Source organism: Actinoplanes sp. NPDC051494 (genome assembly GCF_044454705.1).
Classification (GTDB): domain Bacteria; phylum Actinomycetota; class Actinomycetes; order Mycobacteriales; family Micromonosporaceae; genus Actinoplanes.
Map to the genome: position 1 here is coordinate 113,452 of NZ_JBITDZ010000008.1, position 57,671 is coordinate 171,122.

Genomic DNA, 57,671 nt, shown 5'->3' on the forward strand with positions numbered 1-57,671 from the left:
CGTCGCCCAGGACGCCCTGGCCGACCGCTCCGCCGACGAGGGCGACCGCGCCTCCCGTGACGCCGAGCGTGGCACCGAGGCTCCCGCCGGCGCGGAAGCCGACGAGAATGACGCCTGGGTCCTCCCGCTCGAGGACTACACGTTCACCGCCCCGTACGGCATGCGTTTCGGCGTCCTGCACGAGGGCATCGACCTGGCCGCCCCGGAAGGCACCCCGTTCAAGGCGGTGCACGGCGGCACGGTCACCCAGTCCGGCTACTTCGGTGGCTACGGCTACGCGACCACCATCCGGCTCGACGACGGCACCCAGATGATCTACGGCCACGCCCGCCGCGTCGTCACGAGCGTCGGACAGACCGTCAAGGCCGGCGAGATCATCGGCGAGGTCGGCAACACCGGCCACTCCTTCGGTACCCACCTGCACCTCGGCGTCTACGTCGAGGACGGCAAGCCCACCGACCCGGTGCCCTACCTGCGCAGCAAGGGCGTCGACATCAAGCTCAAGATCGAGTCGGTGTTCGGCTCGCTCGCCGCTTCCTGACCGGCACCCCCTCCCCAGCGCTCCTCCCCGGTCCGCGCAACCGAACGGCAACCGGGGCAGTAGCAGCGCACCCTTCAGGCTCATGATCCCGCGGCCACGTGCCGACAGGCTGGTGTCGGACCGGACGCCAAGGCCTGGAGGATCAGTTCACCGTGCAGCATCGAGCCCCGCAGCACGCACCCGGCCGCCACCGTCGTACCCCGGCGCTGACCAGCCACCGAGCCCCCCGCGAGCCCATCGCCGAGAAGGGCCGCTACGCCATGGCCGCCGCCCTGGTCGCCGGCGTCGGCGTGGCCGGCGTGACGGCGGCCGGTGAGGGCGCTTCCCCGGCCGGTGCGGTCACCCGCAGCCTCGCCCCTTCAGCCGCGCCCACCCCACCCCCGGCCGCGGCCCGATCCGCCACCGACACGAAGACCACCAGCCCCACGACCGGCACAGCGTCCTCCACCGCAGCCGCAGCCGGCACCGGCCCAGCCAACGGCACCAACACCGGCCCAGCCAACGGCACCAGCACCGGCTCGATCGCCTCCAGCGCCAGGGCCGGCGGCACAGACAGCCTCGTCGGCGACCCGGCCGGCGGCGGCAGTGACACGACCGTCGCGGCGGGCAGCGGGCCCACCAACGGGATCGCCGGGGTCGCCCCGATCGGCGGGCTGGACGTCGGAACGCCGTACGCGCCGCAGCTCTTCAAGATCAAGCCGCAGCCCGCGTGGATCAACCCGATGCCGGAGGGCACGGTGACCTCGTGTTTCGGCGAACGCTGGGGCCGCCTGCACGCCGGCGTCGACCTCGCCGCACCGCACGGCACCCCGATCCGCGCCGCGGGCGCCGGCACCGTGGTCTCCGCGGGCCCGGCCGACGGGTACGGCAACGCGGTGCTGATCGACCACGGCAACGGCTATCTCACGCATTACGGGCACATGTCGGCCATCACCGTCACGGTCGGCCAGCGGCTCAAGGCCGGTGACCAGATCGGCAACGAGGGCTCGACCGGCCACTCGACCGGCCCGCACCTGCACTTCGAGGTCCACAAGGGAAGCTACAAGAACCCGATCGAGCCCACCCGGTGGATGCACGACCACGGGGTGGACATCAACGGCTGCGTGGCGTTCACCGGCTGAGCGGCGGCCGCCTCAGATCTTCTCGATCGGGGCGTGCCGCAGGACCAGCCACATGACCTGGTCGCCGAAGTCGATCTGGGCCCGCGCACCGGGGCCCTGTCCCTCCACGGTGACCACCCGTCCGAGGCCGTACCGCTGATGGTTGACCCGGTCGCCGGGCGAGACCTTCGGCGGTTGCTTGAGCTCACTGGCGGTGGACAGTTTGCTCGCGTCCACCCCGAGACGCTCCGCGATCCGCTGGGCCTTCGGCGTGCCGCCGGAAAACCCTCCACCGCGCGCGTAATCGCCGCCGCCACGCCCGCCGACCCCGCCACCCGTGCCGGACCAGGAGGTGTACGACCCCGCGGTCCGTTCCCAGCGCACCAGCTCGGTGGGGAGTTCGTCGGTGAACCGGGACGGCGGGTTGTACTGCGGCTGGCCCCACGCCGACCGGGTCACCGCGCGGGAGAGATAGAGGCGCTGGCGGGCCCGGGTGATGCCGACGTACGCGAGGCGCCGCTCCTCCTCCAGCTCGGAGTTGTCGCCGAGCGCCCGCATGTGCGGGAACACACCGTCCTCCAGGCCGGTCAGGAAGACCACCGGGAACTCGAGGCCCTTGGCGGTGTGCAGCGTCATCAGGGTGACCACGCCCTGGTGGTCGGGGTCGTCCGAGGGGATCTGGTCGGCGTCCGCGACGAGGGCGACCTGCTCGAGGAACCCGGCCAGCGTCGCCACCGGGGCGTCGTCCTCGCCGGCCTGCGCCTCCACCCGTTCGGTGTACTCCCGGGCGACGCTCACCAGCTCCTGGAGGTTCTCCACCCGGCCCTGGTCCTGTGGGTCGAGGCTCTCCTCCAGCTCCGACAGCAGGCCCGAGCGTTGCAGCACCGCCTCGAGCACCTCCTCGGGCGGGGCGGTCCGGGAGAGTTCGCGCAGGTCGTCGAGGATCTGCACGAAGTCGGTGATGCTGTTGACCGCGCGGGTCGAGATGCCGGGCGCGTCCTTCGCTCGGCGCAGCGCCTGGCCGAACGAGACCCGGTCGCGGTTGGCGAGCGCCTCCACGCAGGCCTCGGCGCGGTCACCGATGCCTCGTTTGGGGGTGTTGAGCACCCGGCGGATGCTGACCGTGTCGTCGTCGTTGACCACGGCCCGCAGGTATCCGAGCGCGTCGCGGACCTCCTTGCGCTCGTAGAAGCGCACCCCGCCGACCACCTTGTAGGGCAGTCCGACCCGGATGAAAACTTCTTCGAAAACCCGGGACTGGGCGTTCGTACGGTAAAAGACCGCGACGTCGCCCGGCCGCACCTCGTGGTTGTCGCCGAGCCGGTCGATCTCGCGGGCCACCCAGTCGGCCTCGGCGTGCTCGGTGTCGGCCACGTAACCGACGATCTGCTCACCGGCGCCCTGGTCGCTCCAGAGCCGCTTGGGTTTGCGGGAGGTGTTGCGGTCGATGACCGCGTTGGCCGCCGAGAGGATCGTCTGGGTCGAGCGGTAGTTCTGCTCGAGCAGGATCGTGCGGGCGTCGGGGTAGTCGCGCTCGAACTCGAGGATGTTACGGATCGTCGCGCCCCGGAACGCGTAGATCGACTGGTCCGCGTCACCGACCACGCACAACTCGGCCGGCGGCACCTCGCTGTCCGTCGCGGCGGTGCCGACGAGCTCGCGGATCAGGGTGTACTGCGCGTGGTTGGTGTCCTGGTACTCGTCGACCATGACGTGCCGGAAGCGGCGGCGGTAGGCCTCGGCGACGTGCGGGTGCGACTGGAAGAGGTGCACCACGGCCATGATGATGTCGTCGAAGTCGAGCGCGTGCGCTTCCTTCAGGCGGCGCTGATACAGCTCGTACGCCTCGGCGACAGCCCGCTCGTTGGGACCTTTGGCCCGGTCCTTGAAGTCTGCCGGGTCGACCAGCTCGTTCTTCAGGTTCGACACCTGGGCCGCCAGCCCGCGGGCGGTGTAGCGCTTGGGGTCGAGGTCCAGCTCGCGGATCACCAGCGTCATCAGGCGCCGCGAGTCGTCGGCGTCGTAGATCGAGAACGTGCTCTTCAGACCAGCGTGCTCGTGCTCGGCGCGCAGGATCCGGACGCACGCGGAGTGGAACGTCGAGACCCACATCAACCGGGCACGCGGGCCGACGAGTTCGGCGACCCGTTCCTTCATCTCCCCCGCGGCCTTGTTGGTGAACGTGATCGCGATGATCTCGCCGGGATGCACGTCGCGCGCGGCCAGCAGATAGGCGATCCGGTGGGTGAGCACCCGGGTCTTGCCCGAGCCCGCACCGGCGACGATGAGCAGCGGTGAGCCGGCATGGGTCACGGCGTCCCGCTGCGGGCTGTTCAGGCCGGTCAACAGCGTTTCAGGGTCCGTACGCCGGGACACCCGCCGCGGCTCGGACGGCTCCCGGAGCGGGGGACCCGGCTGCTGAACGGCGGGCATGGTGAACAGGGGCTGGGTATTTTCCGGAAGGGCTCGCATCGCGCCGACAAGTCTATGCCCGGCCTCCGACAATCCCCACGCAACCAACCTGTCATCCACCAGAGGTAGCGCTGACCAGGATCGATGAACCAGGCTGTCGGGGTTGGTTGATCCGTGACCCGATCGGGAGACCGAATACTATGGACCACCCTCGCCGCAGCCGGTGGGCTGTGCTGCGTCACCTCGCCGCACCCGCGCTCGCCGTGGCTGTCGTCGCCACCCTGCCGTTGAGCCGCCCCGAGCAGGCACAAGCCGCTCCGGAGTTCCAGCCCGGCATGTCACCCGCCAGTGTGAGTCACGGACTCCCCGGCGGGCCGACCGTCAAGGGCCAGTTCCTCAGCTACAACGACTTCCACGGTGCCATCGACCCGCCCGCCGGCTCCGGTGCCGTGGTCAACGGCGTGCCCGCGGGTGGTGTCGAATATCTCGCCACCTACCTCAAGAAACTGCGCGCGGAGGCCGCCAAGGAGGGCCGCAAGACGCTCACCGTCGGCGCCGGCGACCTCATCGGCGCGACCCCGCTGGTCAGCGCCGCGTTCCACGACGAGCCGACGATCGAGCTGATGAACGAGGTCGGCCTGCAGATCTCGTCGGTCGGCAACCACGAGTTCGACGAGGGCGTCGACGAACTCATCCGCCTCCAGCGCGGCGGCTGCCACCCCACCGACGGCTGCCAGGACGGCGACGGATTCCGCGGCGCAAAATTCACCTACCTCGCCGCAAACACCATCGACAAGAAGACCGGCCTGCCGATCCTGCCGCCCATCGAGATCAGGTACGTGGACGGCGTACCCATCGGATTTGTCGGTCTGACGCTCGAAGGCACCGCCGGCATCGTCAACCCGGCCGGCATCAAGAACGTGCGCTTCGCCAACGAGGTCGAGACCGCCAACAAATGGGGCAACATCCTCAAACTGTTCGGCGTGAAGGCGCAGGTGCTGCTCGTGCACCAGGGCGGCCAGCAGAACGTCTCGGACACCGTCCCGGTCCCCGGCGTCTCGGACTGCAACAACTTCAGCGGCCCGCTCGTCGACATCGTCAAGGGCCTCAACCCCGAATTCGGCGTCGTGGTCTCCGGGCACACGCACCGCTTCTACTCGTGCACGCTGCCCAACACCAAGAGCACCTCGGTGGTCACCAGCGCCGGCACCGTCGGCCAGCTCATCACCGACATCGATTACAGCATCGACCGCCGCACCGGGAAGTTCGCCACCATCACGGCCAAGAACGTGGTGGTCGAGAACGGTGTCCCCGACGGCAACGGCGGCTGGCTCAAGGACGCGGCCGGCGTCTTCCTCAAAAACCCCGCCACGGTCGACGCCAAAGCCAAAAAGGTCGCCGACAAATATCGTACGGCGGTAGCGCCGATCGCCAACAAGGTCGTCGGCGCCATCACGGGCGACATCGTGCGAACCGCCGGCCCCAACGGCGAGTCCCCGCTCGGTGACGTCATCGCCGACGCCCAGCTCGCCTACACCCAGGCGCAGATCGCCTTCATGAACCCGGGCGGCATCCGAGCCGACTTCGACGCCGAGGCATCCGCCGGTGGCGAGGCGACCGGCCAGGTCACGTACGGCGAGGCGTTCACCGTCCAGCCGTTCAACAACCTCGTCGTGACCCAGACATTCACCGGCGCCCAGATCAAGAATGTGCTGGAACAGCAGTTCGTCGGCTTCGGCGGGCAGACCACCCAGCGCATCCTCCAGGTGTCAGCCGGCCTCACCTACTCCTGGACCAGCACCGCCCCGGCCGGCGCCAAGGTCACCGGCCTGGCCCTCAACGGCACCCCGATCGACCCGGCCGCCAACTACCAGGTCACGACCAACGACTTCCTGGCCAACGGCGGCGACGGCTTCACCAACCTCACCCTCGGCACCGGCCGCACCACCGCCCCGGGCTTCGACGTCGACGCCCTCATCGCCCACCTCGGCGCCGGCGCCCCGATCGCCCCCGGCCCGGCCAACCGGATCACCAAGCTCGGCTGAAAACCTGTATCCCACGGTTCGGGCGGTTTCCTTGCGGGGCCGCCCGGGCCGGGGGCATACTCGCTTCGTGATTCAGGGCGCGCGATTTTATGGCTACGGCACCGGAAGTCCGGCGACCGTGGATCGCGCCTGAACGACAGGCCACCATCGAGCCCCGGGCTTCCCAGCCCGGGGCTTTATGCTGCCCGGGCCGGGCCGACCGGGGCACCAGCACCCGAGGAGCACGACATGAGCGCTGACCTGATCAACCAGAACAACCAGGAAGCCACTCCCCTCGACCAGCGCACCGGCGCGGGCGGAAAACTAGCCGCCGACGAGATCAAAGCGATCCGGGAACGGATCGACGAGATCGACCAGACGCTGATCGACCTGTGGCTGGAACGCTCCCGCCTCTCCCAGGAGGTCGGCCGGACCCGGATGGCGTCGGGTGGCACCCGGCTGGTCCTCTCCCGCGAGCGGGAGATCGTCGAACGGTTCCGGGAAGCGCTCGGTCCCGACGGCACTCAGGTCGCCCTTCTCCTCCTGCGGTCCGGGCGCGGGCCTCTCTGATCTCTCTCACGCTGGGGCTCTCTCACGCTGGGACGGGCGAGCTTGCCGCCGGATTCTGATGGTGGTCACCGGCGGCGTGATTGCCGGGCCGGGCTGGTCGGTCACCATTGCGGTGGGCGATCACCGCTGCCGCGCTACGGTCCTTCCCGGTCCACCGGTTCCAGCAGGCCGGCCTTCGTGGGTGTGGCGCGCGGCGCACCTCGCTGCTCCCGGTCCCGATGCTTGAGCCGCAAATCGCCACAAGAGCCGCAAATGTCTTGACAGCCACCGTCTGATGCCTCGACAGCCGACGCCAGCCTGAGCGGCGCGCCGGCACCGCCGTCCGCGAACCTGCCGACAGCTGGCGTCGCGGGCCGGGCCGGCGACCAACTCGGCGCGGGCCGGGCCGGCGACCAGCTGGCGCCTGGTCGAGCGCGCGGCAGACGGGCGATGCCAGCGGCCAGAACGGGCCTCGGCCGGGATCCTCTGGCAGCGGATGCCGTGGCTTCGTGACGTCGTTTGCTCAGCTGCCGCTTCCTGATCTGATCGCATCAAGTCCAGGGTCGTGGCGTCGCCAGCGGCTGGCTCATATCGGTCGAGCCGGGCTCCGGCTCCGGCTCTGGCACGACCGGTGGTGATCCGACCTGGTTCCACGAGTCTGAGCGCGCTCGCTGAAGAACACGAGTGGCGGCAGGCCGGCTCTGGAGGTTGTGCCGGCCCGGGACCACGTACCAGAGTCGCGGATTTTGCTCTGGGATAAAGCGAAAGGGGCCCGCCGAAGATCGGCGGACCCCGTTCCCAAGAAAACTTCAGTGCGCGTGCACGACGTCCCGCGGCTCAGCGAAGTGGCAGGCGCTCGGGTGGGCCGAGCGCTCGCGGATCGAGAGGACCGGGTCCTGCTGGGTGCAGATGTCCTGAGCCTTCCAGCAGCGGGTGCGGAAGCGGCAACCCGAGGGCGGGTTGGCCGGCGACGGGACGTCGCCCTCGAGAACGATCTGGTCGCGGTGGCCGCGCAGCCGGGGGTCCGGCACGGGGACGGCCGACAGCAGGGCCTGGGTGTACGGGTGGGTGGGGTTCTCGTAGATCTGCTCGTCGTCGCCGATCTCCACGACCCGGCCGAGGTACATGACGGCTACCCGGTCGGCGATGTGGCGCACGACGGAGAGGTCGTGGGCGATGAAGATGTACGAGAGGCCGAACTCGCGCTGCAGGCCTTCCAGGAGGTTGATGACCTGGGCCTGGATCGACACGTCGAGCGCGGAGACCGGCTCGTCGCAGACGATGATCTCCGGCTTGAGCGCGAGCGCGCGGGCGATGCCGATGCGCTGGCGCTGGCCGCCGGAGAACTGGTGCGGGTAACGGTTGACGTGGTCGGGGTTGAGGCCGACCGTGTCGAGGAGTTCCTGGACCGCCTTGGTGCGGCCCTTGCGCGGGACGACCTCGGGGTGGATCTCGAACGGCTCACCGATGATGTCGCCGACCGTCATCCGCGGGTTGAGCGAGGTGTACGGGTCCTGCAGCACCATCTGGATGTTGCGGCGGGCCCGGCGCATCGCGTTGCCCTTGAGCTTCGTCATGTCCTGGCCGCGGACGTTGATCGAGCCCGCGGTGGGTGTCTCCAGGCCGACGAGCAGCTTGGCCAGGGTCGACTTGCCACAGCCGGACTCACCGACGACGCCGAGGGTCTCGCCCCGGCGCAGCTGGAGGTCCACGCCGTCGACCGCCTGCACGGCGCCGACCTTGCTCTGGAAGACGATGCCCTGCGTGATCGGGAAGTGCTTCTTGAGTCCCCGGGTCTCGAGAACTACATCGTTGCGGTCGCTCATTCGCCGACCACGTCCCTCCAGAAGTGGCACCGGGACGTACGGCCCGGCGCGACGGTGTACGGCGGCGGGGCCGGGTCCTGACGGCACACGTCCTGGGCGTAGGCGCAGCGCGGGTTGAACGCGCAGCCCTGCGGGATTGCGGTCAGCGCCGGCGGCAGGCCGCGGATGACGCTGAGTTCCTGACCCTTCATGTCGAGTCGCGGGATGGACTCGAGCAGGGCCTTCGCGTACGGGTGTGCCGGGCGCGCGTAGATGTCGTAGACGCCGGCTTCCTCGACGACCTTGCCCGCGTACATGACGGAGATCCGGTCCGCCACGTCCGCGACGACACCCATGTCGTGGGTGATGAGGATGAGGCCCATGTTGCGCTCTTGCTGCAGCTCGGCGAGCAGGCCCATGATCTGCGCCTGCACGGTCACGTCGAGAGCGGTGGTGGGCTCGTCGGCGATCAGCACCTCGGGGTCGAGCGCCAGCGCCATCGCGATCATGACGCGCTGGCGCATACCGCCGGAGAACTGGTGCGGGTAGTCACCGAACCGGGTCTTGGCACCCGGGATCTTGACCATGTCGAGCAGCTCGATCGAGCGCTTCTTGGCGTCGGCGCGGGACATGCCCCGGTGCACCCGGAACAGCTCGGCGAGCTGGTAACCGATCGTGAAGACCGGGTTCAGGGCCGAGAGGGCGTCCTGGAAGATCATCGCGATCTGGTTGGCCCGCACCTTGCGGCGCTGGTTCTCCGGGAGCTTCAGCAGGTCGACGCCGCGGTACTTGACGGCGCCCTTCGTGATGAAGCCGGGAGGGGAGTCGAGGATGCCCATGATCGCCTGAGCGGTCACGGACTTGCCGCAGCCCGACTCGCCGAGGATCGCCAGGGTCTCCCCGGGCGCCAGCGAGAAGTTCGCGCCGTTGACGGCGCGCGCGACGCCGTACTGGGTGCGGAACTCGACGTGCAGGTCGGTGACCTCGAGCAGCGGGGCGTGCGGGTTGAGTCCGGGAAGGACGTCGATGTCCGCCTTGATATCGGTCATGTCGGGATCACCGCAGCTTCGGGTCGAAGGCGTCGCGAACAGCGTCGCCGAGCATGATGAAGGCCAGGACCGTGAGGGCCAGAAAGATCGAGGGCCAGATCAGCGGACCAGGAGCCACCCGAACGTACGACCCCGCCTCGGAGATCGCCAGACCCCACGAGATGGCGTCGCCCTTGAGACCGATGCCGAGGAACGACAGCGTCGCCTCGCTGGCGATGTTCGCGCCCAGCAGGATCGTCAGCACGACGATGAACGACGCGATCGAGTTCGGCACGATGTGACGCCACATCAGCCGTCCCGGGCCGGCACCGAGCATCCGGGCCGCCGCGACGTAGTCCTGGTTCTTGGCAGAGATCACCGCGGACCGCATGATGCGGGCCGCCGTGGTCCAGCCGAGGATGCCCAGTGTGACCGTCACCGCGACCACACCGTTGCTGGTGGGGTCGGCCGAGAAGCGCTTCGCCAGCACGATCGCGGCGAGCAGGAACGGGATGCCGAGGATGATGTCGATGAAACGCGACAGCACCGCGTCGACCCAGCCGCCGAAGTAGCCGGTGGCCAGGCCGAACAGCAGGCCGATCACGCCGGACAGCAGCGTCGCCAGCACGCCGACCTCGATCGAGGCGCGGGCGCCGTAGATCGTCCGGGCGTAGACGTCGCAGCCCTGGAAGTCGTAGCCGAAGACGCCGCCGGAGCCGTGCTGCCGGGAGAGAACGCAGTATCGCGGGTCCGCCGAGGTGAACAGCGTCGGGAACAGCGCCATTGTCACGATGACCACGACCAGGACGGCCGCGACCCAGAAGATCTTGTTGCGGCGCAGGTCCACCCAGGCGTCGCCGGCGAGGCTGCGCGGCTTGTCGCGCTTGTTCGCGTGCTTCGGCTCCATCGGAGGGGCGCCGGAGGGGCCGGTGGCGGCCGTCAGTGACTCACTCATAACGAATCCTCGGGTCGAGGGCGGCGTACAGCAGGTCGACCAGAAGGTTCACGACCAGGAAGACGATCACCAGGATGCTGACGAAACCGACCACCAACGGGCCGTCTTCAGTTCTGATACCGCGGAAGAGGTTGAAACCTACACCCGGCACATTGAAGACCTGCTCCGTGACGATGGCACCCGACATGAGGGAGCCGATGTCGAGACCGATGAGGGTCACGACGGGGATGAGCGAGTTGCGCAGCACGTGCACACCGATCACCCGCTTGCGGGACAGACCTTTCGCCTTGGCTGTGCGAACGTAGTCGGAGCGCAGGTTCTCAGCTACCGAGGACCGGGTGACCCGGAGCTCGGTGGCGACAGCCAGGCTTCCCAGGACCAGTGCGGGCATCAGCAAGGCCCAGAACGATGGATGAGCGCCGGTTGTCGGCGGGAACCATCCGAGTTTGATACCGAAGATCAGCTGGGTCAGCGGGGCGAGCACGACGATCGGCAGCGACAGGATGATCAGCGTGATCACCAGTGTGACGTTGTCGAAGATGCTGCCGCGGCGGATGCCGGAGACGACACCCGCGGTGACCGCGAGCGTGGCGGCGATCACGATGGCGATGAGCGCCAGCTGGATCGTCACGGGCCAGGCCGCGGTCATCATGTCCGAGATCTTGCGACCGGTCAGTGACGTACCGAAGTCACCGGTCAGCAGACCCTTCATGTAATACCAGTACTGGACCAGGAACGGTTCGTCGAGGTGGTAGCGCTCTGTCAACGCTTGACGAACGCTCTCTGTGATGGGTCGTTCGCCCGCCAAAGCCTGGATGGGGTCGTCCTGGTTGGCGAACGTCAGCGCGTACACGAGAAAGGTGGCCCCGAAGAACGTCAGGACCATCTGCAGTAGGCGCCGCACGATATAGCGGAACATACGGATAAGCCTCTTCCGCGGAAGATGCGCCGCCGAGCGTCGTGGGCCGGCGGCTGAGAAGGGGGAACACAATGGTGGCGCCACGGTTGCACAGGGCCCCGTAACGCCACCACCGTACTAGCGGCTAAATCAGCTGGCGGTTTCGATGTTGTAGATGTCGACCCGCGTCTGGGTGTCCACCTTCACGTTCTTGACCTTCTCGGAGAAGCCGTAGACGTTCTGGCCGAACCGCAGGGGGATGACCGGCATGTCCTTGACGAGGATGTCCTCGGCTGCCTGCCACTTGGCGATGGCGGCGTCGGTCGTGTCCGCGGCCGAACCCTCGGCGACCAGGGCGTCGAACGCCTTGTTGCTGTAGCCGTAGTAGTTCGAGGAACCACCGGTGCTGTACAGCGGGCCGAGGTAGTTCTCCATGAGCGGGTAGTCCATGACCCAGCCGAGGCGGATGAGGCCGACCGGCTCCTTCTTCTCGACCTTGGTGAGCAGGTCGGCGAACTTGGGCTCCGGGGTACCGACACAGTCAACGCCCGGGAGGGACTGCTTGACCTGGTTGCACATGGCGTCGACCCAGGCCTTGTGGCCACCGTCGGCGTTGTACGTGATCTGGATCTTCTTGGGACCGTTGTTGGCGTCCCACAGTTCCTTCGCCTTGGCGGCGTTGTAGGTGCAGTTCTCGCCACAGATGTCGGCGCGGTAACCCGCGACGGCCGGGGAGACGAAGCCCGTGGCGGGCTCCTGCGAACCGAGGAAGATCTGGTCGGTCATCTCCTGGCGGTTGATCGCCATGGAGAGGGCCTTACGGATCTCGACGTTCTTGAACTCCTCCTGGAACGTCGGGAAGCCGACGAACTGGAAGGACGAGCTCGGGGACTTCTGGAAGCGGTCGCCCAGGTCGCCAGGAGCGGCGGCGAGGCTCTCGATCGGAATCGTGGTCTGGACGTCCACGTTGCCGGCGGTGAGGTCGGCGTACTCCGCCTTCTGGTCCTGGTAGATCTTGAAGTTGATGCCGTCGATCTTCGGGACGGTGCCCTTGAAGCCGTCGACCTTCTCGACCTCGATCTGCGAGTCGTGCTGCCACGAGCCCTTGATCTTGAAGGGGCCGTTACCGATGATCGTGTCCTCGAAGCCGTCGGCGATGACGCCGGGGGCGGAGAACGCGGCCGCGGGCAGCGGGTAGAACGCGCTGTAGCCCATGACGGACTCCCAGCCGGCGAACGGCGCCGTCAGGGCCACCGTGAAGGTGGTGTCGTCGACCTTCTTGAGGCCGGTCAGCGTCTTGGCCTTGGGCTCGGGAGCCTTCTGCGGGCCGTCCTCGCCGTCCGGGTCCTCGGACTGCAGGTCGGCGTAGCCCTCGATGCGCTCGAAGAAGTACGACGCACCCTGACCGTTCGGGCCGTACGCGCCATAGTTCCAGGCGTTGATGTAGCTGTCGGCGGTAACGGCTTCACCGTTGCTGAACGTGAAGCCGGGCTTCAGCTTGACGGTCCAGGCCTTGTTGTCGTCCGAGGTGATCGACTCGGCCGCCACCTCGACAGGCTTGTTCTGGTCATCGAAGTCGACCAGCGGGTAGAACAGCGCGGCGAGAACCTGCGCGCCGCTGGTCTCCGTGGCGTTGGTCGGGATGAGGTGCTGAGGCTCACCGATACCGATGACGACGCTGTTCGTGTTGGCGTCGTCTTCATCCGAGCCTCCGCCAGAACAACCGGCGGCCAACAAGGCGATGGCGGTCGCTCCGACCGCCACCTTCCATGGGCGATTCCCAAACATGGGAGTGTCTCCTTCAGAGGGCGCTCACGAGGGGTTGTGTGAGTAGGAGCAACCCTCGCACAGACCCTCTAGCCCCGAACGGTGCCGTTATCAACCCGATATTAGGCCGAGACTCCCCCGGCGCTTTCGGGAGATCGTACTTTCGGTCAACTGCAACGCTCTGACCAGGAGTTATACCAAAGGCGCAACAAGCTGGTAACTTTCATCAACACCCATGTCCGCTTTAACCCTCAGGGGGCTAAAAATGGCCGGGCGTACGTTTGATGCCGATCACACGAGACGGCGGTCGGCGGCCCACCGGGACAGCTCGTAACGGTTGCTCATCTGGAGCTTCCGGAGCACGTTCGACACGTGCGTCTCGACCGTCTTGATGGAGATGAAGAGTTCCTTGGCGATCTCCTTGTAGGCGTACCCGCGGGCCAGCAACCGCAGCACCTCGCGCTCGCGGTTGGTGAGCTGGTCGAGCTCGGGGTCCGCGACCGGCACGTCGGGGCGGGCGGCGAACGCGTCGAGCACGAAGCCGGCCAGCCGCGGGCTGAAGACCGCGTCGCCGTCGGCCACCCGGCGGATGGCCGCGGCCAGCTCGTCCGGGGAGATGGTCTTGGTGACGTAACCGCGGGCACCGGCCCGGATCAGGCCGATCACGTCCTCGGCGGCATCGGAGACCGACAGGGCCAGGAACTTCACCTGCGGATGGGTACGCCGCATCGCGTCCAGCACGGCCCGGCCCCCGCCGTCGGGCATGTGCACGTCGAGCAGCACCACGTCCGGGGTCAGCGCGGAGATCCGGGCGACGGCCTCGGCGACCGAACCGGCCTCCCCCACGACATCGACGTGCGCACCGAGCTCGGCCCGGACCCCGGCGCGGAACATCGCGTGGTCGTCGACGAGGAAGACGGTGAGGCGGGGCTGCTGGTCGGTCATCGTGCGTTCTCCTTCGTTGCGGAGACGCTCTCGCGCGAAGCGGGCAGCGTCAGGCGTACCTCGGTGCCGTCCCCCGGCGCGCTGCGGATCACGGCCTTGCCACCGTGCCGCCGCATCCGCCCGATGATCGACCCCCGGACCCCGTGCCGGGTATCTTCCACCGTTTCCGGGTCGAAGCCCGCACCCCGGTCCCGGACGAACACGCTGAGCTCGGCGTCCTCGACCTCGGCGTACAGCGAGACGGTCTGCACGCCCGCGTGCCGGGCCGCGTTGACCAAGGCCTCGCGGGCGGCCGCGACGAGTGCCGCGACCCGCTCGTCACACTGCGTGTCACCAACGATGACCGTCTCGACCGAGATCGCGTACGTGTCCTCGACCTCGGCCGCGGCCTCCTCCAGCGCCGCCCCGAACCGCTCGGTCGGCGAGGCGGCCGGCTTGTACAACCAGTTGCGCAGCGAGCGCTCCTGACCACGGGCGAGGCGCTGAACCTCCTTGATGTCCGTCGAGTTGCGCTGGATCAGCGCGAGCGTGTGCAGCACCTGGTCGTGGATCATGGCCGCGACCTCGGCCCGCTCCTGCTCCCGGATGCGCCCCTCACGCTCGCTGCGCAGCTGGCTGAACGTGCGCCAGAGCAGCGGCGCCACCACCACACCGACCCCGAGCAGGCCGACCAGGGCGAAGATCACCCCGTTGAACACCGTGGAGAGGTTGCCGGCCGGGGCGTAGACGGCGAGCACGCCGATCACGCCCACCGCGACCAGGACGCCCCCGCCGATGAACCGGAACAGGAAGGACCGGCGGTCACTCTCGGCGACCACGGCGGCCAGCCAGGGGGTCTGCGGGGCCTGATCCGCCCAGTGCCCACGCCGGGCCGGGTCGGACTGGTGCCAGATCACCCCGGCGCCGACCGCGATCAGCGCGATCAGCCAGCCGGCGGTGCCGGTCACCCCGTTGCCGCCGAAGAGCAGACCCTGCAGCAGGACCACACCCAGGCCGATTGCTCCGAAGGGAAGCAAAAGGGCCAGATCCCGGCGGGGTTGCGGGGCGCCGTCCGGGACCTGTTGCGGCAGGAACGCCCAGAACACCGCATAGAGCAGCAGACCCAGGCCGTTGAAACCCAGGAGGACGACCAGGGCGATGCGCACAGCCATGACGGGTACGCCGAGATGGCGCGCGATCCCGGACGCGACTCCCGCGATGACGCGGTGATCACGTCGCCGATAGAGACGGCGCGTCGGTGGAAGTGCGGCGGCGGCGGTGATCACTGCTCCTCAGGGCTCGCGAAAAGACTCGCTCCGATCGTCACACGTCTGTCACGCCCGGGCTACGGGGAAACACCCCCAGGCCGTGGCCCCCGGATCTCAGGGTGGGCTCAGGGTCGGAGCCGGAGGCACATCGGGTACGGGAACAGCCAGTATCGAAGTCATGACCGACGAAGCTGCCCCGCCGCCTCCGCCACCCCCACCGGCGGATGGTCCCGTATGGTCCCGCGAGCTGCTGATCCGGCCCCGCCAGGGCCGCTACCTCGCCGGGGTCAGTGGTGCGATCGCCCGCGCCACCAACACCGATCCGGTGCTCTGGCGGGTCGTGCTCGCCGTCCTCGGTTTCTTCGGCGGCGTGGGCGTGCTCGTCTACCTGCTCGGCTGGCTGCTGATCCCCGCCGAGGGCGACACCGCCTCCCCGCTCGAGTCTCTGCTCGGCCGGGGCCGCTCGGGCATGGCGCCGGTCTCGGTGCTGCTGCTCGGCGCCGCGTCGATCGTGACGTTCGCGTTCGTGGTGAACGACGGCTTCCGGGCCGGGTTGCTCGTCGCGACCGCGCTGATCGCGGTGGCCCTCGTCCGCAAGCGCGCCGGCCGTAACGCCGGCTCGGCCGGGTTCCCGACCTTCTCCCCCGCCGGGCCGCCGGCTGCCGGGCCTTCCTACACCGGGCCTCCCTACGCCGGGCCTCCCTCCGCCGGGCCTCCCTCCGCCGGGCCTGCCTCCGCCGCGCCTTCTGCTGCCGGGCCTACCCCGTCCGCGCCTTCTGCTGCCGGGACCGCCTCCGCCGGGACTGCTGCTTCCGGGCCTGCGGATGGCGCCGGGCCTGCGGATGGCGCCGGGTTTCCGCCGGCCGCGTATGCCCCGGGCGAGCCCTCGGAGGGTGAGCCGACGGTCGGGTTCGCGGCCGCCGGCGGTCCGGCGACCGCCACCGCACCGGCCGGCGAACCGGTGATGCCCGCGCCGCCCCAGCCGCCGCGTTTCGCGCCGCCGACCGGGGACTACCGGCCGCCGTTCGCGCCGCACGGGCCGTGGGCGCAGAGCGCCGCGCAGCCGCCGTTCACCCCACCGTTCAGCCCGCCGGCGCCGCCCGTGGCGCCCCGGCCGCCGAAACCGCCGCGTGAGCGCTCCAAGCTCGGCCGGATCACATTCTTCGGGCTCGTGGTCATGATGGGGATCCTGGCCGCCGTCGATGCCGGCGGGGCGAGCGTGCCTGTCTCGGGCTACTTCGCGGCCGCGCTGGCCACGGTCGCGGTGGGCCTGATCGTCGGCGCCTGGTTCGGCCGGGCCCGGGGTCTCATCGTGCTCGCCGTGCTGGTCTCGCTCGGCCTGGGCGTCTCCTCCAGCGTCGAGACCTTCGGCGGGCGGGTGGCCAACAGCTCCTACCGGCCGCAGACCATCGCCGCGGTCGCCGACCGGTACGACTTCACGTTCGGGCAGGCGACGCTGGACCTGCGGGCGCTGGACTTCGAGGGCCAGAACCAGAGCGTCACGATCGCGATGAAGCTCGGCCAGGTGCGGGTGCTGCTCCCGGACGCCGTCGACACCTCGGTCACCGTGGACATGCCGGACGGCCGGGTGAACCTCTTCGGCCAGGATCACGACGGCCGGGAACTGGGCACCCAGGAGATCACCGACCTGGGCGCCGACGGCAAGGGCGGCGGCACCCTGCGGCTGGCCATCGAGATGGACGCGGGCAACGTGGAGGTCAACCGATGAAGCCGCACCGCACCGACGGGTTGTCCCTGAGCTTCGGGCTGGTCTTCCTGGCCGTGGCCCTCTGGTGGGCCCTGAGCCGGGTCGTCGACGTCCATCTGCCGGCGCTGGGCTGGTTGGTGGCCGGCGCTCTGATCTTCTTCGGCGCACTCGGTCTGATGGGCGCCATCCGGTCCGGGCGACGCGACCAGGTGCCGGCCACCGTGGGCGCACCGGTCCAGGAGGTGCCGGCGGAGATCCCCGGGGACCTGCCGCCGGACGTGCACGCGGACATCGTCCGGGAACTGCTGGAGAACCCGGCGGACCGCACCGACCTGCAAACGGAGAGTAAGCAGGAGAGCGAGCGCAAGGAGTGACGACGCCGCTTCCGCGCGGAACCGCCCCGGCCACCGGTCACACCTGCGGGTGGGGCCGGTGGCCGGGGCAATATGCTCTTCCCATGACGCCGTTTCCCACCGTGTCCACCGCTCCCGTGACCGGCGTCGGCCCCCGCGCCGCCCGCACGCTCACCGCTGAGTTCGCCCGGCACAACGAAGCGACCTCGGCGCTGGTGATCGGCGCCGACCACTCGTCGGCGGTGGTCGAGGCCGCGGTCGAGGCGCTCCTGCCCGGCGACAGCCTCACCCTGGTCACCGGCGAGCGCAGCACCGCCTCCCTGCTCCGCGACCACATCGCGGGGCTCGGCAGCTGGATCGCCGACCGGGTCACGATCGTCGACTCGCTCGACGAGGCAGAGCCGGCCGACGTGGTCATCCTGGGCGAGCCGCTGACCGGCACCGCCGAGGAGACCCGGGCCGTGCTGGACAGCCTCACCAAGCTCCAGAAGGAAGGCGCCGTCGTCGCGGTGTCCACCCCGGCGGTGCCCGGCCGCACCGGCGGCGCCGCGGCCGAGCTGTTCCGGCAGAGCGCGCTGTTCGGCGTCGGCTCCGACCTCGTGGTCCGCAACCAGCCGCCGCTGCGCGTGCACCGGCTGCGTTTCAGCCAGGCCGCCACGGCCAAGGCCGCCACCCTGGCCCCGGCCTACCGCCCGTCCAGCGTGCCGCTGACCCGCACCATGCACATCGACTCCAACGGCGTCGCCGCCGCCGGCATCGCCCTCGGCCTCGCCGCGGTGGCCCGCGCGGCCCGCCCCACGTCGAAGCTCTGGCTCGTCCCCGCGGTGGCCGCCCTCCCGGTGGCCGCGTTCTTCCGCGACCCGGAACGCGACGTCCCCACCGACCCGAACGCCGTCGTCGCCGCCAGCGACGGCAAGGTCCTCTCCGTGGAGCGCCTGACCGACCCCAAGATCGGCGAGGGCGAGTTCCTGCGGATCGCGGTGTTCCTGTCGGTCCTCGACGTCCACGTCAACCGGGTCCCGGTCGCCGGCCGGGTGACCGACTACTTCATCGTCGACGGCGGCTACGCCAACGCCATGACCGCCGCCGCCGAGCACAACGTCGCGGCCTACACCGTGCTCGACACCGACCACGGCACGGTCGGGGTCGTCCAGCGCACCGGCCTGATCGCCCGCCGCATCGTCCAGCGCGCCCCGGTGGGCACGCTGCTCGCCCGCGGCGAGCGGTACGGCCTGATCCGTTTCGGCTCCCGCACCGACGTCTACCTCCCCGCGGACAAGGCCGACCCGGCCGTCGCAGTGGGTGACAAGGTGATCGGCGCGAGCTCGATCATCGCCCGCTGGAAGTAGGCGACAGACCGAAAAATGGCCGCCCGGGAGGTCCCGGGCGGCCATTCCTGTCCGCGTGACTAGGCGCGCTTGTCCTTCAGCCACATGACCGGGCCGCTGACCAGGTAGGTCGCGACGACCAGCACGAAGGTGAGCCGGGGCTCCACCAGGACACCCACGATCGGCAGCAGCCAGAACCACAGCGGCAGCTTCACGATCCGGGCCAGCTTCGCGTACGGGAAGCTGGACACCATCGCGAAGGCCAGCACCGACACCCCGCCGAGCACCACGATGCCCGGCAGCGGCAGCCCGATCAGGACCGTCAGGGCCAGCACGGCGGCGGCCATGGTGGTCGGCACCCCGGAGAAGAACTTCCCGTCCTTGGGTGACACGTTGAAGCGGGCGAGACGGATGGCGGCGCAGCTCGCCACGAGCACACAGGCCACCGCGGCGGCCGCGGTGGGCACGCTGGAGACCAGCGAGGCGTACACGACCACCGGCGCGGCCAGGCCGAAGGAGCACATGTCCGCGAGCGAGTCCATCTGGGCGCCGAACGGGCTGGAGACGCCGAGGCGCCGGGCCAGGACCCCGTCGAGGCCGTCGAACGCCACGCAGGCCACCAGGCAGCCGGCCGCGAAGCGGGTCTCGCCGTTCATCGCGAGGAAGATCGCCATCAGGCCGAGCGCGAGGCTGGCCAGGGTGCAGGAGTTGACCAGCGCGAAGCTGACCCGGCGGCGCAGCGTGTGCTCGCCGGGGAGCAACGACGCGGAGTCGTCCTCGACCGCGTCCAGCACGACCGGCTGGGCCATCGCGACCGGGCCGTGGCTCCCGGACGTCGTGAGCTTGCGCCCACGCCCGCCCAGCGGGACCAGATCGGTCCCGGTGTAGATGACCTCGGCCTTGGTGGCCGTGGCGGCACGGCCGGGGGTGGAGTCGGCGGACCGCCGACCCACGCGCACCAGCAATGCCTGCCGGGCGAGACTTCCACCGCGGCGCAGCCTGCCTGCCCAACGACGTCCGGCGGGACGGGGACTATCCGTCGTACGACGCCGGCGCCAAGGGGTTCTCGGCACGTGCTCCTCCATCTTGGGGTCGTATGCCCGCCGGCTTCGGCCGTCGCGGGGTGCTGCCCATTGCCCGAAATTCGCCCGCATGTCTACGGACCGTCACTAAGGCGGGTTACACAATCGCACAGCCGGACGCTCTTGGCGAGACCATGACGTGCAACCACATGCTGTGGACTTTTCATCCCTCATGCCGGGCGAGGAGGCACGCACACTGCCTGGCCCTGTGATGAGTCTAACCGAGCCCTCGCAAGCCGATCACCGATGAACGCTTTCGGCCGCCAGCCGCCGCAACGCACCGGCGGCGACCTCGGTCAGCGGTAGATTACCCGCTGTAACCTGATCGAACCATCCAGCCGCACTCGTAGATCCGCCGGCCTCCTCCAGCACCACCGGTTCGGTCGGCCGATCCACGAAAACCCGGAACAGAACCCGGACCACATGCCAGTCGACGGGTACGCCCTCAGGGCCGAGCGCCGCGGGATCGTAACGGTGTGACGTGCCCAGCAGGGCGGTCACCCGGCCCCGCTGGCCGGCCTCCTCGAGCAGCTCACGGGCCAGTGCGACCTCCGGGAGCTCACCATGATCGGTGCCACCGCCGGGCAGGTGCCACAACCCGGCCCCGGGATAGCCGGTGGCGATCCGGGTGAGCAGGACCCGGCCGTCCGGGTCGGTGACGATCCCGTACGCCCCGAAGCGCTGATTCGTGCGCACCGGCGGCTCGGCCGGATCGGCGGGCACATCCGAGGCCGTGACGGGCAGCCCGAGCACACCCGCAGTGAACGGCATGAGCTCCACGTCACCCGGAGTCACCCACTCCACCCGGTCGGTGGTGCCGTCGGTCTCGGCGCGCAGCTCCCCGCCGACGATCTCGACAGCGTAGATGATGCGATCGGTGTGTTCCCACATATCGGTATGGGGCAGCCGGAAAACGTCGGCGGTCACGGACTGCAGCGCGGTCACCCGTACGCGAAAGCCGGTTTCTTCTTGGAATTCCCGCACGATCGTGTCGTCAGGGTGCTCACCCTGCTCGACGCCGCCACCGGGCAAAGTCCAGAGACCGGTGAAAGCGGACAGCACCGAATTCCGGGCGAGCAACACCCGCCCGGCGTCATCCCGGCACAGCCCGTATGCCCCGATCCGTCTGACCTTCACCCCAGAAGGCTAGCCCGGTTTTCCTCAGAGGACCTTGGCAGCCTTCAGAGCTTCCGCGGTCACCTCGGTGAGTAGGTCATCACTCAACGCGGCGACCTCCGTCAACGCCATCCAGCACGCGTCGGACGTGGAACCGCCCACATCTTTGACGATCACCTCGGTGGGCGCGTCGACCACCACCCGATAGAAGGCCCGCACGCCGTGCCAGTCGATCGGATAGCCTTCCGGCCCCAGCGAGGCCGCGTCGCGGTGGCTGGCGACGCCCAGCAACTCGATGAGCCGCCCCTCCTGGCCGGTCTCCTCGACCAGTTCCCGGATCAGCGCGGCACCTGGCTGCTCGCCATAATCGGTGCCACCGCCGGGCAGATGCCAGCGGCCCTCCCCCGGATACCCCGGAGCGATCCGGGTCAGCAACAGCCGATCATGGGGATCCGTGGCGATCGCGTACGCGGCGAAGCGCTGCGAGCGGTGCAGCCCGTCCGGCCCGGGATAGGCATAGAACGACGGGAAATCCGGGGCCTCCTCCGGGCGAAGATCGGCGGAAGCGGCACTGAGCCCGAGAGCAGCCGCGGTGAACGGCCGCAGCCGCAGCTTCTCGGCCTCCGCCAGGGTGTGCCACCGGGCAAGATCGGTCGGCTGCCCGACCCGGTCGAAAATGTTGCCGCCCCGGATCGACACCTCGTAGATCAGGCGGTCAGTGTGGATCGTGACGCCACGATGCGGCAGCGATCGCATGTCAGCGAGAACATCGCGCAAACCGGTCACGGCGACGGACATGCCGGTCTCAGCGGCCGTCTCCCGGACGACAGTATGGTTCGGGTCCTCGCCATGATCGACGGCACCACCGGGCAACGACCACACGCCGGGGGTCCCGGAACGGGTCGAGGCCCGAACCAGGAGAACGCGGCCGTCGGGGTCGGTCGCGACTGCATATGCCGCAATCCTGCGGAGCGGTTCCAGTGCGGGGGTCACGGGCGGCATCTTGCCCGGTTTATGTTAACTCCAGGAAACGTCTGTCAGATTCCTGACAGGGCGATAGCCGTCAGTAACCGCAGATCAGGGCGGTTCTCCGCACCGAGCGCAGCAACCCCATAACAGATAGCAACCCCCACAGACCAGCGCAAGATCACCGATCTCCGACGCATCCGCCGGGACACCTCACCGGCCCCCGCAGACCGTTCGGCGAACGGGGCCGGCAAGCATGAACAGCAAGCGCGGGGACACCGGCCCGGGCAGCGCGGGGACACCGGTCCAGGCAGCGCAGGGGCGGGCGCAGACGGTGCGGCTCGGGCGCGCAGACAGTGCGGGCTCGGGCGGTGCGGGCCCGAGCGGCGTGGGCCCGAGCGGCGTGGGCCCGAGCGGCGTGGGCCCGAGCGGCGTGGGCCCGAGCGGCGTGGGCCCGAGCGGCGTGGGCCCGGGCGGCGTGGGCCCGGGCGGCGTGGGCTGGAACGCAGACGGGCGGCGTGGACAAACCCGGCGGCGTGGACGGCGCGAACGGACCGGAGCAACGCGTATTGGACCGGACGGCACAGGCGGACCGGACGGCACAGGAGAGCTCGGACCGGATGGCGCGGGTGGCACGGGCGGACCGGACGGCACGGGCGGACCGGACGGCACGAGCGGACCGGACGGCACGGGCGGACCGGACGGACCGGGCAACGTAGGCGGGCCCGGATCGGATGGCACAGACCTGATGGTGCGGGGCCGGGCGGGCGGCGCGGCCTGGCTACATGGACTGCCGCCGCACGGACCATGCCGGGGTTCTTTCGCGCAACCGCAGTGAGGGGTCGGGGCGGGGAAACAGCCAGGTGTGCGGGCTTCCCCGGCGCCGAGGTCAGGGGCCGGAAATCAGGGTTGGCATCGGGGCATTCACCGAGGTCGTGGCGATGGAAAAGGCCGACGCTTGGGGCATGAGTACACCGACTGTCGCTCCGTACAAGCAGCTTCGCCGCCCTGTTGATGATCGGATCGTCGCAGGGGTTTGCAGTTCTATCGGGCGCTATTTTACGATTGATCCGGTTCTGGTGCGGGTCGGCTTCGCCGTCCTCACGGCGGTCACCTGGGGCGTGGCGGCGCTGGCCTATCCGGTCATGTGGTTCCTGATTCCTGAGGATGAGGCCTCGCCGCCGCCGGCATACCGTTCTCCTTCGGATCCGGGCTGGGGTGCCCCCGCAAACCCGGCCTGGGATCGCAGCGCGCCGGCAGCACCGACTTTCCCACCGGCAGCGGATCAGAGCTGGACCACGGCTCCGGCCGCGCCGATTTTCCAGCCAGACCTGGCTCCCGCCCCGGCTCCGGCTCCGGCCCACGCAGCTCCGGCTCCGACTCCAGCTCCCGCCCCGGCCCACGCGGCTCCGGCTCCGGCCCACGCAGCTCCGGCTCCCGCCTCGGCTCCGGCAGCATCGACTGAGCCCGCAATCCACCCGGCATGGATCCAGGCGGCCTCAGCCGCCCAGACCCCGGCCACCCAGACCCCGGCCATCCAGACCCCGACCCAGGTCCAGGCGCCGGCCCCGGCGCAGGCCCCGGCGCAGGCTCCTCTGGTTGAGGACGTGAGCTTGGCAGCTGACAACTCTGCCCCGGGAGTAACGGACGCAGGGCTAGCCGCTCGAACAAAGCCGGACGGCCTCGAAGGCGGGCGGCCCGGCGCGGAAGCGGTCGACAGCGCGACCGGGACCGACGGCCTCGAAGGCGATCGGTCTGGGCGGAAGTGAGGGAGAGCGGGATGGCCTGGCTGGGCCGGTCGCGGGAGGTGGCTCGGGCCGGGGTCGGGATGGTGGTCCCGGTCCCGGCCCGTGGGCTTCAGGGGGTCGTGGTCACTCCCACTCGATGGTGCCCGGGGGCTTGGAGGTCACGTCGAGGACTACCCGGTTGACCTCTCGGACCTCGTTGGTGATGCGGGTGGAGATGCGGGCGACCAGGTCGTACGGGAGGCGGGACCAGTCGGCGGTCATGGCGTCCTCGCTGGATACCGGGCGCAGGACGACGGGGTGGCCGTAGGTGCGGCCGTCGCCCTGGACCCCTACGCTGCGGACGTCCGCGAGCAGGACCACCGGGAACTGCCAGACGTCGCGGTCGAGGCCGGCCGCGGTGAGTTCTTCGCGGGCGATGAGGTCGGCCGCGCGGAGGATGTCGAGGCGTTCGCGGTCGACTGCTCCGATGATGCGGATGGCCAGGCCGGGGCCCGGGAAGGGGTGGCGCTGGACGATCTCCTCGGGGAGGCCGAGTTCGGCGCCGAGGGCGCGTACCTCGTCCTTGAAGAGCGTGCGGAGCGGTTCGATGAGGGCGAACTGGAGGTCGTCGGGGAGGCCGCCGACGTTGTGGTGGGACTTGATGTTCGCCGTGCCGGTGCCGCCGCCGGATTCGACCACGTCCGGGTACAGCGTGCCCTGGACGAGGAATTCGATGTGGCGTTCGGCGTCGAGTTCGCGGGCCGCCGACTCGAAGGTGCGGATGAACTCGCGGCCGATGATCTTGCGTTTCTGCTCGGGGTCGGTGACCCCGGCGAGGTGGCCGAGGAAGATGTCCTCGGCGTCGACGACCTTGAGGCGGATGCCGGTGGACGCGACGTAGTCCTTCTCGACCTGTTCGGCCTCGCCCGCGCGCAGCAGGCCGTGGTCGACGAAGACGCAGGTGAGCTGGTCGCCGATGGCCTTGTGGACGAGGGCCGCCGCGACCGCGGAGTCGACGCCGCCGGAGAGGCCGCAGATGACCTGCTTGTCGCCGACCTGGGCGCGGATGGCCGCGACCTGGTCCTCGATGATGTTGGTCGAGGTCCAGGTGGGTTCGAGGCCGGCGATGTCGTACAGGAAGCGTTCGAGCATCGTCTGGCCCTGCGACGTGTGCCCCACCTCGGGGTGGAACTGGACGCCGGCGCGGCGGGTGGTGAGGTCCTCGAATGCGGCGACGGGGGCTCCCGGGGAGGAAGCGGTCACCGTGAAGCCGGCCGGGGCCTCGGACACGGAGTCGCCGTGCGACATCCAGACGGGCAGGTCGGCGGGGAGCTCGCGGAGCAGCGTGCCGGGTGCGGCGGCCGGGGCGAGCAGGGTCCGGCCGTACTCACGGGAGCCGGTGTGCGCGACCGTGCCGCCGAGGGCCTGGGCCATGGCCTGGAAGCCGTAGCAGATGCCGAAGACCGGGACGTCGCTGTCGAACAGGCCGGCGTCGAGGACCGGCGCACCCTGTTCATACACACTGGACGGTCCGCCGGACAGGATGATCGCGGCCGGGTTCTTGGCGAGCATCTCGGCGACCGGCATCGAGTGCGGGACGATCTCGGAGTAGACCCGCGCCTCCCGGACCCGGCGGGCGATCAGCTGGGCGTACTGGGCGCCGAAGTCGACGACCAAAACAGGGCGCGGTGTGCTCATGGGCAGCGAGTCTACCGGCGCGCCCGGGGCGGATACGGGACCGGGGGAAGGGTCACCGGCGCCACGTACGGTTCGGGGTGTAAGCGACATTTCCCACCCGGTCGTACGCGCGTACCCGTACCGAAACGATCTTGCCGTATGTGCCGGCCGGCACCGAGAAGCGCCGTGCCGATCCCGCGTAGCCGGCCACGACCTTGCCGTTGAGCAGAAGTTCCATCCGGCTGATGCCGCTGCGGTCGGTGGCGGTCGCGGTGACCGACAGGGTCTTGCGGCCCGACGGCCCACCGGTGATCGTGACAGCCGGGGCCCAGTTGTCGACGGTCACCTTGCGGGTGGTGATCGCCACGTTGCCGCCGCGGTCGGTGGCCCGCAGACCGAGCGTGACCGTCCCGCCGCGCAGCGCGGTGGAGTTCCAGGAGAACGCGTACGGCGAACTCCGGTCGACGGCGGTCACCTTGCCGTTGACGAGCAGTTCGACCTTGGCAAGACCGACGTCGTCGGCGGCGCGGGCGGAAACCGTGACCGTGCCGCGGACCAGGGCCGACGCCGCCGGTGACACGAACGACGTGACCGGCGGCACCTTGTCGCTCTTGATCACCAAAGAGTTCTCGAGGGTGAGCGCGCGGGCGGCGTTGACCCGGCCGGACGACGACGCGACCCACTTGCCGGTCAGCTTGTCGGCGGTCGAGGTCAGCACGTCGCGGATGGCGGTGGCGTCGGGCGCCGGCGTGGTCGAGGCCAGCAGCGCGGCGACCCCGGAGACGAACGGCGTCGCGGACGACGTGCCGCAGAACTGGCCGACGACACCCTTCATCGACTGGGCCGGGTTGCATCCGGGCGCGGCGATGTCCACCCAGCCGCTGCCGTAGTTGGACCACGGGTACCGCGCGTCACCCTCGGTCGAGCCACCGACCGCGAGCACCGACGTGATCGCGGCCGGGTAGTGCGGCGCCGGGCTGCCCGCGTTGCCGGCGGCCGCGATGACCAGGGCACCCTTGCCTTTCGCGTAACCGACCGCGTCGCGCAGGAGCTGGCTGTCGTCGTTGCCGCCGAGCGACAGGTTGATGATGTCGGCGCCCCGGTCGGCGGCCCAGCGGATGCCCTCGGCGATGTCGCTGTAGCTGCCGGAGCCCTTCGCGTCGAGCACCTTGACCGGCAGGATCCGGCAGGACCAGCAGACGCCCGCGATGCCGGTGCCGTTGTTGCCGGCGGCCGCGATCACCCCGGCGGCCATCGTGCCGTGGCCGTTGTCGTCGGTGGCGTTGCTGTCGTCGTTGACGAAGTCGTGGCCGGGCAGCAGGCGGCCGGCGAGGTCCGGGATGGCGGTGACGCCGGTGTCGACCACGGCGATCGTGACGTCGCTACGACCGCGGGTGGTCGCCCACGCGGTGGTGACCCCGGTCTTCTTGAGGCCCCACTGACCGGAATACCCGGGATCGTCGGGCGTGACGGCGCTGATGGTCGCCACGTGGTCCGGTTCCACGTACGCGACAGCCGGGTCTGCTCTCAGCGTGTCGGCGGCCTTGGCCGCTTGTCCCGCCGGGACCTCGACGGTGATCGCGCTGCCGGGCTGGTTCTCGCTGTCGAGCACCGGAACGCGGTCGAGGGAGACGCCGGAGCCGGAGCGCAGCCCGACGACGAGGGTGACGGGTTGTTCCGATGGTGGTGCGGCGACGGCCGGGTTTCCGATGAGCAGGAACCCGGCCGTCAGCGCATGAAGAATCATGCGACCACACTCGGTCCGGTCCGGCTGAAAAGTCGGACCGAACCGGGTGCGAAAGAGTTGCTAACGCCTCAACGCGTGTAGTTGAGCGTCTTCGTGTACGTCACGTTGCCCACCTTGTCGTACACGCGGACCCGGACCTTCATCTTCTTGGGCTGGTTCTTCGCCTTGAACTTCAGGACGTAGCCGGCCTTGACGTCGGTCGCCTTGACCTTGCCGTTGACGAGCAGCTCGACCTTCTTGACGCCGCTCTTGTCGGTCGCGCTGACCTTGATCGTCACCGTGCCCTTCACCTTGGCCTTGTTCTTCGGGGCCTTGGTGATCGTGACGGACGGTGCCTTGTTGTCCGCGGTGATCCACCGGGTGACCAGACTGGAACCGTGGCCGGCGTAGTCGTACGCCCGCAGCGTGAACGTCACCTTGTTGTTGCGCTTCTTGGTGTTGTAATTGAACTGGAACGGCGCCGTGGTGTCCTTCGCCGTCAGCTTGTTGTCGACGTAGAGGTCGACGTACTTCACCCCGGACCAGTCGTCGGTCACACCGGAGGTGTTGATCGCGACCGTGCCCCGCGCCTTGGTGCCGTTGCGGACCGAGACCGCGCCGATCCTCGGCGCCGTCTTGTCGCTCTTGATCGTCATGGCCTTGCCGACGTCGAGCATGCCGTGCGTCGCCCAGCCGTCGTTGCTGATCTTGCGACCGGACACGAGCAGCGCCCGGGACAACGACCAGTTGTTGTAGCCCGGGTGGAAGGACTTGATCAGGCCCGCCGCCCCGGCCACCATCGGCGACGCGAATGACGTGCCGCGGTGGATCAGGGTGTACTTCGGGTCGTTGGCCTGCTGGGCCAGGACCTCACCGGGGGCGGCGATGTCGACCCAGTTGTCGCCGGCCTTGTTGTAACTGGAGAAGCTGACCCGCGAGTCCGAGTTGCGTGCCGTCGCACCGACCGCGACCACGCCGCGGTAGGCCGCCGGGTACTGCTTGACGGTGGTGCCCGCGTTGCCCGCGGCGGCGACGACCAGCACGCCCTTGGCGTTGGCGTAGGCCACCGCGTCGTCCAGCAGCTTGCTGTAGGCGTCCATGCCCAGGGACATGTTGATGATCTTCGCGCCGTTGTTCGTCGCCCACACGACACCCTTGGCGATGTCGCTGTCGTAGCCCTTGCCATCGGCGTTGAGCACCTTGACCGGGAGGATCACGCACTTCCAGCAACCGCCGGCGAGGCCCTTGCCGTTGTTGCCCCGGCCTGCGGCGAGCGAGGACACCGCGGTGCCGTGCCCGTTGTCGTCGCTGGTGTCGGTGACATCGGCCCAGAAGTTGTAGCCCTTGAGCACCGCACCACTGAGGTCACCGGTGGCGTTGACGCCGGTGTCCAGCACTGCGATCTTGACCGCGGAACTGCCGGTCGTCGTCGCCCACGCGGTGGGCAGCCGCACACGGTCGACCTCGGGCTGCTTGCCGGCGACGTACTCCGGGTCGGTCGGCTTCAAGTCGAAAGCCTTGCTGACGTGGTCCAGCTCGACGTAGGCGACGCTGGGGTCACGCTGCAGCGCGGCCATCACCGCCGACTTGCGCGACGCGGGCACCTCGATGGTCCGGGCACCGAGCGGCGCCAGGGCCTCCTGGGCGACCGCGATCAGATTGGTGGCCCTGGCCCCCAGAGCGGACGCCGTCGCCACCGGCGTAGCGGTGTCGGCACCGTTCTTGAGACCGATGACCAGGCGGACCGTCGTGTCAGCGGCGACCGCACCGGTCGACACCCCGGCCGAGGCCACGATGACGCCGAGTGACAACGCGCCGACGACGGCCCGTCGTGCGATATTTTTCTTCAAGCCCTGCCTCCCCGTGGATCCGCTCGCCCGGCGGATCGGCGGTCAGCTTAGAGCCGATTTCACATCTGCCCCCGGGGCCGTTCCACCAGGCGAGATCCCGCGACATTGAGCAGCTTGGAAGCGTCGCCTAAAGTTCCATCATGCGGACCAAAAGGCTTGTCTGGACAGCGATCGCGGCGGTGGTCGTGCTCCTGCTCACCGGCACCGGCATCGCTTACGCCCTGCGCGGCGGCGATGACGACGAGCCCCAGGCGGCCGCGGCACCCAGCTCGGCGCCGCCGTCCACGGCCCCGAGCATCCCGGCCAGTCCGTCACCCCCGCCCGGCGCGGACCTCACCGGGCCGCTCGACCTGCTGCTGATCGGTGTCGACACCCGGGTCAGCGTGCCCGACTGGCAACCGCACGCCGACGCCATCATGCTGCTGCACGTCGAGGCCGGGCTGCGCAGCGGATACCTCTACTCCCTGCCCCGCGACCTGCGCGTCGACGTGCCGGCGTTCAGCAAGAACGGCTACCCCGGCGGAAACCACAAACTCACCGAGGCGATGGCGTACGGCGCCAAGGTGCGCGGAACCGACAGGGCGAACCCGGCGCAGGGCTACGAGTTGCTGGCCAGGACGATCTCCGCGTACACCGGCATCAAGAAGTTCGACGCCGGCGCGGTGCTGACGTTCAGCGGGCTCGCCAAGCTGACCGACGCCCTGGGTGGCGTGACCCTGACGATCGACCGCAAGGTGCTCTCGCAGCACCGCAAGCCCGACGGGACGATGCGGACGCTGCGGCCGGGCGGCGGCGGTTACCTCGGCCCCCAGGCGGAATACCTGCCCGGCACGAGGAAACTCGTCGGCTGGCAGGCGATCGACTACGCGCGGCAGCGCTACGGCCTGCCGAACGGCGACTACGACCGCCAGAAGCATCAGCGCCAGCTCGTCAAGGCATTGCTCACCCAGGCCGAGGACGGTGGTCTCGCGACCGACACCGCAAAACTGGAGGGCGTGATCAAGGCCATGGGCGAGACGCTCCTGCTCTCCGGGGAGCGGTCCGCCATCGAGTACGCGTACGCGCTGCGCGACCTCCCACCGTCCCGGATGACCCTGGTCGACCTGCCCGGCGACTCGGTCTTCAACGGCGGCGGCTACATCGGTGAGCAGCTGCTGGCCGACGGGCGTGGCTTCGTGAGAGCGGTGGCCGCCGGCAAGCCCCGCGAGTACCTGAAGAGCCACCCGAGGCTGGTCAGTAAGTAGGGCGGTACGTCCCGGAGAGCCAGACGTCGAAGAACTTGCGCAGGTTCTGGCCCGACATGCGTTCGGCCGCCGCGATGAAGTCCCCGGTCGAGGCGTTGCCGTACGCGTGGTCACCGGCCCATTTCCGCAGCAGCGCGAAGAACGGGCCCTCCCCGATCCGGCCCCGCAACGCGTGCAGGGTCATCGCGCCCCGGTCCTGCGGGCCGGACGAGAACACCTCGTCGGCGCCCGGGTCGGCGGCCGGCATCACCTGCCACGGATAGTTCTCGTACTGCTCGCGGACCGACTCCTCGACGGCCGGGCCGCCGTCCTGTTCGATCCACATCCACTGCGCGTACCGGGCGAAGCCCTCGCTGAGCCAGCTGTCCGGCCAGCGCTCGATCGAGACGCTGCCGCCGAACCACTGCTGGGCCAGCGCGCGGGCGATCTCGGCGGCGTTGTCCCGCGGCTCCCCGGAGAGCAGCTGCCCGCCGTACACGGGCCGGGTCTGTGCGGCGGAGAACTCCGGATCGTCGACCACCACGCCGCCGTACGCGGAGAACGGATACGGCCCGAACTTCTGCTCGAACCAGTCCGCGATCTCACCGGTGCGTTCCAGTGCCTGGTCGGCCCGTCCGCCCGGTGGCATGTTCCGCGGCACGGCGGTGATCATCGGCTTGCCGCCGTGGGTCGTGGAGGTCACCCGGTAATCGCCGATCGCCACGAACGCCAGGTAGGTCGCCATCGGCTCGGTCTGGCGCCAGCGCCACGTCGTGCGGCCCGCGGTGGTGGTGCGCCGGCCGGGAATGCCGTTGCTCACCGCGGACATCCTGCTCGGGACGGTCATCTCCAGCGCGAACGCGGCTTTGTCGGCGGGATGGTCGTTGGCCGGGAACCAGGCACTGGCACCACCCGCCGCGTAGGCCTGTGATCCGCTCCGGTGCCAGCCCGCCTCCCGGGTGGCCGCCGGCACGCCGCCGTATCGCACCGCGACGGTGAAGCGTGAGCCCTGGGCGACGGCGGCCGGCGGGGTGATCGCCAGTTTGCCGGCCGCGGTGCTGCTCCCGGCGTCCCGGCCGTCCACGGTCACCTTCTCGACGGTCAGCCGGTGCAGGTCGAGGGATAAGCGGGACAGCGGCTGGGTGGCGGTCGCGGTGATCGTGGCGACCCCGTCGAGCCGGCCCGACCGGGGGTCGTAACCCAGTTTCAGGTCATAGCCGGCGATGTCGTAGCCGCCGTTGCCCAGGGCCGGGAAGTAGGGATCACCGGCACTCTCAGCGCCGGGAGCTGGTTTCCTAACCATTTGGGCGCTTTGGACGCCTTCTCCGGCCGTGCATCCCCCCAGCATCAGCACGACGGCCGTCGCCCCCACCACAACTCGCACATAGGTAAGACGTCAGCCGGGCGCCGGAGGTTGAGTCGAATCTTCGAGCCAGTTCCGGAACAGGTCCGTCAGGTCCTTCCCGGCTGCCCGTTCGGCCGCCGCGACGAAGTCCTCCGTCGTCGCGTTGCCGTCGCGATGATCCGCGGGCCAGGACTTCAGCAGACCGAAGAACACCTGGTCCCCGACGGCCTTGCGGAGCGCATGGACGGTCATCGCACCACGCTGGTAGACGGCGTCGCCGAACAACTGTTCGTGGCCGGGATCACCGGTCGGCGTCCGCCAGTCGAAACCCCGGTAGGCCGCGTCGAACGCCTCCTGGGTGGTCCGCTCCCCCTGGTGCTCCTCCCAGAGCCATTCCGCGTACGTGGCAAAGCCCTCGTTGAGCCAGATGTCCTGCCAGCGCTCGAGCGCCACGCTGTCGCCGTACCACTGGTGGGCCAGTTCGTGCGCGACGACCGTGAGGTCCTCCCGCGAACTGAAGAAGACGTTGCCGTACACCGGACGCGACTGGGTCTCCAGCGCATACCCCACCCGTCCGTCGTCGAGCACCACACCGCCGTACGCGTCGAAGGGGTAAGGCCCGAACAGCGTCTCCAGGTAGTCGGCGACCTCGCCGGTGCGGGCCAGCGACCGGGCGGCCGGGCCGTCCGCGGGCAGCGACTCGGGAATCGCGATGACCATCGGCTTGCCGGCGTGGGTCGAGCTCCGCACCCGATACTGTCCGATCACGACGGTCGCAAGATAGCTCGCCATCGGCTTGGACTCCGTCCACCGCCACGTGGTCCACCCGCCGGCCTGCTCCCGGGCACCCGGCACCCCGTTGCTGATCGCCTCCACCCCGTCCGGCACGGTCATGGCCAGCGAGAACGTCGCCTTGTCGGACGGATGATCGTTGACCGGGAACCACGTGCTGGCCGACTCCGGCTGTCCCAGCGCGAAACCGCCGTCATCGGTACGCAGCCAGCCGCCGACGCCCAGCGCCTCGTTCTCCAACGGCCCGGGCACCCCGGCGTACGCGATGACGGCCGTGAACGCCGCCCCCCGCACGATCCCGGCGGCCGGGGTGACGATCAGCTCGTTCCCGTCCGCCCTGCTCGTGGCCGGCCGCCCACCGACGGTCACCGAGCTGACCGTGAGCTTCACGAGATCAAGATGGAAACTGGACAGGTCCTGCGTGGCGGTGGCGGTGATGGTCGCGGTCCCCTCCAGCCGCCCCGGCCCCGGGTCGTACTTCAGCTCCAGGTCGTAGCCGGCGACGTCATAACCACCGTTCCCGTACGCCGGGAAGTACGGATCACCGGCCCCCTCGGCACCCGGTGCGAAGCTGGGCGCCACGTTCGCGGGCGCGGCCTTGTCCGTCGTGCACCCACCGACCCCGAGGAGGACAGCCACAGCCGCCGCGATCCGTGCCCGCATCCATCGCTCCCCACCAGTTCACTCCCACCGGCCCCGACCCTACGTCGCCGTGTTCCCCCGCTCACAGCACAGATGCCGCCCGGCCACGTGGGCCGGACGGCATCTGGTGAGCTCTCGCTGGTTACTTGTCCAGGACGAGGGAGACCTTCTGGAATTCCTTGACGTCGCTGTAACCGCACTTGGCCATAGCTCGCTTGAGGCCCCCGAAGAGGTTGAGCTGGCCGTCGGCGCGGGACGCCGGGCCGTAGAGCAGCTCGTCCATGGTGCCGTCCGGGTCGCCGGCGATGCAGAAGCCTCCGCGCGGCAGGTTGGGGTGGCTCGCGGCCGAGTGCCACCACGCGCCGCCGGCCGGGGCGCCCTCGGCGAGGGAGAGCGGCTCGCCGAGCATGACCGCGTCGGCTCCGCAGCCGATGGCCTTGGCGATGTCGCCGGAGGTGGAGATGCCACCGTCGGCGATGAGGTGGACGTAGCGGCCACCGGTCTCGTCGAGGTAGTCCCGGCGGGCCGCGGCCGCGTCGGCGATCGCGGTGGCCATCGGGACCCGGATGCCGAGGACGGTGTCCGTGGTGGACCATTCGTCCGCGCCGATGCCGACGATGACGCCGGCCGCCCCGGTCCGCATGAGGTGCAGCGCGGTCTTGTAGTCGGTGCAACCGCCGACGATGACCGGGAGGTCCAGGTCGGCGATGAATTCCTTGAGGTTGAGCGGCTCGTCGGTGGTCGAGACGTGCTCGGCGCTGACCAGCGTGCCCTGGATGACGAGCAGGTCGACGCCCGCGTCGAGGATCACCGGGGCGAGCTGCAGCGTGTGCTGCGGGGACACCCGCACGGCGACCGTGATGCCGCCCTCGCGCATCTCCCGGACCCGCTCGGCGATCAGCTCGGGGCGGATCGGCTCGGCGTAGACCTCCTGGAGGCGCTTGGTGGCGTCGGCTTCCTCGTCGAGGGAGGCGAGCTCTTCGAGGATCTTGGTGGGGTCCTCGTAGCGGGTCCAGAGGCCCTCGGCGTTGAGCACGCCCAGGCCGCCGAGGCGGCCCAGGGCGATGGCCGAGGCCGGGCTCATCGTGGCATCCGACGGGTGCGCGACGCACGGGATCTTGAACTGGTAGGCGTCGACCTTCCAGTCGGTGGAGACGTCCTCCACGTCACGGGTGCGGCGGCTCGGGACGATCGCGATGTCGTCCAGGTGATAACCGCGCTGGGCCGTCTTGCCCAGGCCGATCTCCACCACGTCGCGCATGTCGGATACCTCTTAAGGGATTGAGATCAACGGGAGTGGTAGTTGGGGGCCTCGACGGTCATCTGGATGTCGTGCGGGTGGCTTTCCTTGAGGCCCGCAGCGGTAATCCTGATGAGCTGACCCTTCTGCTGCAAATCGGGGACCGTCTCGGCACCCGCGTAACCCATGGCGAGCCGCAGGCCGCCGACGAGCTGCTGGGCGACCCGGGACAGCGGGCCACGATAGGGCACCTGGCCCTCGACGCCCTCGGGGACCAGCTTCTCCTCGGCCACGTCGTGCTGGAAGTAGCGGTCCTTGGAGTAGGACTTCGCCTGGCCGCGCGACTGCATGGCGCCGAGCGAGCCCATGCCGCGGTAGGACTTGTACTGCTTGCCGTTGACGAAGATCAGGTCGCCGGGGCTCTCCTCGGAACCGGCCAGCAGGCCACCGAGCATGATCGAGTCGGCGCCGGCCACGATCGCCTTGGCGATGTCGCCGGAATACTGCACGCCACCGTCCGCGATGACCGGCACACCGGCCGGGCGGCAGGCCCGGGCGGCCTCCATCACGGCGGTGATCTGCGGCACGCCGACACCGGCGACGATCCGGGTGGTGCAGATGGCGCCGGGGCCCACGCCGACCTTGACCGCGTCCGCGCCGGCCTCGACCATCGCCTTGGCACCGGCGTACGTCGCGACGTTGCCGCCCACGATGTCGATCGTGGCGTCCTTCTTCAGCCGGGCGATCATGTCGAGCACCTGGCGCTGGTGACCGTGCGAGGTGTCGACGATGAGCACGTCGACGCCGGCCTCGATGAGGCCCCGCGCACGCTTGTAGGAATCGTCACCGACGCCGATCGCGGCCGCGACCCGCAGCCGGCCCTGGGGGTCCTTGGTGGCGAGCGGGTGCTGCTCGGTCTTGGTGAAGTCCTTGACCGTGATCAGGCCCCGCAGCCGGCCGCCGTCGTCGACGAGCGGGAGCTTCTCGACCTTGTGCCGCTGCAGCAGCGCGAGGGCGTCGTCCTTGCTGACCCCCACCGGGGCGGTGACCAGCGGCATCTTCGTCATCACGTCGCGCACCTTGGCGCTGTGGTCGGAGATGAAGCGCATGTCCCGGTTGGTGACGATGCCGACGAGCGTGCCGTCGCCGTCGACCACCGGCACGCCGGAGATGCGGTAGCGACCGCAGAGCTGGTCGACCTCACGCAGCGTGTCGTCGGGGCTGCACGTGACCGGGTTGGTGATCATCCCGGACTCGGAGCGCTTGACCAGATCGACCTGGGCTGCCTGGTCCTCGGGCGAGAGGTTGCGGTGCAGCACCCCGATGCCGCCCTCGCGGGCCATGGCGATCGCCATCTTGGCCTCGGTCACGGTGTCCATGGCGGCGGACAGCAGCGGGATCGAGAGCTCGATGTTGCGGGACATCCGGGTGACCGTGTTGACCCGGCTCGGCACGATGTCGGATTCGCCTGGCTGGAGCAGGACATCATCGAACGTCAGGCCGAGAGGAACAGTGCGGGCGGACTCAGTTTCCACAGATCATCCCTAGCGACGAGGAGGAGTGTTCCATCCTACCTATCGTTTTCGGGATACCTGTCGGGGCGGACAGGAGGTGCGGGCCAGCACACAGTGCCGTCCGGTGGGTACGGTAGACATCGTGCAGGAAGAGCCGATCGACCCGTTCAACGGCGACCCCGCCGACCCGGCCGCCGGACTCGACGACCTCTCGGAGGACGCCGAGCAGGAACCCCTGACCGAGGCCGAGCGGCAGGACGTCCTCGAGGACCTCTCCGACCTGGAGATTTACCAGGCGTTGCTGAGTCCGACCGGGATCCGCGGGCTGGTGATCGAGTGCGAGGACTGTCACGAGCCGCACTACTTCGACTGGGATCTGCTGCGGGGCAACCTGCGGCATCTGCTGTCGTCGGGGCGGCCGCGGGTCCACGAGCCCGCTTACGATCCGGATCCGGACCACTACGTCACGTGGGAATACGCGCGCGGTTACGCAGATGGCGTGCACGACACCCTCACCGAGGGCACAAGCGACGACCCGAACCAATGACCTCCGCCCCATGAAGTTGCGGTCGAGAGCACCACAACAGGCCACGCAAAGCGCTTGCCCGTTGTGGCGCCCTCGACCGCAGCGGGCGAAGCGCGACTTTTGGGTATCGGTTACTTCAGGTAGCTCAGGCGACCAGGCCTGCGCGGAAGCCGGCGGCTACCGCGTGGGCGCGATCTCGTGCGCCCAGTTTGCGGAAGAGACGACGGGCGTGGGTCTTGACCGTGTCCTCGGAGACGAAAAGCTCGCGGCCGATCTCGGCGTTGCTCTTTCCGTCGGCCATGCCCCGCAGCACCTGGAGCTCACGCTCCGTCAGAGTGAGACGGCGTCCCGCCGGTGCCGCTTCGCCGGGCCGGGCCTCGTTGCCCGGCCAGACCAGCGGACGGCCGGTGGCCGGGTCGATGTCCGAGCCGTCGCCGCGCTGGGACGGGACCATCGGGGAGTTGGGCAGCATGGCGGGGATGCCGGCCGCGTTGGGGGTGCCGGCCATGGCCAGGCCGTCGCGGTGCAGGCCCCGGGCATTGGCGGAGTTGTTGCGTCCCGCCTGTCCCACCGCGGCGGGCTGGGCGTTGGCACCGTTGATCGGCATGCCCTGCGGGCGTACCGGGAGGAGCAACAGCAGCAGTGCCTTGGCTACGACGCTGACCAGGTCGTGCTCGACACCGCGGATGACGCCGCGGGCGCCGGCGGCGACCGTGGCGGCGGCGACCCGGGGGTCTTCCGCGCCGAAGAGGACGACCTGCGCGTTCGGGGCGCGGGCCAGAACGCGCCGGGTGAAACCGACGCTGTCGGGACGGGTCACGGCGGTGTCGGCCAATACGACCTCGGCCGGCCTCTCAGCCAGTCGGATCATGGCCTCGGTCTCGCTGACCGCGGTCCGAACGACACCTGTCATGCCGAGCCGGGCCGCGGTTGACGCGACGGTCTGGGCCGCCAGTGGGGTACGGACGCACACGAGGACGGTACGCACAGTGATCCTCCTTCTCTCTCAGAGGAGATCACGCGAGGGCCGCAGCATTACGCGCTTTAGATGGAAAAAATAGGAAACATCGGTAGGTTTTGCTACGCCGGTGAGATACGCCGGTCGAAGACATCGACAGGTCGGGTGTGATCCGGCATTCGTCTGGGTACACCGGCGGCAGGCTCGAGCCGGGCCCCTCATGAACCACACTCCGCGGTGCCGCGCGGGAGGAGCGTGTTGATGTCCAACGTTCGCAGACTGCCGGGGCCCATCGCCGACCTTTGGGACTGGCAGCGACTCGGCTTGTGCCGGGGCCGGGACAGTGCCCAGTTCTTCCACCCCGACGGCGAGCGCGGGTCGTCCCGCAATCGTCGTGAGGCGAAGGCCAAGGCGATGTGTGGAGCTTGCCCGGTGCGTGCCGAGTGCGCCGCGCAAGCACTGGCTGTTCGTGAGCCGTACGGCGTCTGGGGAGGTTTCAGCGAAGCGGAGCGGCTGCGGCTGCTCGCGGTCGGCTGGGAGGACCTTGCCGATCGGACTCACGGACGTGTCGACCTCGACCGGCTCGAGGCACGCCTCGGCCGGCCCCACAAGTCGACGGTCCCGGCGCAACGACAGGCTCCGGCTGCCTGACGCGACACCGAGCGCGGCACGACGACGCAACTGACGGCGCGGCTCCTTTCAAGGAGTCGCGCCGATCTGTTCAACGGCGTGTCAGCCGCATTCGTGGACATGCAAGCCACCGTATGAGCGAACTTGCCCTTGACGTCGGACGAAAAGTGCGGCTTTCGCGTGACACGGCGTATCCGATCCGGGGGTCAGCCGACGGCGACCTTGATGGTGTGCCAGCCGGTCGCTCCGTCCGGCGCGGGCGGCGCCTCGGTGCTCGTCTGGGTCTGGCCCTGCGCGTCGGTCGCCCGGACCTGGATGCGGTGGTCGCCCTTCGTCGCCGCCCAGGGATAGGACCACTGCACCCACGTATCCGTGGAGACGGCCGGCGCCAGCCTGGCCTCGGCCCACGGCTCGTCGCCGATCCGGACCTCGACCTTGGTGACGCCGCGGTGCTGGGCCCACGCCACCCCGGCCACCATGATCTCGCCGGCCGGTCGTTTCGCGCCGTCGCGGGGGGCGTCGATGCGGGATTCCGTCTTGATCGGGCCCAGCGCCGACCAGCCGCGGGGCACCCAGTAGGCGTCGAAGTCGGCGAACCGGGTCAGCTCGATCTCGGTGATCCACTTGCACGCCGAGACGTAACCGTAGAGGCCGGGCACGACCAGCCGGGCCGGGAAGCCGTGCTGGACCGGCAGCGGGACGCCGTTCATACCGATCGCGAGCAGGGCGTCACGGCCGTCGCGCAGCTCCGCGGTCGGGCTGCCGCAGGTCCAGCCGTCGGCCGAGCGGGCCACCGCCTGGTCCGCCTCGGGCAGCGGGTCGGCCTCGTCGAGCAGGTCCTTGAGCGAGGTGCCGAGCCAGAGCGCGTTGCCGATCAGATCGTCACCGACCTCGTTGGAGACGCAGGCCAGCGTGACGTACCGCTCGACCATCGGCCGTTGCAGCAGCTGCTCCCAGGTGATCGTGATCGGGTTACGGACCATGCCGTGGATGCGCAGCTCCCAGGTGGCCGGGTCGACCTGCGGCGGATACAGCGACGTGTCGATGCGATAGAAGTCGTTGTTCGAGGTCACGTACGCCGTCGCGCCCTCGGCCTGGGCCCCGGCCGGGATCGGTGGGGCGCTCTCGACCGGCTGGGGCAGCACCACCGCGTTGCGCGCCTCGGTCACCGCCCGGCGCGAGGTGAAGAGCCGGCCACCGAAACCGCCGACGACCGCGATGCCGGCCGCGGCGCCCACCCCGACCAGGAACCGCCGGCGGGAATCGTTGTCCGCATCCGCGCCCGCGCTCTCCTCGGAGATCGGGATCAGATACCGCAGGGCCTGGACCGCGACCGCACCGGCGAGCAGCGACGGCAGCGCGGCGGTGACGCCCGCGTCGTGCCGGGTCAGTGCCGCGGTCACGCCGACGACCACAAAAAGGCCGATGCCCGCGTACGCATAAAGCCACGACCGGAGCGCGAGGATCCCGACGGCGGCCGCATAGACGGCGAGCAGCAGGGCCGTACCGATGATCAATGCGGTCTTGTCATGGGTGCCGAACACGGCGATGCCGAGGTCCTTCACCGGGCCGGGGACATTGTCGACGACCACGCCCCCGACGGCGAACAGCGGTGACGACAGCGGCCCGGTGAACACGGCGACGATCTCGGCGAGACCGAGCGCCACGGCGGCGGCCGCGACCCCGGCCAGGCCCGCCCGAACGGAAAGTTTCACCCGCCTATCGTGCCTCGGGACGGTCTTACGAGGCCATTACGGCTTCCCCCCAGTCTCGGCAGGGTGTCGACGAGGCGGTCCAGCAGCTCGGCCGCGCACCGGTCGGGCCTCGGCTCCGGCAGCTTCGGGACCCCCTCGACCGGAAGCTCCCACAGCACCCGCCCCGGCGACAGACTCTCCAGGGCCGAGTACCACTGCTGCAACGGCTCGCGGAGCTGCACGTGGGCGGCGAAGTTCCGCCGGCGCCGGGTGTCGTCACCGTCCCTGCGGCGCTGCAACGTGTCGGTTTCCGGCATCCCCACGAGTACGGCGTCCGCGAAGCCGAGCCGGCCGGTGCGGAACGCTTCCCGGGTGACCACGAGTTCCCGGTCGAACCGGGCCCTCGGTGCCAGTCCGAGCGCGGCCATGCCCCACGAGTAGTGCAGTTTGACCGGATCGGTGTCGCAGAACGCGACGCCGTCCTCCCGTTCCAGTTCGAGCGCCGACGTCCAGCGCCGCATCCCCGTCCGCACCCAGTGCCGGGCCAGCGTTGCCTCGTCGTCCGGCACCGGGCCGGAGCCCCGCGCCTCGGCGACGAACCGGCCGACGTACCGCCGGCACCACGAGGTCTTCCCGGCCGCGGTGGGTCCCTCCACAACGACGATCATCCGCGCACCTTTCCCCGAATCCTGCATCACACACGAGAAAGGGCGCGCCGCGGAAGCGACGCGCCCTTTGCGTGGAACCGGATCAGAAGCCCGGGCCGTGCTGGTGACCGTGGCCACCGTGGCTGTGGCCACCGGCGGCGGCGGCCGGCTCGGCCTCGGCCGGCTTCTCGACCACGAGGCTTTCCGTGGTGAGCAGCAGCGCGGCGATCGACACGGCGTTGGAGACCGCGTTGCGGGTCACCTTGACCGGGTCGATGATGCCGGCGGCGGCGAGGTCGACGTACTCGTCGGTGGCCGCGTTGAGGCCGTGGCCCCAGCCCAGCTCCGAGACCTTGCCCACGACGACGTAGCCGTCGTGGCCGGCGTTCTGAGCGATCCAGCGCAGCGGCTCGACGAGCGCCTTGCGGACGATCTGCACGCCGATCGCTTCCTCGCCGGTGAGGCCGAGGTTGCCGTCGAGCTCGGAGACGATCTGCGCGAGGGCCGCGCCGCCACCGGGGACGGTGCCTTCCTCGACGGCCGCCTTGGTCGCCGCGATGGCGTCCTCGATGCGGTGCTTGCGCTCCTTCATCTCGACCTCGGTCGCGGCACCGGCCTGGATGACGGCGATGCCACCGGAGAGCTTGGCCAGCCGCTCCGAGAGCTTCTCGCGGTCCCAGTCGGAGTCCGAGGCCTCGATCTCCTTGCGGATCTGCGCGACCCGGTCGTCGATGTCGGCCTTCTTGCCGCCACCGTCGACGATGGTCGTGTTCTCCTTGTCGACCACGACGCGCCGGGCGGTGCCCAGCATGTCGATGGTGACCTGGTCGAGCTTGTAGCCGAGCTCGGGGGCGATCAGCTCGCCACCGGTCGCGATGGCCAGGTCCTGCAGGAGCGCCTTGCGGCGGTCACCGAAGCCCGGGGCCTTGACCGCGACGACCTTGAAGGTCTTGCGCAGCGCGTTGACCACGAGGGTGGACAGCGCCTGGCCCTCGACGTCCTCGGCCACGATGAGCAGCGGCTTGCCGCCCTGCAGCACCTTCTCCAGCAGCGGGAGGATCTCCTCGACGCTGGAGATCTTCTGCGTGGTGATGAGCAGGTAGGTGTCCTCGAGGACGGCTTCCTGCGACTCGGCGTCGGTCACGAAGTTCGGCGAGATGAAGCCCTTGTCGAACTGCAGGCCCTCGGTGACGACGAGCTCGGTGCTGAGCGCGGAGCCTTCCTCGACGGTGATGACACCGTCACGGCCGACCTTGTCCATCGCCTCGGCGATCAGCTCACCGATGGTGGCGTCCTGCGCGGAGATGGTCGCGACGTTCGCGATCGCCTTGTGGTCGGCAACCTCGACGGCCTTGGCCAGCAGCGCCTTGGAGATCGCCTCGGCGGCGAGGTCCATGCCGCGCTTGAGGGCGATCGGGCTGGCACCCGCGGTCACGTTGCGCAGGCCCTCGCGCACGAGCGCCTGGGCGAGCACGGTCGCGGTGGTGGTCCCGTCGCCGGCGACGTCGTTGGTCTTGGTCGCCACCTCCTTGACCAGCTGCGCACCGAGGTTCTGGTACGGGTCGGAGAGCTCGATCTCCTTGGCGATGGTGACACCGTCGTTGGTGATCGTGGGCGCGCCGAACTTCTTGTCGAGAACGACGTTGCGTCCGCGCGGTCCGAGGGTGACCTTGACCGTGTCGGCGAGCGTGTTGACGCCGTGCTCGAGCAGGTGCCGGGCGTCGTCTGAGAAGCTGAGAATCTTCGCCATCTATGGTCCCTTCACGCACCGGCGCCCTGCCCCGACATGCCGGAACAGGGCGCAAGCGCAATCAGTTAGGTCTTACTTCTCGATGACCGCGAGGACGTCGCGGGCGGAGAGCACCAGGTACTCCTCGCCGGCGTACTTGACCTCGGTGCCGCCGTACTTCGAATAGAGAACCGTCTCGCCGACCTGGACGTCGATCGGGACGCGGTTGCCCTTGTCGTCGATGCGGCCGGGGCCGACCGCGAGGACGGTGCCCTCCTGCGGCTTCTCCTTGGCGGTGTCGGGGATCACAAGGCCCGAGGCGGTGGTGGTCTCCGCCTCGTTCGCCTGGACGACGATGCGGTCCTCGAGCGGCTTGATCGCTACCTTGGTCGCGGTAGTCACGGGCATACCCTCCTGGGTACAGGTTTGCCGGCCAGCATTGGCCGGGCTCATGCCTCATGCCACCGGGCGGGTCCGTCGTCGCGGGTGCCGGTCCGCCTGGCGCAAGCGTGCGGCCCCGGTCCGGACGAGCCGCGAGGGCACGGCCGGCAAGGGCGCACAGCTGGCACCCTCAGGTTGAGAGTGCTAATCGGAGATTATGCCGGAACTAGCACTCCGTCAAGGAGAGTGCCAACACGGCAGAATGACTCCGCGTGGACCTCGAACTGCTCGCCGCCCTGCGTACCCCCGAGGGCTCGGACGCCCTGAAGGCCGCCGCCGAGGTGTCGGGCGGCGATCCGCTCGCCGCTGCCTCGGCCATGCGTGCGCGGGGTTTCCCCGCACCGCTGGCCGCTGCCGCACTCACCCAGTCTGAGCTGCGCGGACGCGCCGCGGGCAAACTCGGCGAAGCCGCCGCGACAATGTTCTTCACCCGGCCGGGTTTCGAGCAGGCGACCCGCGCGGTCGTCTCCGACCGGCGGGCCGCCCGGTTGCGCGCCGCCGGGGTCACCAGCCTGGCCGACCTGGGGTGCGGCATGGGCTCCGACGCGCTGGCGGCGGCCCGGCAGGGGATCCGGGTGCACGCCGTCGACGCCGACCCGCTGACCGCAGCGGTGGCCGCCGCGAACGTCGAGGCGGCCGGCCTGACCGCGCTGGTGACCGTGGCGTGCGCGGACGCCACCACGGTCGAGGTGGAGAAGTTCGACGCGGTCTTCGCCGACCCGGCCCGGCGCCGGGCCGGCCGCGGCCGGGTGATGGACCCCCGGTCGTGGTCGCCGTCCTGGGATTTCATCGGCGCGCTGCCCGACCGGGTCCCCCGCACGGTGCTCAAGCTGGCACCGGGCATCGACCACGCGCTGCTGCCGCCCGGCGCCGAGGGCGAGTGGGTCAGCGTCGGCGGCGACCTGGTGGAGGCGGCGTTCTGGTGCGGCCCGCTCGCGGAATTCGCTCGACGGGCGAGCTTACTGCCGGAGGGGCTCGAGCTGCACGGGTCGGGCGTCGAGGCGGCACCGGTCGGCACGGTGGGCCGCTATCTGTACGACCCGGATCCCGCGGTGGTCCGCTCGCACCTGGTGGCCGAGTTCGCCGCCACGGTCGGGGGCCGGCTCGCGGACCCGGAGATCGCCTACGTGTACACCGACGAGCCGGTGGAGACCGGGTTCGCCCGGCGGCTGGAGATCACCGACGTGCTGCCCTTCTCGCTGAAACGGCTGCGCACCCTGCTGCGCGAGCGGGGCGTGGGCCGGCTCGAGATCCGCAAGCGCGGGTCAGCACTGGAACCGGAGCAATTACGGCGTGATTTACGCCTGAGCGGCAGAGCGGGGGCGTCGCTGGTGCTCACCCGGGTGGCGGGTGCGCCGACGGTCCTGCTCTGCCGATAACCTCGACGATCGTGGCTAAGAAGGCGTCCGGCACCCCGGCGACGGTTCTGCTCTCCTCGGCGAAGGTCGCGCACGAGTTGCACCCGTACGAAGTCTCGCCCGATTCCCCCCATTACGGCGCTCTCGTCGCGGCCGCTCTGGGCGTACCCCCCGGGTCGTTGTTCAAGACCTTGATCGCCGAGGTGGACGGCGCGCTGACCGTCGCGGTCGTCCCGGTCACCGGTGAACTCGATCTCAAAGCGCTGGCGGCCGCGTCCGGCGGCAAGAAGGCGGCCCTCGCCGACCGCGCGGCGGCCGAACGCAGCAGCGGTTACGTCCGCGGCGGCATCAGCCCGCTGGGCCAGCGCAAACGGCTGCCGACCGTGATCGACGACTCGGCGCCGGGGCTGGAGTTGATCTACGTCTCGGCCGGCCGCCGGGGTCTGCAGGTCTCCCTGCCGCCGGCCGACCTGATCCGGCTGACCGGTGCCTCGGTGGCCCGGATCAGGACATAACCCGGATCGCCGGTTGTGCTGCGGCGGGTGCCCGGCATACGTTGCCACGCGCGGCCCGGGAGAGGACACCACGTCATGCGTAAGCGAATCGCGCTCCTGGCCGCGGCGGGTCTGCTCGCCGGCGGGGTGACCGCTTGCGGCACCGGGTCCGACGGCTTGCCCGGCAAGGTCGGGGTGATCCTGCCGGACACGGCGACCTCCCAGCGCTGGGACTCCTACGACAAGAAGTATCTGCGGGCCGCGTTCGACCGCGCGGGTGTCACGGCCGACATCCAGAACGCCCAGGGCGACAAGAACCAGTTCCTGACACTGGCCGACGGCATGATCGCGGACGGCGTCACGGTCCTGATGATCGTCAACCTGGACGCCGGCACCGGCCGGGCGGTGCTCGGCCGGGCCCGGGCGGCCGGCGTCCACACGATCGACTACGACCGCCTCACCCCGGACGGCGGCGCCGACTACCACGTCAGTTTCGACAACGTCGCGGTCGGCCGGCTGCAGGGTGAGGGCCTCATCAAGTGCCTGGCCGGCGCGAAGGCCGACCGGCCGATGGTGGCCGCGCTCAACGGCTCCCCCACCGACAACAACGCCACCCTGTTCGCCGAGGGTTACAACGCGGTCCTCGATCCCCGGTACGCCGACGGCACGTTCGTCAAGGGCCCGGACGAGTCGGTACCGGCCTGGGACAACGCCCAGGCCGCGACGATCTTCGAGCAGATGCTCACCGAGCACCGGCAGATCCGGGGCGTGCTGGCCGCCAACGACGGCCTCAGCAACGCGGTGATCTCGGTGCTCAGGAAGCAGGGCCTGAACGGCCGGATCCCGGTCACCGGCCAGGACGCCACCGTGCAGGGACTGCGGAACATCCTCGCCGGCGACCAGTGCATGACCGTGTACAAGGCGATCGAGGACGAGGCCGAGGTCGCCGCCGGCCTGGCCGTCGCGCTGGCCCGCGGCGACCGCGAGCCGGCCACCCCGACCGTCCTGCTCACCCCGCAGGCCATCTACCAGGACAACGTCAACGACGTGGTCAAGGACGGCTTCGTCACCAAGGAGCAGCTCTGCACCGGCGAATTCGCCAGGCTCTGCACCGATCACGGCGTCAGCTGATCATCGACAAGGAGAGCCACCTTTGGCCGCGACACCGTTGCTGGAGCTACGTGGGATCGACAAGAGCTTCGGTCCCGTCCAGGTGCTGCACGACGTCGGACTCAGCGTGTATCCCGGCGAGGTCACCGCGCTCGTCGGCGACAACGGCGCCGGCAAGTCCACCCTGGTCAAGTGCATCAGCGGCATCTACCCCGTCGATGCCGGCACCATGCTGTTCGACGGCGAACCGGTGAGCGTCGGCAGCCCCCGGGAAGCCGCCGACCTCGGCATCGAGATCGTCTATCAGGATCTCGCGCTGTGTGACAACCTGGACATCGTCCAGAACATGTTCCTCGGCCGCGAGAAACTCACCAGCTTCGTCCTGGACGAACCCACGATGGAACAGATGGCCGCCGAAACCCTGGCCAGCCTTTCGGTACGCACGGTGACGTCACTGCGGCAGTCGGTCGCGAGTCTCTCCGGCGGACAGCGGCAGACCGTGGCGATCGCCAAGGCCGTCCTGTGGAACAGCCGCGTCGTCATCCTCGACGAGCCGACCGCCGCGCTCGGCGTCGCCCAGACGGCCCAGGTGCTCGAACTCGTCCGGCGGCTCGCCGACAACGGGCTCGGCGTCGTACTGATCTCGCACAACATGAACGACGTCTTCGCGGTCTCGGACCGCATCGTGGCGCTGTACCTCGGCCGCACCGCGGCGCAGCTCAGGACGACCGACGTCACCCACTCCCAGGTGGTAGAACTGATCACCGCGGGGCGCAGCGCATGAGCTTCTGGAAACGCGACACCGGGAGCTGGTACGCCGTCGCCGGCCTGGTCGTGCTCTGCGCGTTCTTCGGCATCGCCCGGCCCCGGTTCTTCAGCGCCACCAACATCGCCAACCTGTTCCCCCAGGGTGCCGCGGTCGTCCTCATCGCGATGGGCCTGATCTTCGTCCTGCTGCTCGGTGAGATCGACCTGTCCGCGGGCTTCGCGAGCGGGGTCTGCGGCGCGGTCATGGCGACCCTGCTCGCCGACCACGGCTGGGCCTGGTACACCGCGATCCCGGCCGCGCTGGCCGTCGGCCTGCTCATCGGCCTGGTCCTCGGGTTCCTGGTGGCGAAGGTCGGCATACCGTCGTTCGTCGTCACGCTGGCCGGCTTCCTGGCGTTCCAGGGCGTGCTGCTGGTGCTGCTCAGCGGCGGCAAGAACGTCTCGATCCGCGACCCGTTCGTGCTGGCGCTGGCCAACCGGAACGTCCCGCCGGCCCTGAGCTGGGTCCTCGCCGCGGTCGCGGTCGCCGGATACGCGGGCAGTCAGCTGCACCGGGTGCGCCGCCGGGCCGTCCATGGGCTGACGAATGACCCGATGGGTATCGTTGCGGTACGAATCGCCGGGCTCGCGGTCCTGCTGTTCGCCGCGGTCGCCGTCCTGAGCCAGGAGCGCAGCATCAACCCAGAGTCCATCTCGGTGAAGGGCGTGCCGATCGTCGCCCCGGTCATCGCGGCGTTCCTGGTGCTCTGGACGTTCGTGCTGGGCCGCACGGCGTACGGCCGGCATGTCTACGCGGTCGGCGGCAACGTGGAAGCGGCCCGCCGGGCCGGCATCCCGGTGGACCGGATCCGGATCTCGGTCTTCGTCATCGGCTCGTTCATGGCCGCGGTCGGCGGCATCGTCGCGGCGAGCCGGGCCAACTCCGTCGACCCGAACTCGGGCGGCAGCAACGTCCTGCTGTACGCCGTGGGCGCGGCCGTCATCGGCGGCACCAGCCTCTTCGGCGGCAAGGGGCGCGTCTTCTCCGCGGTCATCGGCGGCGCGGTCATCGCGGTGATCGACAACGGCATGGGCCTGATGGGCCTGAGCCCCGGGACGAAGTACATCTTCACCGGCGTCGTCCTGTTGCTGGCGGCGAGTGTGGACGCGCTGTCGCGGCGGCGCGCGGCCTCGACCGGTATCCGATAGCCGCGGGTATGCGGGCGGCCCCGACCCAGGAAGAGGTGCGGCGGCACAATCTGGGCGCCTTGCTGAGATACGTCCACATTCATGGGGCTACGTCCCGGGCGGAACTCACCACCCGGCTAGGCCTCAACCGCAGCACGATCGGCGCGCTCACCGCGGACCTCATCGCCGCCGGGCTCGTCACCGAGAGCAAGGAGTCGCCGAAGACCCGCCGGGCCGGCCGGCCGTCGCTCGTCGTGCGGCCCGAGTCGGCCAAGGTCTACGCGTACGCGCTCAACATCGAGGTCGACCGGCTGCGCGCGGCCCGCGTCGGGCTGGGCGGGAAGATCCTGGACCGCCGGGAAGCCCCCCGGCCCTGGGGCATGCAGGTCGGCGACGCGGTCCAGCCGCTCGCGGGCTTCGTCCACGAGATGCGCGCGGACGTCCCGCCCGGATCCCGGTACGTCGGCGCCGGTCTCGCGATCGCCGGCATGGTGCGCCTCGCGGACGGCATGGTCCGGCTCGCCCCGACGATCGGCTGGGTCGACGAACCCGTCGGGGAGGCGCTGGTCGAGGAGATCGGCGACGTCGGCCCGATGCTGGTCGGCAACATCGCGGACGTCTCGGCGATGGTCGAGCACACCCGCGGCGCGGCGGCCGGCCGGGACAACGTCATCTACCTGTACGGCGACGTGGGTGTCGGTGCCGGCATCATCGCCGGCGGCCGGCGCATCACCGGCAACGGCGGGTACGGCGGCGAGGTCGGCCACATGGTGGTCAACCCGCAGGGGCAACCGTGCAGCTGCGGGTCCCGCGGCTGCTGGGAGACCGAGATCGGCGAATATCCGCTGCTGAAGCTCGCCGGCCGCGCGGACCGCAGCGGCCGGGACGCGGTGCTGGCCGTGGTCGACGCGGCGATGCGCGGCGACTGGGTGGCCCAGCAGGCGGTCCGGCACGTCGGCGACTGGCTCGGACTCGGGGTCGGCAACCTGGTCAACATCTTCAACCCCGAGGCGGTGATCTTCGGGGGCACGCTGCGCGACATCTACCTCGTCGCCGCGGCACAGATCCGCAGCCGGCTCCACGAGGTGGCACTGCCCGAGTGCCGCGCCGACATCCGCCTGCGCACCCCCGAGCTCGGCCAGGACGCCGCACTGATCGGCGCCGCGGAACTCGCGTTCGAGCGGCTCCTGGACGACCCCCGCGACGCACTATGGCCGTGACCCCGTGCCGTTCCGTGGTTTGATCCCGTGCCAGGAGTTCCACAACGCGGCGTAGGAACCGCCGGCCGCGACCAGCTCGTCGTGCGAGCCGAGCTCGGTGATCCGGCCGCCCTCGACCACCGCGACCCGGTCGGCGTCGTGCGCCGAGAAGAGCCGGTGCGCGATCGCCACGACCGTCCGCCCCCGCAGCACGCCCGCCAGCGACTGCTCCAGATCACGGGCGGCCCGCGGGTCCAGCAGGGCGGTCGCCTCGTCCAGCACCAGCGTGTGCGGATCGGCGAGCACCAGCCGGGCCAGCGCCACCTGCTGGGCCTGCGCCGACGACAGCGGCACCCCGCCGGCGCCCAGCACGGTGTCCAGCCCGTCCGGCAGCTGGTCCGCCCACTTCAGAGCGTTCACCGCGGCCAGCGCCTCCCGTACGTCGGTCGGTGACGAGCCCGGCCGCACCATGGCAACGTTGTCGCGCAGCGTCCCCATGAACACGTGATGTTCCTGGCTGACCAGCGCGACCTCGGTCCGGAGCCGGTCCAGCGGCAGATCCGACAGCGGCACCCCGCCGACCGTGAGCGACCCGCTGGTCGGCGTGTGCACCCCGGCCAGCAGCCGGCCCAGCGTCGACTTGCCCGCGCCGGACGGCCCGACGATCGCCAGCCGCTCCCCCGGCGCGATGGTCAGGTTGATGCCGTGCAGCACCTCCCGTCCCTCCACGTAGGAGAAACGCACGTCGGTCGCGACCAGCTCGGTGCCGTCCGGGTGCCGCTGGGTGCCCGGCGCCGCGGTGAACGTGACCCCGAGCAGCCGGGCCAGCGACGCGGCGCCCACCTGCAACTCGTCGAGCCAGCCAAGGAAACGGTCGAGCGGGTCGATGAGCAGCTGGGTGTACAGCACCGCGGTGGTGACCTGGCCCAGGGTGACCCAGCCCTCGAAGTAGTACCAGCCGCCGATGAGCAGCGTGCCGACCACCGGGAGGATGTAACCGAACTCGACCGTCGGGCTCCAGACCGTCCGCAGGTACAACGTGTAGCGCTCGGCCCGCCAGGAGCGCCGCAGATCGGCGTCGGTGCGGCGCACCCGCTGGTCCTGGCGCCGCAGCGCGTCCACCGTGCGCGCCCCCTCGACGGTTTCCGCGAGTCCGTCGGTGACCTGCGAATAGGCGGCGTTCTGCCGCAGATAGCCGGCCGAGGCCCGGCGCAGGTACCAGCGCGCGGAGATCACGATCACCGGCACCGCGATCAGCAACGGCAGCGCCAGCAGCGGGCTGACGAGCAGCAGCGCGCCCACCGCGAGCGTCACCGTGATCAGCGAGATCAACGTCTCGGGTACGGCGAACCGCACGCAGCGCGACAACGCGTCGACGTCCCGCGACGTCCGGGTCAGCAGGTCGCCGGTGCCGGCCCGTTCCACGGTGGACAGCGGAATGGCCAGCACCCGGTCCACGAACTCCTCACGCAGCTCCGCGAGGACCCGCTCACCGAGCCGGGCCGAGGCCAGATAGGCGAGGCGCACGAAGATCGCCTGCACCACGATGAAGACCGCGATCAGGATCGCGATCCGGTCCACCGCCGCGACGGCCGCACGCCGCTGGATGGACTCGACGAGGCTGCCGAGCAGGCGTGGGCCGACCAGACCGGCGATCGCGGCCACGGCGTGCAGGGCGATGGCCGTGCCGAGGGCGCGCGGATGCCGGCGAAACAGCTCGCGGGCGTACCGTCGCACCTGGCGGGTGTCAGCCACCGGGAGCGCGTTGCTCACTCGCGCAGCACCGTCCTCGCATAGGCGAGACTGCCGTCCAGCAGCTCGCGATGGGTTCCCTGGGCGACCGCGAGGCCGTCCTCGACGTAGACGACGTGGTCGGCCCGGTCCAGCACCAGCGGGCTGGTCGAGCAGACGACGGTGGTGCGGCCCTGCCGAGCCGTGCCGAGCCGGCCGGCGATCCGCGCCTCGGTATGCGCGTCCACCGCGCTGGTCGGCTCGACCAGCACCAGGATCTCCGGATCGGCGACCAGCGCCCGCGCCAGCCGCAGCCGTTGCTGCTGACCGCCCGAGAAGCTGCGGCCGCGCTCGGCCACCTCGCTGTCCAGGCCGTCCGGCAGCTCCTCGATCACGTCCCGCGCCGATGCCGCCTCGAGCGCCGCCGGCGTCCGGCCGGTCCGGTCCGGATCCAGGTCGTCGTGCAACGGCCCGGAGAACAGGCGGGCGTCGTTGTCGGCCACCATGATCCGCTCCCGCAGGGCGGACAGATCAAGATCTTTCAGCGGTACGCCGTCCAGCAGCGTCCCGTCGCCGTCACTGGTGTATCTGCCGAGCCGATCGGCGATGGCGACCGCGTCGGCCGGCAGGGCGGCGGCGATGGCCGTCACACACCCCGAGCGCACGGTCACGCCGGAGACCGGATCGACGAGGTCACCACCCGCGGGCACGGGCCGGGGCCGGGGCGATTCCGGCAGGTCGGACTGCACCCGGAGCATGTCGACCACCCGCCGCCCGGAGACGTGACCACGGGTCAGCTTGTCGATCGTCTCGGTGAGCTGGCGCAGCGGGGAGACGAGGAACGCCGCGTACCCGTAGAACGAGACCAGCTGGCCCACCGTGATCCGGCCGGACAGGGCGAAGCGCGCGCCGAGCCAGGTCACCAGCACCAGGAAGATCCCGGGCACCAGGACCTGCGCGCCGTCAAGGAGGGCTTCGACACGGGCCACGCGTACCCCGGCGTCGCGAAGTTCCTGCGACCCCTGCCGGTAGTGCCGCGACATCACCGGCTCACCGCCGACACCGCGCAGCACCCGCAGCCCGCCGACCAGGTCCGTGGCCCGGCCGGTGAGCCGGCCCTGCTTCTCCCGGTATTCCTGCTGGCGATGGTGCAACGGCCGGATCAGCAGGCTGACCACGGCGGTGAGCAGCGGGATCCCGAGCACCACCACCAGGCCCAGCGGCACCGAGGTGAACAACAGGATCGTCGTGACGGTCAGCACCGCCACGACCGCGCCGGTGCCGCGCGCGGTGATGTCGATGGCGTTGCCGATGTGGCTGATGTCCGCCGTCCCGATCGCCACGACCTCACCGGCGTCGAGCCGGCGCGGCATCGCGACACCGAGCCGCCCGGACTGCCGGATGGAGAGCTGGATCGTGCGGAACGCGGCGGAGAGCCAGTTGAACACCGCGCGGCGGTGCCGGAGCACTCCGGCGAGGGCCTGCACGGCACCGACGCCGAGCAGCACCAGACTCCAGAAGAGCAGGTCACCACGGTTGTGCTGGGTCAGGCCGGCGTCGATCGCCTTACCGACGACGGCGGGCACCACGGCCTGGCACACCATCCAGAGGATGGCGAACAGGACCGCGGCGCTGACGGATGGCCAGGTACGCCGGGCGAGCCAGCCGAGATATCGGGTGGCGGACCGGTCATCGGGGGTGCCGGGGTCGGCGGGAGGCAGATCACGCATCGCCCTTCGACGTTACGTAACTACGCCATCACGATCCATAGGCTTATCTATCGACCGGCGTGAAATCCCACACGTGTGGCGACCGGGCCACCAGCTCCTGCGGGGGTGCCGGAAGCTCTCCGGGGGTGTTCCGCCACCGGGAGATAACCACAATGCGCAGATCCGTGGAGGAGTAGACCTCGCTCGACACATGCGAGGGCAGCACCTCCAGTTTCGGCAGCGCCACATCGCAGACCCAGCTCAGCAGCTCGTCGAAGCCGCTCCGCGAGGCCCGTACCTCCCACATCCGTGCGATCATGCCTGGCTTCCTACCCCGCCACCACGATCGAGGTCAATCCCATTGCCGAATCGGCCGGCAGGTCGAGGCGGCTGGGCGCGACACCGGCGGCTACCAGATGTGACCCCAGGGCAGCCACCATCGCCCCGTTGTCGGTGCACAGCTGCGGCCGCGGCACCCGCACCCGGATGCCCAGTTTCGCCGCCCGTTGCTCGGCCAGCACCCGCAACCGGGAGTTCGCGGCGACCCCGCCGCCGATGACCAGCGTCTCGACCCCGTGCTCGCGGCACGCGTCCAGCGCCTTCGCGGTGAGCACGTCGCAGACCGCGTCCTGGAAACTCGCGGCGATATCGGCGACCGGCACCGGCTCGCCACTGCGCTCCTTCGCCTCCACCCACCGGGCCACCGCGGTCTTCAGCCCCGAGAACGAGAAGTCGAACCGGTGCCTGGCCATGTCTTTCGGCCCGGTCAGCCCGCGCGGGAACACGATCGACCGGGGGTCGCCGTCCCGCGCCGTCCGGTCGATCACCGGCCCGCCCGGGAACCCCATCCCCAGCAGCCGGGCGACCTTGTCGAACGCCTCCCCGGCCGCGTCGTCGATCGTGGCGCCCAGCGGCGTCACCCCGGCCGTCAGGTCGTCGACCAGCAACAGGCTCGAATGCCCGCCCGAGACCAGCATCGCCACCGCGGGCTCCGGCAACGGGCCGTGCTCGAGCGTGTCGACCGCCACATGGGCGGCGAGGTGGTTGACCCCGTAGATCGGCTTGTCGGCGGCCAGCGCGTACCCCTTGGCCGCGGCGACCCCGACGAGCAGCGCCCCCGCCAGGCCGGGCCCGGCGGTCACCGCGATCGCGTCGATGTCGTCCAGGGTCACGTTCGCCTCGTCCAGCGCCCGCCGCATCGTCGGCACGAGCGCCTCCAGATGGGCCCGGCTGGCGACCTCCGGCACCACCCCACCGAACCGCGCGTGCTGCTCGACACTGGACGCGATCGCGTCGGCGAGCAGGGTGTGCCCGCGCACGATGCCGATGCCGGTCTCGTCGCAGGAGGTCTCGATCCCGAGGACCAGAGGTTCGTCAGACATCACGCATCATCACCAGGGCGTCGGTGTTGCTGGGCTGGTAGTAACCGCGCCGGATCCCGACCGGCTCGAAATCATGGGAGACGTAGAGTCGCTGGGCGGCGGCGTTGTCGACCGCGACCTCGAGCAGCACCTTGCGGTCGCCGGCCCGTTCCAGCAGCGTCTCGAGCAGCAGCCGCCCGATCCCCCGCTGCTGGGCGGTCCGCTTGACGGCGATGTTCTGCACCCAGCTCTCCTCCCCGTCGATGACCGCCAGCCCGGCATAGCCGACGAGCTCCGTGCCGTCCTCGACGGCCGCCACATAGAAATGCCGCTGGGCGAGCTCGTTCCAGAACATCGACGAAGACCACTTCTCGGACCCGAACAGGTCCTCCTCCATCGGGAGGACCTGTTCGATGTGCCACCACCGGAACCGCTCGACCGAGATCACTGCAGCACGTTCTTCTTCGTCACCGAGGCCACGGCATCCGGCCGGCGCAGGTACAGCGGGGTGAGCGGGTCCCCGTTCGCACCGGCCCGGATCTTGTCCAGGGCCAGCGCGATCAGCGCCTCCCCCGACGGGTACAGCAACCGATCGTCGATCGGGATCCCGAACACGTCGCTGTACTTCAGGGCACCCTCGCCGACGGCCCGCTCGGCGTCGACCACGACGTCGGCCGGCTTCGCGACGTCGGGCTCGGTGACCCGCTTCCCGTCCTGGTAGGTCGCGTAGTAGACCTCCCGCCGACGGGCATCGGTGGCCACCAGCACCCGCCCCGGCCCGGCGGCGCGGCCCAGCGCGTCGAGCGTGCAGACCCCGTAGGCGGGGATCCCCAGCGCCTGCCCCATGGCGGCGGCGGTGGCCAGCCCCACCCGGAGCCCGGTGAACGGCCCGGGCCCGGTGCCGGCGACGATGGCCCCCAGGTCCCGGGGCCGGTAGCCGGCCTCGGCGAGCACCCGCTGAATCTGCGGGGCCAGCAACTCGCCGTGCGCCCGCGGATCAACCGTCCGGCGCTCCCCCAGCCCGCGGAAGGCCCCGCCGCCGACGTCGGCGAGCGCGGCCGTGACGGCGGGCGTAGCGGTGTCCAGACCCAGTACAAGCACCCACAAACCCTAGCGCCGCCCCACCCCGCCTCTGCTGCCAGGCGCTCCGTCAGGCGCGCGGGTCCCAGTTGATCGGCTCACGGCCGGCGTCCGCGAGCGCCTTGTTGGCCGCGCTGAACATCCGGGCGCCGAAGAAGTCCCGGCCGCCGTTCATCGGGCTCGGATGCCCCGACTCGATGACCGTGTGCGCCGGGTTGGTGACCAGCTCGGCCTTCTTGCGGGCATAAGCCCCCCACAGCAGGAACACTATGCGCTCGTCTCGTGCGTTGAGGGCCCGGATCGTGGCGTCGGTGAAGACCTCCCAGCCCTTGTTCTTGTGCGACGCGGCCGCACCGGCTTTCACCGTCAGCACGGAGTTGAGCAGCAGGATGCCCTGCTTGGCCCACCCGGTGAGATCACCGCTGCGCGACGGCGCGACCCCGACGTCCTCGGCCAGTTCCTTGTAGACGTTGCGCAACGAGGGCGGCACCCGCACGCCCTCGCGGACGCTGAAGCTGAGCCCGTGCGCCTGCCCCGGCCCGTGGTACGGATCCTGGCCGAGCAGCAACACCCGGGTCTGCTCCGGCTCGCACCACCGGTAGGCCGCGAACAGGTCCTCGACCGGCGGGTACACCGTCTGCGTCGCATACTGCTCGGTCACGAACGCACTCAGCTTCTCGGTGGCCGCGGCGTCGAGGAACGGCGTCAACTCCGCGCGCCAGGTGGGCGGGAGCAGCTCGGGCAGGTTCACATCATCTCCGTTTTGTGCAGTCTGTCGGCCCAGTCGCCGCCGTGCGGGACGAGATCGATGACGCGGGTGTCGTCGTCGAGGCGCTCGATGCGCACGGCGAGGTATTCGTCGTTCAACTGCTCGACCAGCCCGGCGCCCCACTCGACCACCGTGACCGCGTCCTCGGCCGAGGCGTCCAGATCAAGATCGTCGATCTCGGCCCGGGGGTCCGCGGCGTCCCCCAGCCGGTACGCGTCCGCGTGCACCATCGGCAGCGAACCACCGAGCGAGGGGTCGGGTCGATGCACCCGGGCGATCACGAACGTCGGCGAGGTGACGGCCCCGAATACGCCCAGGCCCGCCCCGATGCCCTGGACCAGCGCGGTCTTGCCGGCCCCGAGCGGCCCGGTGAGCAGCAGGAGGTCGCCCCCGCGCAGCAACCCGGCCAGCCGCCGCCCGAAGGCGTGGGTGTCCTCCACGGTCGCCAGCCGGATCCCGGTGACCGTCATGAGATCTTGTCCAGGAACGGGAGCAGAGCCGCGTTCACCTCGTCCGCCTTCTCCAGCATGACCACGTGGCCGCTGTTGTCGATCTTCACCAACTCGGCCTCCGGCAGGTGCCGGAGGATCTCCTCGGAATGGGTCACCGGCGTCAGGTAGTCCTTCGTGCCGACCAGGACCAGCACCGGGACACCCGACAGCGCCGACAACGCCGGGAAGCGGTTGTGGGTGTAGAGCGTGTGCAGGTATTTGGTCAGCGTCTCGACCGACGTCTTGGAATTCATGTGCTCCACGAACGTGACCAACGACGGGCTGGGCCGTGGGTCGCCGAAACCGTACCTGCGGGTCAGCAACCACGCGAGGTCGGACGACACCACCCGGGCCCGGTCGATGGCGGTGCCCCCGAGCCGCGCCGAGACGCCCCACAGCGGGAAGAACGGCGCGCTGGCCCGCGCCACCAGTGTGGGCAGGCCGAGTGTGCTCTTGTCGATCAGACCGGCCGATGTGGACATGAGCACCACACCGGTCACCCGCTCACCGAACCACTCCGGATACTGCTCCGCGAACGCCATGATCGTCATGCCGCCCATGGAGTGCCCGACGAGAATGATGTGCCCGTCGGGAACGGTGGCGTCGAGCACCGCGGCGAGCGACTTGCCCAGCGCCGCGATGTCGTACTCACCGGACCGCAGCCGGCTCGACCGCCCGTGCCCCGGCTGGTCGTAGAAGACGAGCCGATGGTCGCCGCGCTCGGTCAGCGCCTGTCGCTGGAAGTAGAAGGTGCCCATGTCCAGGGCGAATCCGTGCACGAACACGATCGTCGGCTTGTCGCCGGGCTGCTTCGCCTCCACGATCTCGACGTGCAGGTCGGTGCCGTCCGCGGCGGTGACGGTCAGCTCCTCGTCGAACGTCTGGTCCTCGAAGGCCTCGTCGGCGTGCGGGTCGTTCGGCACGTTGACCGACCTGCGCACCAGCACCCGCTCGACGGCGAACGCGGTGGCGAGCCCGGCCGCGGCGACCCCGACCACGGCACCGGCGATGCCGACCTGTTTGGCCCGCTTGCTCGGGATCGACCAGACGGGGCTCACGACAGCACCCCCTCGGCTCCGTCATAGACCCGCGGGACGCGTGAGCCCCCGAACCGGGTCACGATCTCGTAGTTGATGGTGCCGATCGCGTCGGCCCAGTCCGTCGCGGTCGGTTCGCCCCCGGTGCCCGGCCCGAACAACGTCGCCACCTCCCCGGCCTGGACCGGGTCGTCACCGCAGTCCAGCACGATCTGGTCCATGCACACCCGGCCGGCGATCGTGCGCACCGCACCGCCGAGCAGCACCGGGCCCACGTTGGAGGCATGCCGCGGCACCCCGTCGCCGTAGCCGAGCGGCACCAACGCCAGCGTCGTCTCGCGCGCGGTGTGGTACGCGTGCCCGTACGAGACGCCCTGCCCCCGCGGCACGCGTTTGGTCAGCGTGACCCGGGCGCGCGCGGTCATCGCCGGGCGCAGACCCGCGGGCTGCGGGCCGGCCAGCGGCGACAGCCCGTAGATCGCCAGCCCGGGACGGACCAGGTCGTAGTGGGCGTCCGGCCGGGTCAGGGTGGCCGCGGAATTCGCGATGTGGCGGTAGCGCGGCTCGATGCCGTAACGCGCCGCGACGGCCAGGGCGTCAGCGAACGCCGCGAGCTGCTGGTCGTTCATCTCGTGCTCCGGCTCGTCCGAGCGGACGAAGTGGCTCCAGACCCCGACGACCTCCAGGTCACCGTCGGCCTGTGCCTTGGCCGCAGCCTCCACCAGCGCCGGCCATTCCGCCGGCGTCGCCCCACCGCGCGCCAGACCGGTGTCGATCTTCAGGTGTACGCGGGCAGCCCGGCCGGCGAGACGTGCCCCGGCCACCACGTCGCCGAGTTGGAGCAGCGTGCCCGCGTTGAGGTCGACCCCCGCCTCGACGCCACCCCGCAGCGGCACCCCGGGGGCGTGCAGCCACGCCAGCACGGGTGCGGTGATCCCCGCCCCCCGCAATGCGAGCGCCTCGTCGAGGGTCGCGACCCCCAGCCACGTAGCGCCGCCGGCCAGCGCGGCCCGGGCGGCGGGCACCATGCCGTGCCCATACCCGTCCGCCTTGACGACGGCCATGACCTCGGCGCTCGTGCCCGCGCACAGGGTCGCCACGTTGTCCCGGATGGCGTCCAGATCGACGCGAACTTCGGCCTGCCACATGTTCATCAGCCTACTGAGGGGTGCGACAGAAACGGGGTCACAGCAGGTCCGCCAGCACCGGGCG

49 protein-coding genes and 3 pseudogenes (2 of these 52 only partly in view) are annotated in these 57,671 nt (G+C 70.1%); 18 read left to right on the forward strand and 34 right to left on the reverse strand.

What is annotated here, in order from left to right; translation table 11 throughout:
• Both ACIA6A_RS25950 and ACIA6A_RS25955 read left to right on the forward strand, forming a co-directional pair.
• Positions 1-541, forward strand: partial view of a M23 family metallopeptidase gene (locus ACIA6A_RS25950; RefSeq protein WP_396100455.1) — the 3' portion only. 197 nt of this gene lie to the left of the window's left edge; 541 of the gene's 738 nt are visible here — the last part of the coding sequence; its start codon lies off the left edge, out of view; it ends in the stop codon at positions 539-541.
• A 152-nt stretch (positions 542-693) separates the two neighbouring features.
• On the forward strand, positions 694-1,662 hold the full coding sequence (locus ACIA6A_RS25955; RefSeq protein ID WP_396100456.1) for a M23 family metallopeptidase: 969 nt from the start codon (positions 694-696) through the stop codon (positions 1,660-1,662).
• Between the two features lie 12 nt (positions 1,663-1,674).
• On the opposite strand, the gene pcrA is transcribed toward ACIA6A_RS25955, so the two are convergent.
• Positions 1,675-4,113, reverse strand: a complete 2,439-nt coding sequence (pcrA, locus tag ACIA6A_RS25960) for a DNA helicase PcrA (RefSeq protein ID WP_396100457.1) — start codon at positions 4,111-4,113, stop codon at positions 1,675-1,677.
• A gap of 140 nt (positions 4,114-4,253) precedes the next feature.
• Between pcrA and ACIA6A_RS25965 the strand changes: the two genes are divergently transcribed.
• Entirely contained in the window at positions 4,254-6,098 is a 1,845-nt protein-coding gene (locus ACIA6A_RS25965) for a bifunctional metallophosphatase/5'-nucleotidase (RefSeq protein WP_396100458.1), read from the forward strand.
• Positions 6,099-6,326: 228 nt separating this feature from the next.
• The gene (locus ACIA6A_RS25970) at positions 6,327-6,647 is read left to right on the forward strand and encodes a chorismate mutase (protein ID WP_396100459.1); all 321 of its coding nucleotides are present in this window, start codon (positions 6,327-6,329) and stop codon (positions 6,645-6,647) included.
• Between the two features lie 788 nt (positions 6,648-7,435).
• On the opposite strand, the gene ACIA6A_RS25975 is transcribed toward ACIA6A_RS25970, so the two are convergent.
• The 7 genes from ACIA6A_RS25975 to ACIA6A_RS26005 form a co-directional block, all read right to left on the reverse strand.
• Complete coding sequence (locus tag ACIA6A_RS25975; protein ID WP_396100460.1) at positions 7,436-8,452, reverse strand: ABC transporter ATP-binding protein; 1,017 nt, start codon at positions 8,450-8,452, stop codon at positions 7,436-7,438.
• A complete protein-coding gene (locus tag ACIA6A_RS25980) occupies positions 8,449-9,480 on the reverse strand; it encodes an ABC transporter ATP-binding protein (RefSeq protein WP_396100461.1) in 1,032 nt (343 codons plus the stop codon). The genes ACIA6A_RS25975 and ACIA6A_RS25980 overlap by 4 nt, the downstream gene beginning before the upstream one ends.
• 7 nt (positions 9,481-9,487) lie before the next feature.
• Positions 9,488-10,414 carry an ABC transporter permease gene (locus ACIA6A_RS25985; protein ID WP_396100462.1) on the reverse strand — a complete coding sequence of 309 codons (927 nt, stop codon included), beginning with the start codon at positions 10,412-10,414 and terminating at the stop codon, positions 9,488-9,490.
• Positions 10,407-11,333: an ABC transporter permease gene (locus tag ACIA6A_RS25990; RefSeq protein ID WP_396100753.1), complete on the reverse strand. Its 927-nt coding sequence runs from the start codon at positions 11,331-11,333 to the stop codon at positions 10,407-10,409. Before ACIA6A_RS25990 ends, ACIA6A_RS25985 begins: the two co-directional genes overlap by 8 nt.
• A 129-nt stretch (positions 11,334-11,462) precedes the next feature.
• A complete protein-coding gene (locus ACIA6A_RS25995) occupies positions 11,463-13,100 on the reverse strand; it encodes an ABC transporter substrate-binding protein (RefSeq protein WP_396100464.1) in 1,638 nt (545 codons plus the stop codon).
• Positions 13,101-13,370: 270 nt separating this feature from the next.
• On the reverse strand, positions 13,371-14,024 hold the full coding sequence (locus ACIA6A_RS26000; protein WP_396100465.1) for a response regulator: 654 nt from the start codon (positions 14,022-14,024) through the stop codon (positions 13,371-13,373).
• Entirely contained in the window at positions 14,021-15,286 is a 1,266-nt protein-coding gene (locus tag ACIA6A_RS26005; RefSeq protein ID WP_396100755.1) for a PspC domain-containing protein, read from the reverse strand. The genes ACIA6A_RS26000 and ACIA6A_RS26005 overlap by 4 nt, the downstream gene beginning before the upstream one ends.
• Before the next feature lie 163 nt (positions 15,287-15,449).
• Here ACIA6A_RS26005 and ACIA6A_RS26010 point away from each other — a divergent pair.
• The 4 genes and pseudogenes from ACIA6A_RS26010 to ACIA6A_RS26025 all read left to right on the forward strand — a co-directional run.
• Positions 15,450-15,677: pseudogene (locus ACIA6A_RS26010) on the forward strand (PspC domain-containing protein); the annotation flags it as partial.
• A 296-nt stretch (positions 15,678-15,973) separates the two neighbouring features.
• Positions 15,974-16,168, forward strand: a pseudogene (locus tag ACIA6A_RS26015) (hypothetical protein); the annotation flags it as partial.
• Between the two features lie 828 nt (positions 16,169-16,996).
• Complete coding sequence (locus tag ACIA6A_RS26020; RefSeq protein WP_396100466.1) at positions 16,997-17,353, forward strand: hypothetical protein; 357 nt, start codon at positions 16,997-16,999, stop codon at positions 17,351-17,353.
• A gap of 83 nt (positions 17,354-17,436) precedes the next feature.
• Positions 17,437-18,681: a phosphatidylserine decarboxylase gene (locus tag ACIA6A_RS26025; protein ID WP_396100467.1), complete on the forward strand. Its 1,245-nt coding sequence runs from the start codon at positions 17,437-17,439 to the stop codon at positions 18,679-18,681.
• A 59-nt stretch (positions 18,682-18,740) separates the two neighbouring features.
• Here ACIA6A_RS26025 and ACIA6A_RS26030 read toward each other — a convergent pair whose 3' ends face one another.
• From ACIA6A_RS26030 to ACIA6A_RS26040, 3 genes are all read right to left on the reverse strand, one after another.
• A complete protein-coding gene (locus tag ACIA6A_RS26030; RefSeq protein ID WP_396100468.1) occupies positions 18,741-19,733 on the reverse strand; it encodes a CDP-alcohol phosphatidyltransferase family protein in 993 nt (330 codons plus the stop codon).
• Positions 19,734-19,982: 249 nt separating this feature from the next.
• The gene (locus ACIA6A_RS26035) at positions 19,983-20,879 is read right to left on the reverse strand and encodes an NUDIX hydrolase (protein ID WP_396100469.1); all 897 of its coding nucleotides are present in this window, start codon (positions 20,877-20,879) and stop codon (positions 19,983-19,985) included.
• A 24-nt stretch (positions 20,880-20,903) separates the two neighbouring features.
• Positions 20,904-21,851, reverse strand: a complete 948-nt coding sequence (locus ACIA6A_RS26040; RefSeq protein WP_396100470.1) for an NUDIX hydrolase — start codon at positions 21,849-21,851, stop codon at positions 20,904-20,906.
• Positions 21,852-22,789: 938 nt separating this feature from the next.
• Here ACIA6A_RS26040 and ACIA6A_RS26045 point away from each other — a divergent pair.
• Positions 22,790-23,593, forward strand: coding sequence for a PspC domain-containing protein (locus tag ACIA6A_RS26045; RefSeq protein WP_396100756.1), 804 nt, complete (start codon positions 22,790-22,792; stop codon positions 23,591-23,593).
• A 102-nt stretch (positions 23,594-23,695) separates the two neighbouring features.
• On the opposite strand, the gene guaA is transcribed toward ACIA6A_RS26045, so the two are convergent.
• From guaA to ACIA6A_RS26060, 3 genes are all read right to left on the reverse strand, one after another.
• A complete protein-coding gene (guaA, locus tag ACIA6A_RS26050) occupies positions 23,696-25,249 on the reverse strand; it encodes a glutamine-hydrolyzing GMP synthase (protein WP_396100471.1) in 1,554 nt (517 codons plus the stop codon).
• Between the two features lie 52 nt (positions 25,250-25,301).
• Positions 25,302-26,975, reverse strand: a complete 1,674-nt coding sequence (locus ACIA6A_RS26055) for a S8 family serine peptidase (RefSeq protein ID WP_396100472.1) — start codon at positions 26,973-26,975, stop codon at positions 25,302-25,304.
• Between the two features lie 68 nt (positions 26,976-27,043).
• Positions 27,044-28,804 carry a S8 family serine peptidase gene (locus ACIA6A_RS26060; protein ID WP_396100473.1) on the reverse strand — a complete coding sequence of 587 codons (1,761 nt, stop codon included), beginning with the start codon at positions 28,802-28,804 and terminating at the stop codon, positions 27,044-27,046.
• A 140-nt stretch (positions 28,805-28,944) separates the two neighbouring features.
• Between ACIA6A_RS26060 and ACIA6A_RS26065 the strand changes: the two genes are divergently transcribed.
• The gene (locus ACIA6A_RS26065; RefSeq protein WP_396100474.1) at positions 28,945-30,048 is read left to right on the forward strand and encodes an LCP family protein; all 1,104 of its coding nucleotides are present in this window, start codon (positions 28,945-28,947) and stop codon (positions 30,046-30,048) included.
• On the opposite strand, the gene ACIA6A_RS26070 is transcribed toward ACIA6A_RS26065, so the two are convergent.
• From ACIA6A_RS26070 to guaB, 4 genes are all read right to left on the reverse strand, one after another.
• Positions 30,038-31,330 (reverse strand): M1 family metallopeptidase, encoded by a 1,293-nt coding sequence (locus ACIA6A_RS26070; protein WP_396100475.1) that lies wholly within the window; start codon positions 31,328-31,330, stop codon positions 30,038-30,040. The genes ACIA6A_RS26065 and ACIA6A_RS26070 overlap by 11 nt on opposite strands.
• Before the next feature lie 93 nt (positions 31,331-31,423).
• Positions 31,424-32,827: a M1 family metallopeptidase gene (locus tag ACIA6A_RS26075; protein ID WP_396100476.1), complete on the reverse strand. Its 1,404-nt coding sequence runs from the start codon at positions 32,825-32,827 to the stop codon at positions 31,424-31,426.
• A gap of 121 nt (positions 32,828-32,948) precedes the next feature.
• Positions 32,949-34,067, reverse strand: a complete 1,119-nt coding sequence (locus tag ACIA6A_RS26080; protein WP_396100477.1) for a GuaB3 family IMP dehydrogenase-related protein — start codon at positions 34,065-34,067, stop codon at positions 32,949-32,951.
• A gap of 26 nt (positions 34,068-34,093) precedes the next feature.
• Entirely contained in the window at positions 34,094-35,581 is a 1,488-nt protein-coding gene (gene guaB / locus ACIA6A_RS26085) for an IMP dehydrogenase (RefSeq protein ID WP_396100478.1), read from the reverse strand.
• 121 nt (positions 35,582-35,702) lie between these two features.
• Between guaB and ACIA6A_RS26090 the strand changes: the two genes are divergently transcribed.
• Positions 35,703-36,107, forward strand: coding sequence for a DUF5319 domain-containing protein (locus ACIA6A_RS26090; protein ID WP_396100757.1), 405 nt, complete (start codon positions 35,703-35,705; stop codon positions 36,105-36,107).
• 124 nt (positions 36,108-36,231) lie between these two features.
• On the opposite strand, the gene ACIA6A_RS26095 is transcribed toward ACIA6A_RS26090, so the two are convergent.
• A complete protein-coding gene (locus tag ACIA6A_RS26095; RefSeq protein WP_396100479.1) occupies positions 36,232-37,074 on the reverse strand; it encodes a response regulator transcription factor in 843 nt (280 codons plus the stop codon).
• A 231-nt stretch (positions 37,075-37,305) separates the two neighbouring features.
• Between ACIA6A_RS26095 and ACIA6A_RS26100 the strand changes: the two genes are divergently transcribed.
• Positions 37,306-37,695 (forward strand): WhiB family transcriptional regulator, encoded by a 390-nt coding sequence (locus tag ACIA6A_RS26100; protein ID WP_396100480.1) that lies wholly within the window; start codon positions 37,306-37,308, stop codon positions 37,693-37,695.
• A 185-nt stretch (positions 37,696-37,880) separates the two neighbouring features.
• Here the strand turns inward: ACIA6A_RS26100 and ACIA6A_RS26105 are convergent, their stop codons facing one another.
• From ACIA6A_RS26105 to groES, 4 genes are all read right to left on the reverse strand, one after another.
• Positions 37,881-39,389 (reverse strand): molybdopterin-dependent oxidoreductase, encoded by a 1,509-nt coding sequence (locus tag ACIA6A_RS26105; RefSeq protein WP_396100481.1) that lies wholly within the window; start codon positions 39,387-39,389, stop codon positions 37,881-37,883.
• Entirely contained in the window at positions 39,386-40,036 is a 651-nt protein-coding gene (locus ACIA6A_RS26110; protein WP_396100482.1) for a hypothetical protein, read from the reverse strand. Before ACIA6A_RS26110 ends, ACIA6A_RS26105 begins: the two co-directional genes overlap by 4 nt.
• An 82-nt stretch (positions 40,037-40,118) precedes the next feature.
• Positions 40,119-41,765, reverse strand: a complete 1,647-nt coding sequence (groL, locus tag ACIA6A_RS26115) for a chaperonin GroEL (protein ID WP_396100484.1) — start codon at positions 41,763-41,765, stop codon at positions 40,119-40,121.
• A 72-nt stretch (positions 41,766-41,837) separates the two neighbouring features.
• Positions 41,838-42,152: a co-chaperone GroES gene (gene groES / locus ACIA6A_RS26120; RefSeq protein ID WP_396100485.1), complete on the reverse strand. Its 315-nt coding sequence runs from the start codon at positions 42,150-42,152 to the stop codon at positions 41,838-41,840.
• A gap of 245 nt (positions 42,153-42,397) precedes the next feature.
• Between groES and ACIA6A_RS26125 the strand changes: the two genes are divergently transcribed.
• From ACIA6A_RS26125 to ACIA6A_RS26150, 6 genes and pseudogenes are all read left to right on the forward strand, one after another.
• Entirely contained in the window at positions 42,398-43,564 is a 1,167-nt protein-coding gene (locus ACIA6A_RS26125) for a methyltransferase domain-containing protein (RefSeq protein ID WP_396100486.1), read from the forward strand.
• Between the two features lie 11 nt (positions 43,565-43,575).
• Complete coding sequence (gene ybaK / locus ACIA6A_RS26130) at positions 43,576-44,058, forward strand: Cys-tRNA(Pro) deacylase (protein WP_396100487.1); 483 nt, start codon at positions 43,576-43,578, stop codon at positions 44,056-44,058.
• Between the two features lie 75 nt (positions 44,059-44,133).
• Positions 44,134-45,168: a sugar ABC transporter substrate-binding protein gene (locus ACIA6A_RS26135; protein WP_396100488.1), complete on the forward strand. Its 1,035-nt coding sequence runs from the start codon at positions 44,134-44,136 to the stop codon at positions 45,166-45,168.
• 22 nt (positions 45,169-45,190) lie between these two features.
• Positions 45,191-45,931 carry an ATP-binding cassette domain-containing protein gene (locus ACIA6A_RS26140; protein ID WP_396100489.1) on the forward strand — a complete coding sequence of 247 codons (741 nt, stop codon included), beginning with the start codon at positions 45,191-45,193 and terminating at the stop codon, positions 45,929-45,931.
• Positions 45,932-45,945: 14 nt separating this feature from the next.
• Positions 45,946-47,103: pseudogene (locus tag ACIA6A_RS26145) on the forward strand (sugar ABC transporter permease); the annotation flags it as partial.
• A gap of 8 nt (positions 47,104-47,111) precedes the next feature.
• Positions 47,112-48,302, forward strand: coding sequence for an ROK family protein (locus tag ACIA6A_RS26150; protein ID WP_396100490.1), 1,191 nt, complete (start codon positions 47,112-47,114; stop codon positions 48,300-48,302).
• Here ACIA6A_RS26150 and ACIA6A_RS26155 read toward each other — a convergent pair.
• The 11 genes in view from ACIA6A_RS26155 to ACIA6A_RS26205 are tightly spaced (at most 49 nt apart) and all read right to left on the reverse strand, a layout consistent with a single transcriptional unit that may run on beyond the window.
• On the reverse strand, positions 48,291-50,054 hold the full coding sequence (locus tag ACIA6A_RS26155; protein WP_396100491.1) for an ABC transporter ATP-binding protein: 1,764 nt from the start codon (positions 50,052-50,054) through the stop codon (positions 48,291-48,293). The two genes, ACIA6A_RS26150 and ACIA6A_RS26155, sit on opposite strands and share 12 nt — an antisense overlap.
• Positions 50,051-51,742: an ABC transporter ATP-binding protein gene (locus ACIA6A_RS26160; protein ID WP_396100492.1), complete on the reverse strand. Its 1,692-nt coding sequence runs from the start codon at positions 51,740-51,742 to the stop codon at positions 50,051-50,053. The genes ACIA6A_RS26155 and ACIA6A_RS26160 overlap by 4 nt, the downstream gene beginning before the upstream one ends.
• 43 nt (positions 51,743-51,785) lie before the next feature.
• A complete protein-coding gene (locus ACIA6A_RS26165) occupies positions 51,786-52,040 on the reverse strand; it encodes a hypothetical protein (RefSeq protein ID WP_396100493.1) in 255 nt (84 codons plus the stop codon).
• A 10-nt stretch (positions 52,041-52,050) separates the two neighbouring features.
• Positions 52,051-53,103, reverse strand: coding sequence for a tRNA (adenosine(37)-N6)-threonylcarbamoyltransferase complex transferase subunit TsaD (gene tsaD / locus ACIA6A_RS26170; protein WP_396100494.1), 1,053 nt, complete (start codon positions 53,101-53,103; stop codon positions 52,051-52,053).
• Positions 53,096-53,527 carry a ribosomal protein S18-alanine N-acetyltransferase gene (rimI, locus tag ACIA6A_RS26175; protein WP_396100758.1) on the reverse strand — a complete coding sequence of 144 codons (432 nt, stop codon included), beginning with the start codon at positions 53,525-53,527 and terminating at the stop codon, positions 53,096-53,098. The genes tsaD and rimI overlap by 8 nt, the downstream gene beginning before the upstream one ends.
• Positions 53,527-54,183: a tRNA (adenosine(37)-N6)-threonylcarbamoyltransferase complex dimerization subunit type 1 TsaB gene (tsaB, locus tag ACIA6A_RS26180; RefSeq protein WP_396100495.1), complete on the reverse strand. Its 657-nt coding sequence runs from the start codon at positions 54,181-54,183 to the stop codon at positions 53,527-53,529. Before tsaB ends, rimI begins: the two co-directional genes overlap by 1 nt.
• 49 nt (positions 54,184-54,232) lie before the next feature.
• Positions 54,233-54,913 (reverse strand): uracil-DNA glycosylase, encoded by a 681-nt coding sequence (gene ung, locus ACIA6A_RS26185; protein WP_396100496.1) that lies wholly within the window; start codon positions 54,911-54,913, stop codon positions 54,233-54,235.
• A complete protein-coding gene (gene tsaE / locus ACIA6A_RS26190) occupies positions 54,910-55,401 on the reverse strand; it encodes a tRNA (adenosine(37)-N6)-threonylcarbamoyltransferase complex ATPase subunit type 1 TsaE (protein WP_396100497.1) in 492 nt (163 codons plus the stop codon). The genes ung and tsaE overlap by 4 nt, the downstream gene beginning before the upstream one ends.
• Positions 55,398-56,480 (reverse strand): alpha/beta fold hydrolase, encoded by a 1,083-nt coding sequence (locus ACIA6A_RS26195; protein ID WP_396100498.1) that lies wholly within the window; start codon positions 56,478-56,480, stop codon positions 55,398-55,400. The genes tsaE and ACIA6A_RS26195 overlap by 4 nt, the downstream gene beginning before the upstream one ends.
• The gene (gene alr / locus ACIA6A_RS26200) at positions 56,477-57,607 is read right to left on the reverse strand and encodes an alanine racemase (RefSeq protein ID WP_396100499.1); all 1,131 of its coding nucleotides are present in this window, start codon (positions 57,605-57,607) and stop codon (positions 56,477-56,479) included. Before alr ends, ACIA6A_RS26195 begins: the two co-directional genes overlap by 4 nt.
• 37 nt (positions 57,608-57,644) lie before the next feature.
• Positions 57,645-57,671, reverse strand: the end of a protein-coding gene (locus tag ACIA6A_RS26205; protein ID WP_396100500.1) for an NAD(P)H-hydrate dehydratase. 1,422 nt of this gene lie beyond the right edge of the window; the window shows 27 of its 1,449 coding nt (coding positions 1,423-1,449); its start codon lies off the right edge, out of view; its stop codon occupies positions 57,645-57,647.

Excerpts from the sequence above, each read along its gene's own strand:
- ACIA6A_RS26165 (WP_396100493.1), bottom strand. The coding sequence starts at position 52,040 with ATGATCGCACGGATGTGGGAGGTACGGGCCTCGCGGAGCGGCTTCGAC.
- ACIA6A_RS26075 (WP_396100476.1), bottom strand. The coding sequence starts at position 32,827 with ATGCGGGCACGGATCGCGGCGGCTGTGGCTGTCCTCCTCGGGGTCGGT.
- ACIA6A_RS26135 (WP_396100488.1), top strand. The coding sequence starts at position 44,134 with ATGCGTAAGCGAATCGCGCTCCTGGCCGCGGCGGGTCTGCTCGCCGGC.
- ACIA6A_RS26020 (WP_396100466.1), top strand. The coding sequence starts at position 16,997 with ATGAAGCCGCACCGCACCGACGGGTTGTCCCTGAGCTTCGGGCTGGTC.
- ACIA6A_RS26150 (WP_396100490.1), top strand. The coding sequence starts at position 47,112 with ATGCGGGCGGCCCCGACCCAGGAAGAGGTGCGGCGGCACAATCTGGGC.
- groES (WP_396100485.1), bottom strand. The coding sequence starts at position 42,152 with ATGCCCGTGACTACCGCGACCAAGGTAGCGATCAAGCCGCTCGAGGAC.
- groL (WP_396100484.1), bottom strand. The coding sequence starts at position 41,765 with ATGGCGAAGATTCTCAGCTTCTCAGACGACGCCCGGCACCTGCTCGAG.
- ACIA6A_RS26000 (WP_396100465.1), bottom strand. The coding sequence starts at position 14,024 with ATGACCGACCAGCAGCCCCGCCTCACCGTCTTCCTCGTCGACGACCAC.
- guaA (WP_396100471.1), bottom strand. The coding sequence starts at position 25,249 with ATGAGCACACCGCGCCCTGTTTTGGTCGTCGACTTCGGCGCCCAGTAC.
- alr (WP_396100499.1), bottom strand. The coding sequence starts at position 57,607 with ATGTGGCAGGCCGAAGTTCGCGTCGATCTGGACGCCATCCGGGACAAC.
- ACIA6A_RS25985 (WP_396100462.1), bottom strand. The coding sequence starts at position 10,414 with ATGAGTGAGTCACTGACGGCCGCCACCGGCCCCTCCGGCGCCCCTCCG.
- ACIA6A_RS25980 (WP_396100461.1), bottom strand. The coding sequence starts at position 9,480 with ATGACCGATATCAAGGCGGACATCGACGTCCTTCCCGGACTCAACCCG.
- ACIA6A_RS26080 (WP_396100477.1), bottom strand. The coding sequence starts at position 34,067 with ATGCGCGACGTGGTGGAGATCGGCCTGGGCAAGACGGCCCAGCGCGGT.
- tsaE (WP_396100497.1), bottom strand. The coding sequence starts at position 55,401 with ATGACGGTCACCGGGATCCGGCTGGCGACCGTGGAGGACACCCACGCC.
- ACIA6A_RS25990 (WP_396100753.1), bottom strand. The coding sequence starts at position 11,333 with ATGTTCCGCTATATCGTGCGGCGCCTACTGCAGATGGTCCTGACGTTC.
- ACIA6A_RS25995 (WP_396100464.1), bottom strand. The coding sequence starts at position 13,100 with ATGTTTGGGAATCGCCCATGGAAGGTGGCGGTCGGAGCGACCGCCATC.
- ACIA6A_RS26100 (WP_396100480.1), top strand. The coding sequence starts at position 37,306 with ATGTCCAACGTTCGCAGACTGCCGGGGCCCATCGCCGACCTTTGGGAC.
- ACIA6A_RS26025 (WP_396100467.1), top strand. The coding sequence starts at position 17,437 with ATGACGCCGTTTCCCACCGTGTCCACCGCTCCCGTGACCGGCGTCGGC.
- ACIA6A_RS26160 (WP_396100492.1), bottom strand. The coding sequence starts at position 51,742 with ATGCGTGATCTGCCTCCCGCCGACCCCGGCACCCCCGATGACCGGTCC.
- ACIA6A_RS26070 (WP_396100475.1), bottom strand. The coding sequence starts at position 31,330 with ATGGTTAGGAAACCAGCTCCCGGCGCTGAGAGTGCCGGTGATCCCTAC.
- ACIA6A_RS25975 (WP_396100460.1), bottom strand. The coding sequence starts at position 8,452 with ATGAGCGACCGCAACGATGTAGTTCTCGAGACCCGGGGACTCAAGAAG.
- ACIA6A_RS26110 (WP_396100482.1), bottom strand. The coding sequence starts at position 40,036 with ATGATCGTCGTTGTGGAGGGACCCACCGCGGCCGGGAAGACCTCGTGG.
- ACIA6A_RS25965 (WP_396100458.1), top strand. The coding sequence starts at position 4,254 with ATGGACCACCCTCGCCGCAGCCGGTGGGCTGTGCTGCGTCACCTCGCC.
- ACIA6A_RS26055 (WP_396100472.1), bottom strand. The coding sequence starts at position 26,975 with ATGATTCTTCATGCGCTGACGGCCGGGTTCCTGCTCATCGGAAACCCG.
- tsaD (WP_396100494.1), bottom strand. The coding sequence starts at position 53,103 with ATGTCTGACGAACCTCTGGTCCTCGGGATCGAGACCTCCTGCGACGAG.
- pcrA (WP_396100457.1), bottom strand. The coding sequence starts at position 4,113 with ATGCGAGCCCTTCCGGAAAATACCCAGCCCCTGTTCACCATGCCCGCC.
- ACIA6A_RS26065 (WP_396100474.1), top strand. The coding sequence starts at position 28,945 with ATGCGGACCAAAAGGCTTGTCTGGACAGCGATCGCGGCGGTGGTCGTG.
- ACIA6A_RS25970 (WP_396100459.1), top strand. The coding sequence starts at position 6,327 with ATGAGCGCTGACCTGATCAACCAGAACAACCAGGAAGCCACTCCCCTC.
- ACIA6A_RS26045 (WP_396100756.1), top strand. The coding sequence starts at position 22,790 with ATGAGTACACCGACTGTCGCTCCGTACAAGCAGCTTCGCCGCCCTGTT.